This is a genomic window from Psychroserpens luteus (assembly GCF_015319355.1).
Classification (GTDB): domain Bacteria; phylum Bacteroidota; class Bacteroidia; order Flavobacteriales; family Flavobacteriaceae; genus Psychroserpens; species Psychroserpens luteus.
The window spans coordinates 173015-230685 of record NZ_JADILU010000005.1 but is presented as its reverse complement, the minus strand read 5'-3'; the positions used below and the strand labels follow the sequence as shown (position 1 = coordinate 230685).

Genomic DNA, 57671 nt, shown 5'->3' with positions numbered 1-57671 from the left:
ATAAAAAATTGAAGTTCTCTCAAATTAAAGAATTAAAAGAAGTGGATGATAAAATGGAACTTTTGTTTAATGAAACAAAAGCTGCTTTTGATTCTCAATCTTTTGAAAAAATTGGAGAGATCTTAAATGATAAAGCTAAAGTATATGGCTTAGTTAAGGAGAAAATTCAAAAACAAGTAGAGCGTACTCGTACAGAAGAGTCGAGTCCAAAAAACACAACACTTTACTTTAGTTTACTTCTAGAAACAAAAGATTTATTAAATGCAACAATGAATCTATTAGAAGAATATCATGATTCACATGATAGTTCTGTAATACCAGCAAAGGTGATTGAAAATGAAGAGTAAGACACTCAATTTATAAATAAAAAAAGACCATCTAATTTTAGATGGTCTTTTTTTTATTTGATTATTTCTAGCGCTAAAATGGCTTTACTCGCCAATTCTTCCAATTTCATCTAAATCATCAAAGGCTGCTTTTTTAGCTTCAAATTTTGCGATATCTACAACGTAAGTTTTTGAGATAGAATCGTGCCAACCTTTTCCTTCTTCTCCAAGAAAAGAAAATTGTTCAAACGGAATAATACGACATAGCGAACGAACTAAAATCTCATTAAATGTTGGTTTTGAGCCATCATAGAGCACCACTTTTGTTTTTGTAATGTATTTACCTAAAGAGCGTGCAGTGAGTGTCTCTATTGTTAAATAATATATAATTAGAATTATGGCTCCAAAAATATAGTCAGATAATCGACCTTCAGATTCTATGACGAGTTCATAAAGTCCATAACTTCCTGTTAATTCTGAAATGAGACCAATAAGAACAACTATTGCAATTCCAATAACAACTTGTGCTATATAATCCATTATAAAATTGGCGAATCTAATACCTTTACTTGCTAATACGTCTGGTGTTACTGTGTATTTAATTTGATTCATAGGTTGGTTTTTGTTTAGTGAGTTTCAAATATAATATTCTTAGGTTAATCTCAAATAGTTTAATTTAGTATTAAAAGTTTTGCATTATGAAATATACATCCTTAGTTATTCTCTTCTTATTTAGTTTTCAATTGTTACCTGCTCAAGAATTAACAGGGAAAGAGCTTCTGGAAAAAGCAATAACTTATCATGACCCAAACAATAATTGGTCAACTTTTAATGGTGAGTTGTTTATCACTATGGAAACTCCTAACAATAAAAATCGTGAGAGTAAAATCATTATTAATTTACCTTCGGAATATTTCTACGTCCAAGCAAAACGTGATAGTATTACGACAGAATATACGTTAGATAAAGCGGACTGTTCTATTAAATTAAATGGTTTGGAAGATATTTCCGAAGAAAACATAAAGACCTATAATTTGAATTGCGATAGAGCTCATATGTATAAAAACTATTACACTTATCTTTACGGTTTGCCAATGAAATTGAAAGATGAAGGTACAGTGATTCAAGATAAAGTTGAGCGTAAAACCTTTAAAGGAAAAGAATATCTTGTATTAAGTGTGAGTTATGATGAAGGTGTGGGAAGTGATGTTTGGTATTTTTATTTTGATCCAAATACCTTTGCTATGGAAGTTTATCAATTCTTTAAAACTGATGAAAAAGGTGAATTAAAACCAGATAGTGGAGAATACATTCTTCTAACCGAAACCAAAACGGTTAATGAGATTAAAATACCAAAAAATAGAGCTTGGTATTATAATAAGGATGACAAGTATTTGGGTACAGATGTCTTGAAGAATTAAATATCTTCTCCTATTAATCCAATTTGTTCTAATTCTAATATTGAGTTTTTCTTTTCATTAAATTTATCTGCTTTGACAACATAACAATCTGCAATAGAGTCGTGCCAACCTTTTCCGTTGGTGCCTAAAAATGAAAGTGCATCAAACGGAATCCATCTACTAAAACTTCTTTTTAATATTTGTTTTGTTGTCGGTTCATTTCCGTCGACGGATACAACAATAGTATTGGTAGCAAATTTCCCTAATGTTTTAAAAGTGTATTTTTCCATTAAAAAATAATATGTAAACATGAATACGTAGCTTACAATGAAGTCTTCTATTTCAGACATGCCATTCCATATGTCATTTAGTGTGTAATTACCTGTAAATTCTCCCAAATAGAATAATCCATAGGTTAAACCATACATAATTGCATACTGTGGTACTAAATCTATAAAATGGTGAAGTATGCGTTGACCTTTGCTAGCTAATAGTTCGTCTGTGATTTCAAATGTGTTTTGGTACATGGTTGAAATTGTTAGGGATATTCAAACATAAAAAAAGCATCTTGATAATCAAATATCAAGATGCTTTTTATTAATTATAATATTTCCGAAGAAAAAAGAAATTTGTTAACCTTCACAGCTAGCACAATCTTTCTTTTGCTTAAATTTTTGTGCAGCATTCATACTGTGTTGGTAGTACAATGATTTTACACCAAGTTGCCAAGCAGTTACATAAAGCTTGTTAATGTCTTTAACAGGCATATCTGGATGTACCATAATATTTAATGACTGCGCTTGATCAATATGATTTTGTCTATTTGCAGCTTGATATATAATGGTCATTTGATCAATTTCAGAATACGTTTTAAACACATCTTTTTCGTGATCTGTCAGTTCTTCTAAATGTTGTACAGAACCATCGTAATCTCTAATGCTTCTCCAAATCTCATCGGTATTGATTCCTTTTTCTTCTAAAAGCGCTAATAAATAAGGGTTCTTTATTGTCGTTTTTATTTTCGCGATATCTTTCACATAACTATTAGACCAAATTGGCTCAATACCTTGTGATACTTGTCCTAAAATGAAAGCAGAAGATGTTGTTGGTGCTACAGCATTTAAGGTTGTGTTACGTCTTCCGTATCCTTTTAATACTTCTGGCTCGCCAAATAATGTAGCTAATTCTACAGATGCTTTATTTGATTTTTCGTTAATCGTTTTAAAGATTTTACTGTTTAAATCAAAAGCCTCTTGGCTATCAAAACTTAGATTTTTAGATTGTAATAATGAGTGCCATCCTAAAGCTCCTAATCCTAAAGCTCTGTTCTCTTTAGCAAAAGTATAAGCTTTTTCCATAAACATAAAAGTATGTCTATCATCTCGGCTATCAGAATCTCTATAAACTTCTAATTTTGTGATAAATTCTTCTAGAACCGCATCTAAAAAGTATACCATAGTTTCTACAGCATCGGTATCTTTCCACTTATCATAATGTAATAAGTTTATAGAAGACAATACACAAACAAATGACCAACGATCGTTTGTAGGTAACATAATTTCAGAACATAAGTTACTTGCGTAAATCTCATGATTTTTATCTTGATAAACATCTGGAGCTTTATTGTTTGCATTGTCTCTAAAGAAAATATAAGGATATCCTATTTCTCCTCTACGTTGCAATACTTTAGCCCAAATTGCTCTTTTATCTGCATCACCATCAATCATTTCTTGCATCCATTCGTTACCTACTGTAACACCATGGGTTAATTCTTGAATTGGATTACCTTCTGTTCCTATTTCTAAAAACTCGTGTATGTCTTGATGCTCGATTGGTAAGTATGGAGAAAAACGACCTCTTCTTACTGAACCTTGACTTACAACATCAACCATTTTTTCAAACAATTGCATGATGTGAACTGCACCAGAAGACTCACCATTATTTTTTACAGGAGCGCCTCTATGTCTTAATTTACCAAAGTAACCAGAAGTACCACCTCCTAGTTTAGACATCATACCTACTTCAGATTGTGTATATAGGATATCTCCCATATCATCAGAAATATGTGAACCAAAACAACTAATTGGTAAGCCACGTTTTTTTCCAAAGTTAGACCAAACTGGAGATGCTAATGAATAATAGCCCTCTGCCATATAGCCATAAAACTTATCTGCAAAACCATCAATACCTAATATTTTTTCTGCATTGTTAGCAATTTCTCTAATTCTTTCTTCAGGAGTTGTATCTCCTGTAAGATAACCTGAGGCTAAAAATTGACGACTATGCTCAGTTAACCATTTAATTTCTGGATCTGTATTGGCATCTTTTATGGCTTCTTTTCTAGCCTTAATTAATTCATCGTGGCTAGATGTTTTTGTTGCTTCTTGATTCACTTTGTTTTCGATGTCTAGGTTGGTGTTGTCGTTCATAGTTTAAAATAGGTCGTCTCCGGTTACACTTTTTTGTCTTTTTGCATAGTTGATTGAACGCTTCACGAAGAAATCTCCATGTTTTGTTCCAATGATCTCATCGTCAAACCAATCGGTTTGCTTGAGTAAGGTTTCGTTGACATCAAATACTTTTTCAATGCCAATACTTTCTAATGAATTATTGAATCTGTTTTTAAGGAATTCATTGATGACAGCTTTTGGTAAGAAATCTAATTCACCAGCTTCAAATATCCAATCAATAAGTTTGCTTTCAGATTTGAATGCTTCTTCACATAATTCTCTTACTACTGCATTATGCTCTTCATCAAACCATGTTGGGTTTTCGGCTTTTATTATTTTAATAATATCAATACCAAAATCTCCATGAATTTGTTCTTCTTTAGAAGTTGCTTCAACCACATTAGAGACACCTTTTAGCATGTTTTTATGTTTGTTAAAAGCCATTATGATTAAAAACTGAGAGAACAGAGATACATGCTCAATAAAAAGAGAAAACAATAAAATAGACTCTGCATATTCTTTGTTGTCCTCACTTTTAGCGTTTTTTAAAGCAGTTTCTAAATAATGAACACGTCTCATTATTACTGGCTTTTTCTTTAGGTTTTTAAACTCATTGTTAAGACCTAAAATTTCTAATAAATGCGAATAAGCATCGTGATGGCGTACTTCACTTTCTGCAAATGTTGCTCCAACAGATCCTATTTCTGGTTTTGGCATTTTATTATAAATCTCACCCCAAAATGATTTAACTGCAACTTCTATTTGCGAAATAGCAAGCATTGTATTTTTAATAGCATTTTGCTCTACAATAGTTAATCTTGTTTTGAAATCTTGAATATCACTTGTGAAATTAAATTCAGAATGAATCCAATACGAATGTCTTATTGCATCAACATATTCATTAAGTTCAGGATACTCGTAAGGTTTTAAATTGATGCGTTTTTCAAAAATATTTGTTTTTCTATTTCTTGTTTGCTCGTCCCTGTATAAAATATAGGCTTTCGCAACACCAGGAAAAGAGCTTGCCATTAATTTTTCCTCTACAAGATCTTGTACTTCTTCTACTGTAGGTAAGTATTTATGATCTCTTCCTTTTCTTTCTAATAATGTTTGTAAAACATTTACAGAGATTGTATTTGCATCTTCTTTGGAACCATTTCCAACAGATATCATTGCTTTTTCTATGGCATTAGAAATTTTATTTAAAATAAAGGGACTTGTTTCGTAGTCTCTTTTTATAATCTCGGTTATCTCCATAGTTGTTTAATATTTAAGACTAGAATAGTCGTTAGAATGATTTTATCATTCAATTTTATTAGTAAATCCGTAAAACGTGTTATTGTTTTTTTTCCTTAAACAGGAATAAAAGTGACTTAATTTCAAAATTGGTTTTCATCATTTTTTTATCGAAAAAATCAGAAATATTAATTTTATTTTGCCTCCAACAAAGATTGGCAATTGTCGTTAATAATGAAAGGGTATTTTATAAACATTGTCAACAAGTTTTTAACATTGTGATATTCTTATAAAAATTAAAGATTTGTTAAAAATTATACTAAATACCTGATAATCAATTGTTTAAATCAAAAACATTTTGCAAATATGTGTAAGTATATTCCTGTTAAAATGATAGTCACTAGTGATGTTTGCTAGATATTTTAAGGTAGATAATTAAAAAAAAATCAAACAAAAAAAGAGAGCTACTTCTAGCTCTCTTTTCTTCCCTAATAATTAATTAAACTAACTAAAACTATTCACTATATATGAAGTTTTGTTATAAGAAATTAATGATTTTAAAAAAAGTCAGGAATGAACCTGACTTCTTTAATGATTAATAGCATTTAATCAAAATAGTGAATCCCCACGATCACTCTATTTTTTTTCTATTAATTTGATTGGTCATTTAATTTCAATTCAAATATGATAAATAAAATGGGTTTAAAGGTTTCAATTTGTATAGTTGGTTGCAAAAAGTGTGTAAATGGTCATGTCACAAATATAATGCATAGAAAAAACCATCTTAGACACATATTACACAGGAATTCATGCTAACTATACATATTACTTATAAAGTATTTAGATTATGTTTTATATTTGATTTATGATTAAAGCAGTAATAGTAGATGACGAACCAAAAGCTATACAGGGATTATCTTGGGAGCTCACAAATTTTAGTAATGATATTGAAATTATTGAGACCTTTTCTAATCCTGAAGAGGCTATTGCGTACTTAAATGTCAATACTCCAGATTGCTTATTTCTTGATATTCAAATGCCAACTATGGATGGATTTCAGTTTTTAGGAAAACTAACCAATACTGATTTTGCAATTGTGATCACAACAGCTTATGATGAATATGCTATAAAAGCTTTAAAGCATGAAGCTATAGATTATTTGTTGAAGCCAGTAGATTCTGATGACTTGCAAGACACTATAAAAAAAATTAAAAAGTATAATTCTAGATTAAATAATTCGTCTAAAATTGAAGAGGTTTTAGTTAGTTTTAATGAAAAGTTTGATAAAAAGAAGATTACAATAAATACAGATGGTAAACTCATCTTTTTAGATATTGATGATATTGTATTTGTGGAGTCAGATGGGAACTACAGTACAATTGTGACCTCTAAACAGCAAAAAATTGTAATTACTAAAAAACTAAAAGAAGTTGATGCTGTTTTACCAAAACATTATTTTTTTAGAATTCATAACTCCTTTATTGTTAACTTGAATAAAATTAAAGAGTATATCAAAAGCGAAGGTTATGTTGTGATGGAGTCTAATCATAAAATCCCTGTTGCTAGACAACGAAAATCAGATTTTTTAGAAAAGTTATAATTTGAATCACCTCAAATTTCATATTGTCAAATCACCTACTAATTTTTTAGTGGTGATATGTCTTTGTTTTAATCTCAGTTTTCAATTATCATTTGCTCAAGATAGCGACAATGATTTTGAGAAAGATATGACCAACTTAGCATCATTAAAACCTAAGAATTTTGCAACAATAGATTCTACATTTAAAAAGTATTCTCAAGATAGCATTAAAATGAAGACGTTGATTAAAACGTCTAAAGGTTTAAATTACTTAGAAGGTGAAGGTTATGGACTCAATGCTTTAGGTGTGATTTATAGAAATATATCTCATTACGAGCAATCTATTGAAATTCACAAAAAAGCTAATAATCTTGCTGATATTAGCAATAATAAAGAATTTGAAATCATTAGTTTAAATAATATAGGTGTTGCTTATCGCAGAATGGATCTTGTAAAACCAGCATTAGATTTTCATACCAAAGCACTAGATATTGCAAGGTCTATAGAGAACCCATCTAATACAGTGTCCTATAATATTGCTGTATCACAAAATAGTATTGGTAATATTTATCTCATATTAGAACAATATGAATTGGCATTAAAACAATTTGAAAAATCTCTACAGATAGAAAAACAAGCAAGTAACAGATTAGGGCTTGCTATTAATTATCAAAATATTGGTTATGCTTATGAGGCTCAAGGTGACCTTGAGAGTGCTTTACGTAATTATAAATTGTCTCTAGAATTTAATGAGCAACTCAATTCAAACTTAGGACGTGTTATTTGCTATAACAGCATAGGTCAAGTTTTTATTAAACAAAAAAAATATATTGATGCGGAGGTTATCATTGAAAAAGCATATAAGAAAGCTTTAAAAATTAATGATCAATTTTACATTGCTGCTTCCTTAATTAATTTGGGCTGGGTTCAAAAAGAAATGGGACGTATTGAAGCTTCCAAAGCACATCTAAAAAAAGGATTAGAAGTTGCAAAACAGTATAATTTGAACTTATCTATTGTTGAAGCCGATAAACATCTTTCAGAATTATATAACATTACCAAAGATTATAAATCTGCATTGAGTCATTACAAAGAGTCTGTTGAGATTGAGAAAACCATTAATAATGATCGTAATTTACGATATGTGAATGATGTTATTATTCAATATGAAAATGAAGCAAAGAACAATGAGATTAAGGCACTTGCTACAGAGAATCAAGTTTGGAAATCTAAATTAGAGCGAAATAAAAAAGTGTTTTGGTACTCTATGTTGATTCTTGCAGTTATTGTAGGTGTATTGGTTTCTTTGTATAGAAATAGACAGTTAAATCAAGAAAAGCAAATTTTAACTTTAGAACAAGATATGTTGCGTAGTCAAATGAATCCGCATTTTATTTTTAATTCATTAAACTCTATAAAATTGTATATCATTAATAATGAGAAAGAAAATGCAGTTTATTATTTAAATAAATTTTCAAAACTCATCAGAAAAATTTTGGTGGCTTCTTCGGAAAAAGAAAATACTCTGGAAGATGAGTTAGATACCATGAAACTATATATGAATATTGAGAACATTAGATTTTCAAACGAAATAGATTTTGAAATCCATGTGGATGATAATATAAATACTGCTAATATAAAACTACCATCACTAGTATTGCAGCCATTTTTGGAAAACGCACTTTGGCATGGTTTGTCTTCTAAAAAAGATGATAAAAAAATTAAATTACATGTTTATAGAACCCAAGACGATTTTATCATGATTTCCATAAAAGATAATGGCATTGGTAGAATAAAATCTGATAAAATTAATAGAGACAAATTCATCAAAAGAAAATCTGTTGGTATAGCGATTACAAAAGCGCGATTAGCAAACTTTTCTAAAGACTATACCTGCGATTATCATATTGAATTTGAAGATTTGTATGATGACAATAAAAAGCCCATTGGTACAAACGTTATTGTGCAAATACCAACGCGATCTAATGTCATGAGAACTGCTTAGTTACCAAAAGCAGACATCATAGAGCCATAAGCCGAAGCATTTATTGAGAAATCTGTTTTGTCTAAACCAACACAATCCATAGTCATGCTATTTTTTGACTTCTTTTTGTCAACAAAAATCATTTGCATCATGAGTCCGTTTTCAGCATATTTTTTCATCCAATCTGGATTAAAACCTTTGGGCATTTGTTTTGCATTTGCTCCAAAAACCTGATTAAAACTCACAGGAACATCGTCTGTAATATAAAAAGTGATTTTATGTTCATCATTTTCACTCATAAAACCTTCACACTCGTAACCCATTATCGTTTTAGAGTCGATCTTAGTAAATGTATAATTTGAATTATCACTGTCGTCATCAAAATCTGAAGTTTTAAGCTTCGTTTTTTGAACTATTTTTTTGCCCATCATTTCCATAAACATAGCAGTCACTCCTAGATTTGTATCCATTACCATAAACATTTTTGTGTCTGATCCTTTGGTCATATCTGCAGTGTCAAAACCAAAATATTGAGCATCTTTCTTTAAAAAGTAAGTAAGTACTAAATCTCCTTTTTTATGAGTCATTTTGAGTTTATAAGTATAGTCAAAATCGTAAGTTGATGGTAACTCTATTTTGGATGCTTTTTGGGAATAACCTGCTTGAAAAATGAATAAAAAAGCGAGGAGAAAACCGAAATTTGTAAAAATTTTAGATGTCATTGTTTTAAAATTTATGAATTAATTGTTATTAAATTAATAAAGCTAAAGCGTTAAAGGTTAGAAAAATGTATAGCTTGTTTTAAATCCTGTGTTGTTGGGCATTGTCAGTACTAATTTTTTTGAGCTTTTGTAAATTTCAAGTTAAAAGTTGAAATCTTTCAATGTTATTGTAATTTCTATTGCTTCACTATTTTAATATTCTGAAATGAACTATTTTCATTATCTTTTATTTTCAGAATATATACACCAGAAGCATATTTAGAAAGATCAAAAGTATTATTGATTTCTAATTTTTTTTGCTGAAAGATCTCTTTCCCAGAAACATCATAAAACGAAAAAGAATAATCGCCAAACTGCTTGAAATTTATATGGATATTATCTTTAATTGGGTTTGGAAAGATGTCAAAACTTTCAGAAGTAAACTCACCAACAGATAGAGGCTCAACATTAATTAAAGCACGTTTGTATAAAGACCATGTACCATCTTGATCTTGCACTCGTAAGTGTAAATAATGATCTCCAGTTGCCATTTCAGCAGGAACTTGAATTACTAAGTCGTCTTCAATAGTAAGTCCTTGTGTGATACCAATTGAAGTGGCACTGCCAACTCCAGGATCTGTATCAAAAAAATACTCGGCAGCAATAATTGGTGTTGCAGTTGCATTAGAGTTTGGTGATAGTGTATAAAAATAAGCACGTTTATACAAGCTCCATTTATCATCTGCATCTTTCACACGAATGTGTAAAACGTGCAAACCATCGTTTAAACTCGTTGTAGCAATTGTGAATGTTTCACTTATTGTCATGCCTTGTGTTACAACATCAGGAGTTCCATTACCAACTCCTGGATCTGCATCTATAAAATATTCCGCAGCAACAATATTTTGAGGCGTACCGCTTGTGGTTGGTGTTTGTATATAGAAATATGCACGCTTGTATAAACTCCACACATTACTCGTTCCTTTGACTCTAATGTGTAAGGTGTGTAAGCCTTCGGTTAAACCAGTAGTTGGGATACTGTTAAAGTTTTCGTCAATTGTATTTCCTGTAGTTACCGCTAGAGGCATTGCGTTTTCAACTCCTGGATCTGTATCAAAAAAATATTCGGCATCTGTAATTTGGCCAAACCCAGAAAAGGAAAAGCACATACAGACTATAATTATTATTAGATGTTTCATCTTAAAATTTTTATTGTTTTTGTTCTGCAGTGAAATTCACGTTTAGGTTCTGTCCAGGAGCTACTATGTTATTATTGATAGTAAGACTTGTAGGAAATGGCATTAAATCTGGTCTACCTTGAGGATCGAATAAAAAATTATTTCCAAAGATGCCAATATTTGTTCCTTCTGTACCATAGTTAATACCTGGAGATCCTGTTGCTAAATGATAATCATTGTTATAAAAATCATCTTCTTCAGCAGTAGGAGCACTGACAAACATTGGGTTTGTATTGTTTAAATTATTAGTTCCTGGAAGATCAATAATTGTATTTCCAACATAACTGTAAGTAAGATTGTTTCTAAAATCTAAATTAGTGGAGTTACTAATACCAAATTCGGTCATGTTGCCATTGGTTACAAAAATGTTGTTAGAAATAATGGTGCTTGTGCAGTTTGAAAAGAAATTATCGGTAGGCGTGTTACTAGTGCTAAAAAAGATGTTGTTAGTTACCAAATTAGTAACGTTTAAACTACTTACACCACCAAACATGAAATTATTTTTAATTAACCAACCGTCTGCATTTGTAAGTAGGGCTGTACCGTTGGTTGTAAAATAATTACCTTCTACTATCCAAAAATCTGTTATTCCGTTGGCAGAACCTGCAGATATAGCACTATTAATTCTATTGTGAATAATATGAATTCCGTCTAAATTATTTGCAGTTCCTCCTCCTAAAACAATGGCGTTTATGGTTAGACCTCTAATTTCGCTATTGGCAGCAGTACCAAAGAAAGAAATATTACCAATAACAGCAGTTAAACCTTGATCATTAGTTATTGGATCGTGACCTAAAGTCACCAGATGTAATCTTTTGCCTATTGAGGCATTACCATAAGTTGTTCCTGATGGATGAATTTGTATAATATCTCCTGCAGTTGCAGCATCAATGGCATCTTGCAAGTCTGTAAATAGTGCTCCAGATTGAGAGCGGTTATCAACCGTATGAACTGTTTGAGCACTAGCCATAAAAGTAATAAGGCATATTGTTAAAGTAATATTTAAAATTTTCATATTGTTGTTTTAAATTATTGATTATTAATATTTTATCTTAAAAAAGGTAAATATTTTTTTAGGTTTTTTTATTCTGAAATGAGCGTTTCAATTTTTATTGAATCTATTTTTTAAGTAAATTTTCTACTTTTAAATTTTTGATATAATCCCATAATTCTTCTGCATTAATATTCACTCCTGAAGCATTTACAAATAGTCTATCTTCAACTTTAAATAATAACTGTGTAGCTTTTGTTTGTTCACTATATTTTGCTACATATGGTTTCATATCCTTTTCATCTTTACCATTATTTTGCATTGCGTAGGCAAAGTTTATCATCTCTAAATCATTGGGATTCATAGCACAATCAACTACATAAAGGTCAATTTCTCTTTCTTGAGTTTTGTTAGTATAGGTTAAATGAATATTGTTTTTATTTTTTTGCCCTTTAGGAGTATTACCATGTTCTTTTGTGGTTACTCGTAAATCGCTAAGTTTATTTGGTGCCCATTTTTCAAATTGCTCTTTTGTTAAAGGGGTTACATTGTATAACCTTTTTGCAGTTTGAATTTTTTTATCTTCTTGTATCTGTCTTAAAGACCATTTAACTTTTTTATTTATAGGTAAAGTTTTGGTGAATTGTATCTTGCTTAATTGAGTAACAAGGGAATCTCCTTTGCTATCAGTATTTACAATTTCAATCGTCTCTTCTATAAAATTCCAACCTTTTTCAAATTGGATGTCTGCATTAATGTTAGCATAAATATCACCAGTTCGATTATTTACTTTACTGCATTTTTCTTTAAATGAAATTGCTCTATCTATATAAAACCAAAAATAGTTGCTGCTATTAATGTTGTTATTGCTAGCAGGTTCTAATATGGCTATGTTCATTCCATATTTTTTTACGAGTAGTTTATATTTCTGTGAGTACACATCATCAAAAGAAGTGTCTGCAAAAACATCTCTGTCTTTACAGCTACTATCTATTTTAAATAATTGATGAAAGTCTTGGTGCTGTAAAGGAATACTATCATAAAGTGCCTTAATATTGAATTCTTGTAAATTGAATTGAATTGTTCCATCTTTCTTTATTTTTCCTAATATAATTTGTTCTCCATTTACCTGTCTTTGCACTAAGTCTAAGGCTTCATGGGTATAATCTAGTTCTCCGTTAAGATGGTTTTCAACTTTTGGTAAAGTAGATTGTGATTGTTGTGCTTTACACAATTGAAAATGTAATAAGGAAACAAGAAATAGTATAAAAATTTTAGTGTTCATTGTTATAGTTTTTGAGCTTTAAAATTTCCGTCGGTAATCACTTTTATAGAATTATCTAATTGATTAACTCCTGTAAATGAAAATGTGCCCTTTATATAAGTGTCTGTGTTTTCTGTGACAGTGATTGTACCAGATCCTACATCATCACTTGACGCCCAAACAGCATAAGGGTTAATTTCTTGATAAAATAGCACTGTTAAATCTCCTATCGAAGATGTAAATGTGCCAGTAGAAATAGGGCTTTCTAATGATAAACCAATAGAGGAAATTTCTCCAACTGCGCTAATTATATAAGCATCAGTTTCATCTGGTAAAGCACTAACTGTAACAAATTCTCTTGAATAATTTACACCATCAATTTTTGCAGTTAAATAGTAAGCGCTTTGACCTGAGGCATCAGTATCATCACTACTTGAGCAACTGCTTAGCATTACTGTTATTAATATTAAAACTAGTGTTGTTTTTGGAATCATTGTTTTTAATGTTTTCATGTGTTTAATATTTATTGGTTTTTTATATGGCTCCCGTCCTGATGCTTCGGGATTGAGAATGTTCGCTATTAATCATATTCTTTAATGATAAAATTTTTAACTTTCTCGTATTATAATTGTCTGTTTTTATTTGTCTTGTTATTAGGATTTAGATTCATGAATTCATAGTCATAAACCGTAAGTGTTTTTTCAAAAACTGATATTGGATTGTGTTGCTTATAAATAAAAAGGCAAAGATTAGTAATCTTGATTTTAATGTTTTTAAAATTATTTATCACTTTAAAAGTTCGTTGTATATGTCATAGATTTAACGAGTAATTTTTCACGTTTTTATTCTCAAAATCATTTAATTATCAGATAATATTTTATAAAAACTAAATTATTTATTAGTAGGTTTCTACAAAATTAGTCACGATATGTAAATGAGAATTGCACTATTGTAACAAATGATGCCACATATGTTACATCTATATCAAACACCACATTATCAATTATTTATATTTGTAATTATTGCTATTAGAAAGGCTGTAGAAATTGTGGTTTCGTTAAAAACTACGAGTGCTTCTTTCATAATCGTCGAGAATTAATCTATTTATTAGCACTTTGAATTTGAATAAGCAAAAATGAGTCATGAGTTTTTTTATTTTTACTATTCATGTTTACTTGAGAAAAACTTACACTAATATGACAGACAAAGCTGTTGTTGAAGCTTTGAAAAATATTCACCAAAATGATCTAAAGCAGATTTATTCTAACATTAGATTGGCTATTATAGGTTTTGCTAAAAATCATCCTATTACAAAAGAGAAAATTATTGACATCTATCAAGATGCTGTTATCACATTAAGAGATAATGCTATGAAAGAGACTATAAATGATTTAAAAAGCGAAATAAAAAGGTCTTTATTTATTGTTGGTAAGCATCTGTTTTATAGGATATTAAAGTAATAATAGAAAATACATTTAGTAGAAGATAGTCATGCTTTTAAAATTAACGACAATGACTTCACAAATGACTTCACAAATGACTTCACAAATGAGTAAAAGCAATTATATGCTGCTTTTAAAACATCAGGACGAAAATTCAAAGAAGTATTGCGCTAGTTTTATTATCGAGGTTTTGACCTCGACGAAATCATGAATGAATTAAATTACAAATGTAAAGATGTTGTAAAAAGTCAAAAATCACGATGCTTAAAATCTCTTAAGTCGTTAATTTTAAGTTGTTTATTTTGAATAAATAAGCCATTTATACAAGTACCAACGCGATCTAATGTCTTGAGAACTGCTTAGTTTCCAAAAGCAGATATCATAGAGCCATAAGCCGAAGCATTTATTGAGAAATCTGTTTTGTCTAAGTCAACACAATCCATAGTCATTTTGAGTTTATAAGTATAGTCAAAATCGTAAGTTGATGGTAACTGTATTTTGGATGCTTTTTGGGAATAACCGTTTAGGAGTAATAATAATAATAATATTATGCAGAATGTGTGTTTTAAAAAGTTTTTAATTTTCATTATTTCTGAAATCATAAGTGTTAAGAATCTGTAAACAATGAAGTTACAAAAATCATGTTCACTAAAAACTTCAAATATATGAATGGTTTAAAAAAACGTATAAATGGAAATTAGTTCAATTATTTAAGGTGCTTTTCTGCTACCTTTTCTAACTCCATATACCAATCGGCACCAAATTTTCTAATTAATGCTTCTTTTACAAATTTGTAAATAGGTACTTGTAATTCTTTACCAAGTGAGCAGGCATCATCACAAATGTCCCATTTGTCATAATTGACTGCAGAAAATTCAGAATAATCCTTAACCCGAATAGGATACAAATGACAAGACACAGGTTTCTTCCAAGAGATTTCACCTTGATTATAAGCCTCCTCTATTCCGCAGAGTGCAGTCTTTTTATCATCAAAAATTACATAAGCACAATCTGCATCATTAATTAAAGGAGTTTCTAGATCACCAAAATCTGTTGTCGTGTAAGTACCTTGTTTTTCAATAGCATCAATACCTTCTTGGCGTAAAAAAGGTTTAACTTTTGGATAGATATCTTTAAGGATTTTAGCTTCTTCAGCATCTAAAGGTGCTCCAGCATCTCCATCTATGCAACAAGCGCCTTTGCAAGCAGATAGATTACAGACAAAATCTTTTTCAATAATGTCTTCTGAAACGATTGTTTTTCCTAGTTGAAACATGCAGTTTTTAGCTAAAATTTATAAAAGCAAAAGTAGGGAAACTTTACGATTTTTTAACGTTGGATATATGTTATAAAGAGGTATTTTTGCCGAAAATTCCGAAAGCATGGATATTCAATTAGATATAAAACAAATTTTTACTGCATTTATGATTCTATTTGCAGTCATTGATATTATTGGTAACATTCCTATTATTATTGATTTACGTAAAAAAGTAGGTCATATAGAAAGTGAAAAAGCATCTATAATTGCAGGTGTAATTATGATTATCTTTTTGTTTTTAGGACAAACCATTTTATCATTTTTAGGTGTAGGTGTTAACTCATTTGCGGTTGCAGGTGCTTTTATTTTATTCTTTATTGCACTAGAAATGATTTTAGGAATAACGTTATACAAGCAGGATGAAAGTACAACAATGACTGCCTCGGTTTTTCCATTAGCATTCCCGTTAATTGCTGGACCTGGAAGTTTAACTACATTATTATCATTAAGAGCAGAATATAGAATAGAAAACATTATTATAGCAGTGATACTAAATGTTATTATTATCTTTATAGTATTAAAAACATCTAGTAAAATTGAGCGAATGATAGGTCAAAACGGAATTAACATCATTCGTAAAATATTTGGTGTTATTCTTTTAGCTATTGCAGTTAAATTATTTGCACATAATATCAAGGCTCTCTTTGAGATGGCTTAAAAATTGAATTCATGAAGTATTTTACCATTTTAGTAACTTTAATTGCTGCAGGACTAATTGTCTATAATGCAACTATGTTAGATTTCAATAACTTATTTCAAGGTCAAAGCATTATTGCACTAATTACAATTTTCGCCTCTTTATGTGCTATATTTTTACTACAGGTTTTAAGATTATCAAAACGTGTAGATAACAAACTTAAAGGAAGACATTAATGTATGATGCATTTATAATTGGAGGAGGAGCAGCTGGAATGTCTTGCGCTTTGGTTTTAGGATCTGCAAAAACGAAACCTTTTGCTGTAGATAAACGTATTGCTATTGTGACGCACCAAAAAACATCGCATTTACAAAATGCACTTTTTAATAATGTGTTGGGATTAGCTCCAGGTACTTTGGGAGCAGATATTTTAGAAAGTGGTATAAAACAACTTCAGGATTTGTATCCTCATGTAGATCAAATAGAAAATGAGAAGGTGACTTCTGTTTTAAGTACTTCTAAAGGATTTACGATCACTACCAATAAAAGCACATACCATTCAAAAATCGTCATTATTGCTGTAGGTTATACTAGTTTGTTGACGATAACAGGATTAGAAAGTTATGTAGAACCGCATCCAAAAGCAGCAACAGAAAAAGATCGAATTTGGTTAAAAAATGAAGATCATTTAATGGATAAAGGATTGTATGTAGCAGGAACATTAGCAGGTTGGAGAAGTCAATTTGCAATAGCATCTGGAAGTGGAGCGCAAGTAGCTACAGATATTCTTACCTTTTGGAATGGTGGCAAGCACACTAAAGTGCATGATAAGGTTTAGTAGTTAGTTTTCTTCGGAAAGATTAACCTCAAAATAATCATCGCCTCGACTTAATATAATAACCTCCTCAATCATATCATCGGTTTCATTAAGAATTTTTTCAGCAACATTACTTCCGTAGAGTTGTTGAGCTAATTCAGATTTTATTAAACGCCTCATCTGGTCGTGATAAGCCACAAATGTTAAGTTGGTATTTTCTTTAGCATTTACAAAATCTTGAAATTTAATTACAATATCATCGCTTACTTCAAAATTTGCTACAAAATCATCTGATGTGACATCCTTATAAATACTTCTATCTCTATCTAATTCTTCAAAAACAAAATTACTGATATATTCTCGACGTCTAAGATAGTTTAAGGTTTCGTTATTAATAGTAGTGTTTAATGGCACAAAAACATCAGGAATAATTCCACCACCACCATAAACCACTTTACCTTTTGGTGTCGTGAATTTTAGAGAATCTGCAATTTTAATATTCTCTTCATCTTCAAATTCACCACTACTTAATCGCTTATAATAATCTTTATAATAATCATTGCTCTTACCGTTATCATAAGGTCTTTGAATGGAGCGACCAGTTGGTGTGTAGTATCTGGAAACCGTTAATCTTATTGCGCTACCATCTCCTAAAGACATTTCGCGTTGCACCAAGCCTTTACCATAACTACGTCGTCCCACAATAGTACCTTTATCATTGTCTTGTAAAGCACCTGCAACGATTTCACTCGCAGAAGCAGAACTTTCATTAATAAGAATATAAACTTCGCCTTCTTCAAAATCTCCTCGACCAGTAGCAAAGCTTTTTTCTATTTTACCTGTTTTATTTTTTGTGAATAATATGAGTTTATCATCTTCTAAAAACTCATCAACAATTTGTTCTGCAATGCCTAAAAAACCACCAGGATTATCTCGTAAATCTAAAGCTAATTGTGTAGCACCTTGATCTTGAAGAATATCTAAAGCACGCTTAAACTCTTTGTAAGTAGACTCAGCAAAGCGATTTATTTTGATATAGCCTAATTTATCGGTTAGCATATAGGCTGCTTCTACACTTTCAATTGGGATAATATCTCGTTTTACTTTAAACTCTAACAGCTTGTCTTCACCTCTTCTGTAAATAGACAGTTTTACTTTAGAGCCTTTTTCTCCTTTTAATTTTGAAATGATGTCTGTGTTACTCCATTCTTTTCCGAAGATAGAATCGCCATCTGCCATTAAAATACGATCACCAGCTTTAATTCCAGCTTTCTCACTTGGACCATCTTTAACCGTTCTAATCACAGCAATGGTGTCATTATACGTGTAAAAATTAACGCCTAAACCAACAAAGTCTCCTTTCATATTATTGGTAACTCGCTCTAATTCACTTTTTGGGATGTATGTAGAATGCGGATCTAAATTATCAAGAATCCCATTAACCGTAACATCAACGATACTGTCTGTATTAACGTCGTCAACATATTCGTAATCAATGTAATCTATAAGTCTGTTGAGTTTGTCTTTTTTGCTATTTGAAGTGAATAAACGATCTGAAGTATCGGTAAAATTTAATTTTCCGCCAATAAAAACACCTGTTGCAATTGCAACACCAATAATAAGTGGAATGTATTTTTTTTGAAACGACATTTATACTTTTATATCTTCTATTAATTCTAATTCAATACCTGCTTTTTCTAAAAATTGTAATCCAGAATCGTCTTTGTAACCTTGGTGATAAACCACTCTAATAATTCCTGCTTGATGTATCAATTTACTACAGTTCTTACATGGCGATAAGGTAATATACAAGGTGGCTCCTTTACAGGATTGTGTTGACGCAGCGACTTTTAATATCGCATTTGCTTCAGCGTGTAAAACATACCACTTTGTGTAGCCTTCATCATCTTCGCAATAGTTTTCAAAACCAGTTGGTGTACCATTGTAACCGTCTGATATGATCATTCTATCTCTTACAATTATTGCGCCAACTTGTTTACGATTACAATGTGAGAGTTTTCCCCATTCTTTCGCAATTCTTAAGTAGGCTTTATCGTATCGTAATTGTTTTTTCTTAGACATTATCTAGGTTTAGCGTTGTTGTTTTTCTTCGGAAATATCAACTCAACCATTAAGGTTTAAATCTGTACTATATTCCAAATGTAATAATTATTAAAAAGCTAAGTAGCGTTTTAAGACTTTCATAACGTTTAAGATGTTTCAAAAGATATGTCGTAAACACTTTTTTTAAGAAAATAAGTCACTCTTAATGAGCATAGGCAATACAAAGCCAACCACAATTGCAGAGGTTACCATAACCCAATCACGCTTTGAGAACCTAAAAATAGTTTGACATAGAAAGCTTAAAAAGAGAATGATAAAAGCTACAAATAATTGTCCTACTTCAATGCCTAAGCCAATTTCTAAAAGTGCAAGTAGTTTGTTTTCCGAAGAAGAAATCATAGCTTCAAAAGTGTTTACAAAACCTAGGCCATGAATTAAACCAAAAAACAAAGTGGCAAAAAACACTAAGCCAATCGTTGTTCCATGAGATTTTTTACCTGTAGTAAACACATTAAATAAAGCAACAATTAAAATGGATAATGGGATTAAAAGCTTTATTAATTTGAGATTTACATTTATGATATCATAAGTTGTTAATGCCAATGATATGCAGTGACCTGCAGTGAATATAGAAATTAGAATGAATACGCGTTTCCAATCCTTAAACAAATAAGGCACAGTAAGCACTATTAAAAACAAGATGTGATCATAGGCTTTTATATTAAGAATATGGTAAACACCATCTTGGAAATTTGACAGAAATTGGTCTATCATAGTTATTGGATTTGGGTAATTATAATTAAATTGTAAGGTTAGGTTGGTGTCATACCAAAGTTACGTTTTATTACTGAGTTTGAAAATTAAAATGGTCGCAAAACATAGACTTTGATAATTTAGTTTTCTCTAAAAACGTATTTTTTCTATGATATTATACTTTACAATGTTATATTCGAGAACCTAATAGAACTTAATTACTTATGAAATATTTATTATTTATTGCCTTTGTTTGCTCTTGTTTTACGATTAACGCCCAAGACAAAGTCCCATTTATATCTTACGATGATGTTGTTGCTATTACAGTAGATAAAGCATCTAAAGAGGATTATAAAGGAGCGCTTGAAGAACTTAATCGTATCAATAAAAATGATTCGACTTACTGTTCTGTATTAACCTCAAAATCATATTATAATATTCTTTTAGAAAAATATGATGATGCTATAGCAGTGACAAACGAAGGGCTAGCTTTAAATTGTGATAGCCAATCGAAGCTCTACTTTTATATAAACAAAGGTGTTTCTTTAGTAGAGACTGAACGTTTTGAAGAGGCCATAAAGGTGTATGATGAAGCTTTAAAAACGTTTCCAAAAAACCCAAAAATTTGGTATAATAAAGGATTGGCTTATGAAAGAGTTGATAAAACAGCTGAAGCTATAAAAGCTTATCAGCAAACGATTATCTACAACCCAATTCATAGAAATGCACATTTACAATTAGGTAATATTTGTTATGGTCAGCAATTAATATCTCAAGCTTTAATGTGCTACAATATGAGTTTAATGATTGAGCCAGATAGTGAAAGAGGTTTTGCATTGTTAAAGTACATGAATGAGATTGCATCTACAAAAAATGAAAACGAACCCATTAAAGGTTTAGAGGTTTCTATAGATGATGAAGCCTTTGAGGATATTGATCTTATTATCAATAATAGGGTTGTGTTAAATTCAGATTATGATACAAAGACTAAAATTGAAATCCCCTTAGTTAAACAAAATCATGCTTTATTAGAGCAATTAAAAAATATAGAAGGTGATGGAGGTTTTTGGGATGTGTATTACATTCCTTTTTATAAATGGATAGCTGAAAATGATCATTTTAATGATTTTACTTATACCTTAAACTATGGTATCAAAAATGAAGACTATAAAAAGGTTATAGAAAGAAATAAAGATGAAGTTGATGAATTTATTAGTGCTTATGTCCTTAGATTATATGAACTTTTTAGTGATAATTCAAAACGAGAAGCTTCATTCAACTATGAAGAAGGAGTACTTCAAGGTGAAGGGATGTTTAAGAATAATACCTTAAATGGAGATTGGACATTTTATGATAATAATGGTCGTAAAATGAGCGAAGGTTTTTATAATAAAAAAGGAGAAAAAGAGAATGCATGGACCTGGTATCATGACAATGGAGCTATTAAAGAAATCGCTCTTTATAAAGCTGGTGTAACCACAGGTGAGAATAAATTGTATTATGATAACGGGAATCCTTATATCATGGCAACCTCTAAAAACGGTGAGTTTGAAGGTGAATATAAGTACTATTTAAAACAAGGTGGATTAAAGCAGAAAAAGACATTTAAAAACGGGAAATTATCAGGCAAATACCTAGCCTATTTTGATGTTGGAGAAGATGTTATAGAATTTGATATCAATTACAAAAATGATGAAGTGCAAGGTGATGCTCTAGAATACTACGCAAATGGTAAAAAATACTCTGTGATTAATTTCAAAAGCGGAATGCGTAATGGTAATGAAATTAAATATTATAGAAACGGACAAATATCAATGCAATCTGCATATAAAAACAATGAATTAAATGGTCCTTATGCGTCGTTTTATGCTAACGGAAACAAAAAATCGGTTGGTCAATCTAGTGAAGGTTATTATGATGGACCATGGAAAAGTTACTACAAAGACGGTACATTAAGTAACGACTACAATTACAAAAAAGGATCGTTAGATGGTGATTATAAATCTTATGATACAGATGGTTTAATTACATCTGATTTTCAATATAGAAGAGGAGAAATAATTAGTTACACTTTTTATGATAAGTCAGGTAAGGTGCTTTCTGAAAACCGTAAAAAAGGAGGAGAGTTTTTCTACGAAGGGTATCATCCTAACGGAAATAAATCTGCCGAAGGATTGTATGATATAAAAGGTGGTAAAGTAGGAGAATGGAAGTTTTACGATGAGAATGGAGTCTTAACAGATGAAGGTAAATATGAAGAAGGTAAGCCTGTAGGAGAAGAAAAAACTTTCTATAAATCTGGAGAAATTAAAAGCATAACAACTTATGATTCTAAAGACAATAAAAGTTACTACCAACATTTTTATGTGAGTGGTCAATTAAAAACTCAAGGGTGGTCTAAAGATGATTTAAAACAAGGAGAATGGCATTATTACTATAATGATGGTACTATTGAAGCTGTTAATTTTTTCCACAATGGAGACATTCATGGTACACAATACTATTATAATGTAGATGGTACGATGGATAATCAAATAGATTATGATTTTGATATGCTCATTTCAGAAAGAAGATATGACAAGAAAGGAGAAGTATATAATACCTTTGCTTATCAGCAACCTTCAACCTCATACAAGATTGAGTCTACATACCAAAATGGGAATAAAAAATCGGAAACAAGTTATACAAATGGTGAAAAACATGGACCCTATAAATATTATAGTTTCTGCGGAAAAGTAACGGTTGATGGCAATTATCACAATAATCAAATGAGTGGTGATTGGAAATGGTATTATAAAGATGGAGAGATAAAAAATGAAGACACTTACGTTAATGGTAATCAAGATGGGTCATCAAAACGATACTACCAATCTGGTCAAATAGAGGACGATTATTTGTACGATGAAGGTGATAGAACTGGTAAATGGTTGTCATATCATGAAAATGGAAAACTGTACACATCTACAGAGTATGTTGATGATTTAAATCACGGTAGGAAAGAATTTTATAGTCCAGAGGGGAAATTGCAAATCGTTAGAATTTACGATCATGGCACATTAGTCAGTTATACTTATTTGGGTACAGATGGAACCGAAAAAGAAATGATTCCAATTAAAAATGAGTCTGGTAGATTAGATGGATTTTTTGATAATGGTAAGCCAGCAAGAACAATGGAGTATGTCAATGGAGAAATTCATGGAGAATACAAAGCCTATTATTATGATGGTACTTTAGAAAATCATACAACTTACGAAAAAGGTGAGTACAACGGTTTGGATCTTGAATATCATCCTAATGGGAAAATAAAATTAAAAGAAAACATGTTATATGGAGACAGACATGGGCTTTCAGAAAAATTCTATCCTAACGGAAATATTAAAGAACGTACCAATTATCTAAATAATGAAAAACATGGTGAAGTAACGTATTATGACGAAAACGGAAAACTCACCCTGACAGAATACTATACAAACGGAGATATTTATGAATCTAAATAATAAATCAATAGCATCATTACTTTGCATTGCGTTTTTAGTGCTTATACCAAAAAGTGCTTTTGCTCAATATACAAAGGAGTTTGATCTCATTAAAAATAAGTATCCAGATTCTAAAATTGTGCGATTACTTGAGGATGTGAAAATTTCGGTACAATTCAAAGATGGTGAATTAGAAGTGAAGCAATCTTTTATAGAAGAGGATTTGTATTTAGATGAATCTGCAACGTATGGCTCTAAAAGAAACTTAAGATTTTCATCTTTTTTTGAACTAGAGTCTGTAGAAGCTTCTTCTTATGAGTATAAAGACGGAAAATATAAAACTCACAAAGTAGAAGAGTTTCTTGAAAAAGACGAAATGGAAGACTCTTTTCATGATGATTCAAAATCGCTAAATTTTATTTATCCTAATTTGACAACAGGTAGTAAAACAAAACTAGAATACACTGAAGTGGTTAAGAATCCTAGATTTTTAAGTCCGATTTATTTTGGAGATTTTTACCCTATAAAACAAAAAAAAGTAACGCTTGTTGCAGATAAAGACATTCAGTTTAGATTTCAAGAATTTAATACCGAAGATTACAATATTGAGTTCACAAAAGAAGAAAAACGAGGCAACATCATTTACACTTGGGAGATTTTAGACGTAGCTAAACATAAGTATGAAAGTAATGTGCCTAGTTATTCTAAGGTACTTCCTCATATCATACCAATAATTACATCATATAAATCAAATGATAAAAATGTTAATCTTTTAAACGATGTTTCTGGATTGTATGATTGGTATTATTCTATGGTAAAAGATATCAATTTGAGTGAGCCAGATGCTAATTTAGTAAATCTTGTCAATGAATTGACAAAAGATAAGACAACCGATTTAGAAAAAGCTAGAGCCATCTATTATTGGACACAAAAAAACATAAAATACATCGCGTTTGAATATGCTTTAGGTGGTTTTATACCAAGAGAGGCTAATGATGTGTACAAAAAGAAATATGGTGATTGTAAAGATAATTCTAGCATCCTTTATGAAATGTTAAAGATTGCTGGTTTAGAAGGTAATCTCACATGGATAGGAACTAGAAAGATTGCTTATAGCTATAGTGATGTACCAACACCAATTGTAGATAATCACATGATTTTGTCTATAGAAATTGATGATAAAACCTATTTCTTAGATGCTACTGGTCGTTATTTACCAATTGAAATGCCTTCATCTTTTATTCAAGGTAAAGAAGCATTAATTTCTAATGGAGAAGCAAAGTTTGAAATTAAAGATGTACCTGTTGTTGATGCTAAAACAAATGCATTTAAAGAAGTGACCACATTGCGTTTAAATGATACTGAATTAGTAGGATCAACCAAAGCTGAGATTTCTGGGTATTATAAGATTGATTTTTTTAATCAGTTAGAAGATGCTAATACTCCTGCAAAAGTCAAAGAGTATTACAATTACAAAATGCGAAAAGGGAATAATAAATTTCTAATCGATACAGTTTCAGAAACAAATAAGTTTGACTATGATAAAGATTTAGTTATTGATTATACATTTAATATCAATGATTATGCAAAAATATTAGGAGACGAAATTTATATCAATCTCAATTTGAGAAAGGACGAAACCGATTTTAAATTTGAAGACGATAGAGAAAATGATATTGAAGTGACCTATAAGAGTTACTACGATTATGTGACAACTTTAGAAATTCCTGATGGTTACGTCGTAGATTATCTTCCAAAGGATTTATCATTATCAAATGAGTTTATGAACTCTAAGATTACCTATGAAACGATCGCTAATACAATAGTGTACAAACATCAATTAGAAATGGATTTTCTAACGCTTAATCCAGAGCAACAAAAAACAATAAGTGATGCAATTAAAGTTGTAGAAAAAAGCTTTAAAGACACTATCGTTCTAAAAAAACAATAAATATAAATACATGAAATTATTTTTAAATACTTGCCTCATCTTTTTCGCGTTTTTTACAACAATAAATGCACAACCATTTTACGAAACTTATGATTGGGATGCGAATCCTAAATACACCAATCAAGGCATTGAAGATGATAATATGGCTTCAGTGAAAGAAAAGACTGTTACAGAGTTTTATTTCGATGATGAAGATAATTTAACTGAGTATTTTTTAGAACATAAAGTCTATTATCTAAATAGCGATGATAAAATAGAAGCATTCAATAAAGTGTATTTGCCTTATGATTCTGAATCTAAATTAGTAGTCAATAAAGCAAGAGTAATTACCGCAAAAGGTGAAGTGATCAATTTGGACGAATCAAAAATTTTAACAGCTACAGATTCTGAAACTGAAAGAACCTACAAGTATTTCGCTTTTGAAGGTGTAGAAAAAGGAAGCTTCATCGAGTATATCTATGTTGTTAATCGATACCCAAGTTATAAAGGTAAACGTATCACACTTCAATCTGACTATACAAGAAATAATGTAGAGTTTGATTTGTATTCGCCATCAAATTTATTGTTTAAATTCAAAAGTTTTAATGGTTTAGATGAAGTTGTTAACGATTCAATTTCCGAAGATAAAAAACACTATTTCCTCAAACTAGATACCATAGAATTATTAGAAGAAGAAGAAATGGCTGCATATACAGCAGATAAAAAGTTTTTAATTTATGCTTTAGATGCTAATGTAGCAGGTAGAGTTAAGGATATTAGTTCATACGCAAACGTAGCTCAAAATATTTATGATTTTTATAATGAAGAGCTTTCAAAAAAAGAAATTTCAGAACTTAAAAAATTCCTAAAAAACATAGATTATAAAAAAGAAGATGATATTGATACGAAGATAAGAGCTATAGAAACGTACATCAAAACAAATATTTTTGTCGCGAATTCTAATGGAGAAAAACTGTCTAATTTGTTAGATATTGTAAAAGATAAAGTAACAAATGAAAGAGGTGCTATTAAATTATACACAGCTATTTTTAATCAATTGGATATAAAAGTTGAATTCATTTACACTTGTAGTCGTGAGTACATGCGATTTGATGAAGAGTTTGAGGCAAACAATTTTTTACAAGATGCACTTTTCTATTTTCCGAAGACTAAAAAATACCTCTCGCCAAGCGAAAATGATTCGCGTTACGGTTATCCGCCAGCATACCTCACAGATACCTATGGGTTGAGTATCAAAGAAGTTGTGATAGGAGATTTTAAATCTGCAGTAGCAAAAGTGAAATATATCAAGCCTATTACAGCAGATCAAAACGTTGATAAAATGGTTATTGATGTCACATTTGATGACGAAGATATTTCTAAGACACATGTTAAATTAGATCGATCAATGAGTGGGTATTATGGGATGTTTATTCATCCTTATATGGATTTGATTAAGCCAGAAAATGAAAAAGAAATTATAGAGGGTTTTGCTAAAAACCTGGATGAAGATGCAGAGATTGTAAGCAAAACTATAAATAATAAAAATTCGAATCTCTTCGGAATAAAGCCAATTCAATTCATTGTAGAATTCACATCTAACAAGTTTGTAGAAAATGCAGGCAGAAAACAATTGTTTAATGTTGGTGATTTAATCGGAAGACAACAAGAATTATATCAAGAAAAGGAACGTAAATTGCCAGTAGAAGGCGAGTTTCAACGTAGTTATTTTAGAACTATAAATATTACAATTCCTGAAGGTTATAAAATTGCAAACCTCGATGATATCAATATCAAAAACGAATACAAAAAAGGTGGAGAAACGCTTTTAAGCTTTGATTCATATTATGAATTAAACGAAAATGTGCTTACCATCACAGCAGATGAGCATTACAGAATGAATCATGTAGACACAAGTCTTTACGAAGAATATCGAACTGTGATTAATAGTGCTGCAGATTTTAATAAGGTCACGCTGGTATTGGAAACAGAATAAAAATAAAAAGGCTTCAATTTAAATTGAAGCCTTTTTTTGTACTCAAGGTGACCCAATTATCGAACTCTTTCTTTAAAGACCTTGAAAAGCTTGATGTTTTCTGTCAAAAGTATAATTATCTTACTTTTAGTAGATCCAACACATTGCAGTATTAGACTCATATTATAATACAAGGTGATAATAGAACTACTTTGATAAAGGCTTGAATGGCGGTGGAAATTTAATATTTACTTTACCAAAATACTTATATTGACAAATGATGAAACTTCAGTTTCTTATTTATAATTAATTTAAATTAATAAGATTTATGGAATTCCACAATCACTTAATATTGAAAATATACTACATTTAAATTTCTTGATGATAAAACTTATTGATCACTCATGCGATTCAAAACTAACGACTTACTACATTAGATGAACTCATCTGCAAATATTTATTCCAGACTCTTGGATGCGTTTCCTAAGAAGGTTCTTGACCAAAATTTTGGTGTAACAGGAACTAAAGACAGTATAATCAATTCTGTGGCTATAAATATGAATGCAGCTACTATTAATAGCTTTATAAATCAAAATTTTGGCTACTTACATAAACACATTTATTTTTTTGAAACTAGCATCAGGGTAAAAAGTATAACTATAACAAACCCATTAGTAGAAACTTTAGATACTACAGTTAATAGACACGGAATAACTGCTACTTTCTTATATAAAAATGAAGTTAGTTATTATAACACACAAACTAATTCGACAGAAGTTTTGATATTTAAAGTTCCTTTTCGATTAATAACAAAAGGTCCAATCGTTCAACTTTTAATTAATACACACGCAAGAGATTTAAGAACTTATTTTAACTTTGACATTTTTAAGGCTTCTAATAATCCCATCGATAAAGAAATAAAGCAAATTATTCAAAGTACCATAAGTTCGACCTTAATAAAACTTGATTTAAATAAAGGCATTAAGGAGTTATGGAAAATCGATTATTTTGACGCAAAGACATTTAGAAACAAAGATGCTACTGCTGCAAATGAAACAAAGATGGATGAACAATATTTATTTAAGCTAACCTATCCAGTTAAATGGGGAGATGCCATGTTAACTCCTTTAAGAAATAATAGGTTTAAAACTCTTAATTCTACTGCTGATCTAAAACATTTTGACTGCGATCCTACAGAAGGAATAGTGTCAATGAAATTACATCCAGAAACAGTAGATGCTCATGAAAATTTCATTAACTTACTGTTGTCTAATAATTAAATATGCTATTAATTCCAAACATATCTAATCTTGAATCTTCTATAAAACAATTAAACCCTAATAGGATTTATGTTGAGAATATTCGTGCTATTTTAGAAACAACAACAAAAATGGCTAAGTTAGTATGTAGAACAGCTGTTAATAAAGGCTACTTTAAAGAAATGTATTCACTTGAATGTCCCAACGACTCTTGTAATACCGTAGTAGCTAGTTATGATTCACTCAAAAGTATACCGAAATTTATAGAATGTGAAAATTGTAAACTTGACGGGCGATTAAAATATATTTATGGTGCAGATGAAATGAAAGTTGTTAAATATTATAAATACATGAGAAATGACAACTGAAAATAATTCAATGAGTGACGATATTCAAGATATAGTAAAATTATCTCACGAAATTAAAATGCAGTGGATTCTCTTTTATGTAACCATAGCAATTTTCATTCTTGGGACAGGTCTTTTTTTCTTTATGGCATTTACTAAGTATGATTGGCAGTCAATAGCTGCTGTTGGTGGCGTTGACACAGGTTACATCTTTATCTTACTTAGAATTACAAAAAGCCTTTTCAAATCAGATAATTAGTTTCTTACAAGATGTAATTCACTTTATACAAAAAAAATGGTGAAACGCTATTGAGCTTTGATTCGCATTATGAATTATAAGGAAACGTGCTTACCATCACTACGGATAAACACTGTAGAATGAATCATGTAGATACTAGTCTTTACGAAGATTATAGGACTTTAATTAACAGTGCTGCAGATTTTAATAATGTCACGCTGGTGCTAGAAGGGGAATAAAAATAAAAAGGTTTTAACATATTGTTAGAGCCTTTTTATTACTCAAGTTTAGGTTAACTCACCTTGTTGATTATTTACAATGCTTCACTTTGAATATATTCAAAGAAAATTCAATTTTTTTATATATATTTAAACTCTCCCTATTTTATTCAGTTTTGAAATTTGTTTCGATGTTTTAATGAGGCTTATCTTTTATTTTAATTATTAAAATAAAAGATAAGATTAAATTTTAGCTATAACCTATGTTTATATTTAGTCGATGTAAAAAATATATTTTTAGAAAATATGATAAAGTACTTACTTGGGGTTTGGAAAATTATTTTTGAGTGGCGCAAAGATTTTAGTTTTTGGGTTTATTTAGCAGGTAGTTTAGCTACTCTAATTTTATTAATATTTAATAGTAAATTAATTAATAATTTCGGACAGGTTATTAAATCCATTTTTTCTAATTCAACAAGCACTTTGTTAATTGGTTTTTTCTTTATTATTACTCCTCTATTTATAATTATTACAATTACCTTTTTAACTTATCAAAAAATAAAATTGAAACGTTTAAATAATGAAAAAATAAAAAGTGATAAGAAACTGAATGAAATTAATCTATTAAACTTGAATCTGAAGAAGAGTTTAGAAGATAATAATTCTTACATTGAAAATGTAGATTATATAGATAAAACAATTAGGAAACGACTTAATATTAACTATAAGGAATTGGGTCAGATAATAAATCAATACTTACCTGATAACTTAACGGTTATACCTTTAAAATACAGTTACATCAAAACGATAGGAGATTGTGGGTTAATTATTCTCTTTTCTAAAACTAATGTTTCGATAAAAGACTCTAGTGGTAAACGTGCGCATTTTAGAAAAGAAATGCAAGTTATACCATTAAAAAAAGATCAAAAAGATGTTCATTACAAAGCGAATTTTGAACCTCAAACCAAAGTTTTTAATGTTTTAATTAATGATCAACCGACAAGTGGTAAAGATTTAAAAAAACACCTTAGAAAAAATAATAATGGAGTGATACTTGTCTTTAATCCAATTAAAGAGAGTTTTAGACAATATAAATTAGGTAAATCGACTCTAGAAATGGATGTAAATAACTGTTTTACATCAAAAAAAGAATTTTGGATAAGTGAATGGTCTAAATACCCAATATTGTATGACAGAGTCGAAATTAATTTGAATAAAAAACCTAGAGCTCATCAAACATTTATTTGGGAACATGAAAATAAAAGATGGGTTCAAGCATCTTCTAATCATGCAATATTGATAAGCGATGGTACTTCGATTGAAAATGGCTCTTACAAAATATGCTATGTGCTTAATTTTCAAGATGCCTTTTTAGAAGGTAATAAATATCCTAAATTTAAGATAGAATGGGATAATTAAGAAGAAATTCCTCCACCTCTTTTAATTTTAAAGTCTGTCATAAATATATTTAATTTAATTATAATAACTTATTAAATCAGACATATATGATATATTATCATTATATCTGTTAATTTTTTTGATAAATCGGCCAGATTTTTGTCAAATTACTATTTTATACTAAATATAAACAAAAATAGGACTCTGAATAATAATTTCTTATTTTTTTAATAAAACTTAAAAAACTCAATGAGTAACATTAAATTACACATATCAAGTTCTAAAAAGATTAAATTACCTTTATAGTTATTCTTAAATTACTATTTTGAAATCAAAAAAATATAAAAACCTCCAACTAAAAAATAAGCTGAAGCCTTTTTTTGTACTCAAGGCGGGAATCGAACCCGCACGTCTCGCGACATTGGATTTTGAATCCAACGTGTCTACCAATTCCACCACTTGAGCAATTTCGGACTGCAAAATTATAAAATATTTTATTACTATCAATCAAAAATAGTAGGTTTTATGCTTTTTCTGTTCAAATAAATTCCTAAATTTGCACCTCGTTAAATAAAAGCGTGTTTTATTAACACAAATAATTCATTACCAATGCCAAACGGAGCTACAGAAGCAAAAATATTTGCATGCGGACAAAGTAAAGAACTTGCTGAAAAAATTGCAATAACCTTTGGTGTGCCTTTGGGTAATGTCATTACATCAACATATAGTGATGGCGAATTTCAACCTTCTTATGAAGAATCTATAAGAGGATCAAGAGTTTTTATTATTGGTTCTACACATCCTGGACCAGAAAATTTAATGGAAATGTTGTTGATGATTGATGCTGCAAAACGCGCATCTGCTAGACACATTACCGCTGTTTTACCTTATTTTGGTTGGGCAAGACAAGATCGTAAAGACAAACCTAGAGTTCCTATTGCAGCTAAATTAGTAGCAAAAATGCTAGAGGTTGCTGGAGCTACACGTATCATTACAATGGATTTGCATGCAGATCAAATACAAGGATTCTTTGAGAAACCTGTAGATCACCTATTTGCATCAACTATATTTTTACCATATTTAAAATCACTTAACTTAGATAATCTTACAATTGCTTCACCAGATATGGGTGGATCAAAACGTGCGTATGCATATTCTAAGGCTTTAGCAAGTGATGTTGTTATATGTTATAAGCAACGTGCAAAAGCTAATGTGATTTCTCATATGGAATTGATTGGTGACGTTACTGGAAAAAATGTAGTATTGGTTGATGATATGGTAGATACTGCTGGAACATTAACAAAAGCAGCAGATTTAATGATGGAAAAAGGTGCACTTAGTGTAAGAGCCATTTGTACACATCCTATTTTATCTGGTGATGCTTATAACAAAATTGAGAACTCTAAATTACAGGAATTAATTGTAACAGATTCAATTCCTCTAAAACAAAAAAGTAATAAAATTAGAGTATTGAGCTGTGCAGATTTATTTGCAGAAGTCATGCATAACGTGCATTATAACAAATCAATTAGCTCTAAGTTTTTAATGTAGTTTCGACTACGTTAAATCACCATAGTAAAGTATTACTCTGGTCATAAATTTGAATATTAATAATAATTATAAATTTTAAAAATGAAATCAATTACAATCAATGGATCTCAAAGAGAAGGCGTAGGCAAAAAGGCAACGAAAGCTTTACGTAATGCTGGTCAGGTTCCTTGCGTACTATACGGAGGAGACCAAAACGTGCATTTCTCTGCACCAGAATTGGCTTTTTCTAAACTTGTATACACGCCTAATGCGCATACAGTTGTGATTGCCATAGAAAACGGTGAAACTTATGACGCTGTCTTACAAGACATCCAATTTCACCCAGTAACAGATAGAATTCTACACGTAGATTTTTACCGTTTATTTGAAGATAAAGAAATTGCTATGGATATTCCTGTGCGTGTTATCGGAACATCTAAAGGTGTTTTAAATGGTGGTATTCTTCGTAAGAACAGACGTAAATTAAGAGTAAAAGCTTTACCTAAAAATTTACCAGATTTCTTAGAAGCAGATATCACACCTCTTAAAATTGGTGGTAAATTATATGTTACAGCTCTAGAAGGTGAAGGATATGAATTATTGCATTCAGATAACACAGTTGTAGTTCAAATTAAGACTGCAAGAACAGCTGTTGTTGTTGATGATGAAGATGATGAGGAATTAGAAGCAGGAGCAGAAGCTGCTACTGATGGAGCAGAAGCTCAAGAATAGAACTTATTTTTCTATAATATTTTAAAAAGCATTCTATATATTATAGAATGCTTTTTTATTTTTGAACATGAACACATCTAAACAATAATATTATCTGGAAATTTATCCGTAATATATTTAATTGGAACTCCACATCTTTTGATGTCGAAGAAACAGATCCTATGAAAAAATTTCTTATCGTTGGGCTAGGTAATATTGGCGAGAAATATGCAAATACAAGACATAACATTGGTTTTAAAGTCTTAGATGCTTTAGCGCAAAAAGAAGAGCTCACTTTTGAAACTCAAAAACTAGGAGACTTAACAACCTATAAATTTAAAGGACGAACTTTCATTCTTTTAAAGCCAAGTACGTATATGAATTTAAGCGGAAAAGCAGTTCAGTATTGGTTGACTAAAGAAAAAATCTCATTAGAAAACTTATTGGTTATTACAGATGATTTAAATCTTCCCTTCGGAAACATTAGAGTTAAGACAAAAGGTAGCGATGGAGGACACAATGGTCTTAAAGACATTCAAAACACCTTGCAAACAACAAAGTATAATAGATTTAGATTTGGAATTAGTGATGAGTTTAGTAAAGGACGACAAGTAGATTATGTACTTGGCGAATGGACAGATGAAGAAAATCAAAAACTTCCTGAGCGTTTTGAAAAAGCAGTTGAACTTATCAAATCATTTGGTTTAGCAGGAATAAACAATACAATGAATACCTTTAATGGGAAATAAAAAAAGAGAGACATTATGTCTCTCTTTTTTTATTTAGTTTTTCCGAAGAAAAATTATTCTATCACAATTTTTTTAGTGATTTCTTTCTTACCGTCACTTACTTTTACTAAATATATTCCTGATTGAATTGAGTTCAATCTCACAATTTGATTAAAATCTGAATTATTTGTATAAGCTTCATTAAAGATTTTTCGTCCTCTAATATCAAAGATGTCGACATTGATATCCTGGTTTGAAGATGAGTTTAACTTAATTGTAAATTCTCCTTTATTTGGGTTAGGAAATATTGAAAATTCTCCAGCAGTAAATTCATCTACACTAAGAGGTGTAACGGTTGTAGTACAAACTTCTATAGACCAATCGTTTAAAGTTCCTGTAATGGCATCCCAGTTATCTGTAACAGATATCGTCCAATCTCCGCTACTATCTAAACCAGAAAAGACTGATAAAGCTTCACTAGGACTGTATTCTCCAACCGATGGAGTAGCACAAACAAAACTTGGAGCTCCATCTGTAAAAGTGACATCTATATCATCTTGACTACCACAAATTCTATTGTAAATTTTAGATACTGTTGTGCCATCTGGATGAATAATATCAATAATAATATCATTGATGTATTCATGGCTTATATCTGCATTTACTTTAATGAAATCAATAGTTTCAGAATCTGCTATATTAATTACACTAACTGCTGGTGCACCTGGATTACCATTTCCTCCCGGTCCATCAGGAATTGCGATATCTAGATTATCTACTGAACTATATATAGTACATGTTGTAGTAACTTCAACATCTAAAGAAAATTCTACGCTATTTACTGCATAATAAATATTTCCAATTGGTTCAATCATAATACGACAAGAAGCAGAGTCTGCATTTGGAACTGTAATCATTTCGTTACCATCATTTGGCGTGTTTGCTGCCAATACAATATCAAATGTTTGTCCACCATCATTAGATAATAAAATATTTACATTTGAAGTATTTACATTATTAGCAGTAGTTCCTGCAACATCCCAAGTGATCATTTCCTCTGTTCCACTTTGCCATGTGCTTCCGTCATTTTGAGAGGTTACTGCAAATGGTCCAGCTGTTCCATTAACTGCTATAGTAGTTAAATCAAAACTCGATTGTCCGCTTAATCCTGTTGTGGTAGGTTCACGATCTCTAACGGTTAAAGCCCAAGTTAAATTTCTAGCTACTGTTGATACCGTTACCCAATCTGTAGATAATCCTGGGTTTGTTTCTGTTAATTGTCCATTTAAAACTCTACTTAATTTTGGTATATAACGATCTGGAGAAGTAGAAGGAGGTAAAGATCTTGCCTGTGCTCCACTAGTGCTAGTTGGTCCAAAACTTGTATTGGTAACCGCTCCAGAGTTGTTTTGCTCCCAGCAATAGGTTAGCATATCACCACCATCAGCATCTGTGGCAGCTCCTTTTAATATGTAAGCTGTACCTTTTGGGATGGTGTAATTTTGTCCTGCGTCTGCAACAGGAGGATTATTAGCTATAGCAGTAGTTATAGCACACTGGTTAGGTCCAGAGTTAACATTATTTAAAATTTGATTTATACTAGCATAATGAAAATAAGGGTCACTATGTGATGCCACATTATTTGCTCCAGTAATACCAGCATAACCCATTATTGTTGTTCCACTTCCTGGTTCAACATTAACACCTGCGCTTTCAGTATTCATAGAGAATGTATGATTTGCTCCCATTTGGTGTCCGATTTCGTGAGCAACATAATCAATATCAAAAGTGTCTGTTTCTGGAATGCCATCTGCAGGAGATGTAATTCCTGAACCTTTATGATTACCAGCATTAACTGTACCATTTTCACAAACACAACCTATACATCCTGCATTACCACCTCCTCCAGTGGCACCAAACATATGCCCAATGTCATAATCACCATCAGCTAGATTGGCATCCAACGTATTTGCTAATTCTGCATTCCAAGCGCCTAAATTACCACTATAAGGGTCTGAAGCAGCATTCGTATAAATTAATTGTGGTGCATCCACTAAATTAAAAGTGATTGCCATATCAGTCTCAAATACCGCATTTACACGAGTTAGAGTTGCGTTGATTCCTGCTAATGCTCCTGCAATAGTTCCTCCATGGTATGCTGTATATTCACCATTTACTGAAACTGCAAGTCTATAACTTCTAAGTGTTTGGTCATCTGCATCTCTTTGAAATTGAGAATCTGTTCTATTATGAGAAGATTCAACCATTTCATCAATAGTACTACAAACAAATTCACTGTCGTAATCTCCTCTAGAAGATTTTGTGTATAAAATGTAGTCTGTTGAACCATGAGCTGTTGGCATCATAAAAACGGTTTCTTTATTAACATAAGAAATCATTGTTTGCACACCCTGTGGTGACACACTCATGCTTAAACGAGTTGTAGGGTCTTCAACACCATAACCAACATAAGATTTTATGTTTGGATATTGCGCAGCTAATTCCGAAGAAAAAATAGGAGTATCATAAATTCTAAATTGTTCAAATTCTCCATTGTTAGTAGGAACTTCAATAATTGTGTTAGATGCATTTTTACTTACTCCTCTAAGAGGAGCTAATTGAGTTCTTTGACCTAAAGCATTTGTGTTAAAAGTAAAAGTTTCAACTTTTGTAGATTCCAGATGGAATTTTGATAGTGTATTACTCTCTGTTGTCTTGTTGCTTTTAGTCCAGATTTTGTTTTGTGCATAGCTAAAACTAATAGTCGTAATAATTAGTAAACACAAGATTTTTTGTAATGTTCTTTTCATGATTAGTTGTTTTTTTGTTTAAAATTATTCTAATTGTATTAGAATAGCTATAAAAATAGTTAAAAGATTAACAAAATAATTCAAGTTAAATAGTTTTTACAATTTTTCGTTTTCAAATAATTTCACTAATTTGGTAGCTTAATTACTATAAAAAACATACTATGAAAAACTTTACTTATAAACTTATTTGCTTTGCAATGGTTTTTTCTTGTTTGAGCCTTACAGCTCAAGAGAAAAATGTTGAACAATTTAGAAACTGTGCAACAGATGAGTATAATGCTCAGCTATTAATTGATAACCCAAATATGATGGGTAGCGAAACTTTTGAACGCCAATTGGCCCCGAGAATCACTGAAATTAAAAGACAATTAGAATCTGGCTCTATGAGAGCGCTTCAATTTACAATTCCTGTTGTAGTGCATGTTATTCATAATGGAGAACCTATTGGAACTGGTGCTAATATCTCTGACGCTCAAGTGATTTCACAAATTCAAGTATTAAATGATGATTATAGACGAGCTGTTGGTTCTAGAGGATTTAACGCGCATCCTGATGGAGCAGACGTTGAAGTTGAATTTTGCTTAGCTAAGCAAGATCCAGATGGTTGTGTAACTACAGGTATAAATAGAATAGACATGTCTGCTGTAAGCACATCTTGGTCTGGTCCAGGTGGTAATACAGATACAGTTTTGAAACCTGCAACTTTTTGGGATGCTTCTCAATATATGAATATGTGGTCGGTGAATTTTTCAGATAATACATTATTAGGTTTTGCTCAATTTCCTGGAGGACCTGCAAATTCTGATGGAGTTGTAGCAAATTACACTTATTTTGGTTCTAATGATGCAACAGGAGTTACTATTCCTGGAGCTTTTAACTTAGGTAGAACAATGACACATGAAGTTGGTCATTATTTAGGATTATACCACACGTTTCAAGGTGGGACTTGCGCTGAAGGAGCTACGAGTGGTGATTTTTGTGCAGATACACCTGCTCAAAATGCACCGAATAATTCTAATTGCCCTGTAGGTTCAGATCATTGTCCTTCTGGAGATCCAGATATGATTGAAAATTATATGGATTATACTACTGATGTATGTATGAATATTTTTACTAACGAGCAAAAAGCAAGAGTTATTGCTGTTATGCAAGCTGGAAATAATAGACCAAACACAACAACATCTGATAAATGTACGCCTTTAGCAGATGTAAGTAATGATGGTAGTATAGAAATTAATCAATTAGTTCCTGTTCCTTGTACTAGTGATCTTGTTGCAAATGTTAGAATCCAAAACTTTGGTACTGTTGCTTTAACTTCTGCAACTGTAACTTATGATGTTGATGGTGGAACGTCTACAGATATATCTTGGACAGGAAACTTAGCAGAAGGTGAATTTGAAGATATAGATCTAATGGTTACTACTAGTGCTGGAGCACATGTTTTAAATGTGTCAATTGCATCTCCAAACGGTAATGCAGATCAACGTAGTTGTAATGATGATACTAATGCTGATTTTACTGCTGCTGCTGCACCAGCATCTATTGAAGCAACAGATATTTATTTTACTATTACAACAGATAATTATTCTGGTGAAACAACTTGGTCTATAGTAGATAGTAATGGTACTGTTGTAGGGTCTGATTCTTATGATGGAGATTTAGATGATAATTCAACTTTTGAATATACAATTCCAGTAGGAACAAATGAATGTTATACCTTTGTAATTAATGATTCTTATGGTGATGGTATCTGCTGTGATTATGGTGATGGTTCTTATGAGTTAAGAGTTAATACTGCTACTGGAGCTTCAATTGCTTCAGGAGGTGATTTTGCTTTTATAGATAGCGTTAACTTCTTAGCAAACGCTCTTAGCGTAGATGATTATTTTGCAGGTAGCAATTTATATGTGTATCCTAACCCAACAAATAATCAATTAAATATCAAATTAGGTAATACTAACGATTTACCAAATAGCTATGAGATTGTTAATATGTTAGGACAGTCTATTACTAAAAGCACTATTGTAACTAATGAAGATCTTGCAATCAATACTTCAACATTAAGTAATGGTATGTATTTTATTAGAATTATAAAAGATGATGCTTCGGTAACATTACCGTTTATCAAAAAATAATATTTAAAAACATATTTTTTAAAAAGAGGGTTGATTTTTTCAACCCTCTTTTTATTTACCTATGATTATAACTACTTTTACCAAAAAAAAAGGTACTGAAAACAAATACCATAAATACAAAACAAAAATCACCTTCCATAATTACTATAGGAACCTTTGATGGTGTGCATATTGGTCATCAAAAAATTATAAAAAGACTCGTAGAAACAGGAAGGAATAAAGATTTAAAATCTATTGTACTTACTTTTTTTCCACATCCAAGAATGGTATTACAACCAGATTTTGATATTAAATTATTGCATTCTATTGATGAACGTCAAGAGGTATTATCTCAATTTGGTTTAGATGAATTAGTGATTAAAAAATTCACAAAAGACTTTGCTAATTTGTCTGCTCAGGATTATGTAAAAAATATTCTTGTGGATGAGCTTAATGCCAAACATATTATTATTGGTTATGATCATCACTTCGGAAAAAATAGAACAGCAAATATCGATGATCTTAAAATTTTTGGAAAACAATACGGTTTTACAGTAGAAGAAATTTCTGCTCAAGATATAGAAGATGTCGCAGTAAGCTCAACTAAAATTAGACAATCACTTTTAGATGGAGATGTAGAAACCGCTAATTCTTTTCTAGGCTATCCTTATTTTATATCTGGTAAAGTCATAAAAGGAAAAGGGATAGGGAAAACATTAAACTTCCCAACAGCAAATATTGATGTCAAAGAAACGTATAAATTAATCCCTAAAGATGGTGTTTATGTTGTAAAATCATCTATTGATAATAAATATGTTTTTGGTATGATGAACATAGGTAAAAACCCAACTTTCAAAGGCGATAAGCAATCTATTGAAGTGCACTTTTTTGACTTAGATCAAAACCTCTATGATAAAACGCTTAAAATAGAAATCTTATATCGCTTGAGAGGTGAGCATAAATTTGAATCTGTAGATTTATTAAAAGAACAACTCCAAAACGATAAATTGAATGCTTTAAAACGTATATCTAATTATAATGAATAAACTGCTGTTTAAACATATAGATAACAGTGCACTCATCGTATTTAGAATCATATTTGGCGCTTTAATTTTTTTAGAAAGTATTGGTGCAATTTTTACAGGTTGGATTAGAAGAACACTCGTTGAACCAGAATTCACATTTAATTTTATAGGTTTTGATTTTCTACAAACCATCCAAGGAGAATGGATGTACATTCATTATGTAATAATGGGTATTTGTGGTTTGTTTGTCATGGTAGGTTACAAGTACAGAATTAGTATGCTAACTTTTACATTACTGTGGGCTACAACCTATTTTATGCAAAAATCATCATATAATAATCACTACTACTTTTTAATGATTTTGAGCGCTATCATGGTATTTTTACCAGCTAATACTTATGCCTCAATTGATGTTAAACAAAACCCGAGTATTAAAAGCATCTCAATGCCAAATTGGTGTAGGTTGGTTTTTATATTACAATTATTCATTTTATACTCATATGCGTCAATCGCAAAAATGTATCCAGATTGGCTAGATTTGACAGTTCCAGAACTGTTGATGAAAAGTAAAAAACATTATTTTCTCGTCGGAAATGTGCTGCAACAAAAATTCGTCCATTATTTGGTAGCCTATGGTGGAATTTTATTTGACGGACTCATAATACCTTTATTACTATGGAAGCGAACCCGGAAAGTAGCATTCTTTGCTTCTATCTTTTTTCACCTGTTTAACTCATTTATTTTCCAGGTTGGGATCTTTCCGTATTTGTCATTAGCTTTTGCAGTGTTCTTTTTTGAACCAAAGGTTATACAAAAGCTATTTTTAAAACGAAAGCCATTATATTCCGAAGAAAAAATAGAAATACCATCGCACGCAACTATTTTTAAAAGTTTGTTTGTGTTATATTTTGCTATACAAATAGCTCTTCCGTTGCGACAACATTTTATTCAAGACAATGTCTTATGGACAGAAGAAGGTCATAGATTATCATGGAGAATGATGCTGCGATCTAAAAGTGCTAATACCAGTTTCAGTATTGTTGATAAAGCCACACAAGTAAAAACGCAAGTTAAATTAGAAGACTACTTAACTAAAAAGCAAATAAGATCTGTGAGTAGTAAACCAGATGTGATGTGGCAATTTGCGCAACGTTTAAAGTCTGTTTATGCTGAAAAAGGTATGGATATAGAAGTATATGTTAAAGCCTATGTAAATGTTAATGGTAGACCAAGCAAACCGTTTATTGACTCTAAAGTTGATCTAGCCAATGAGAAATGGAGTCCTTTTAAACACCATGATTGGATTTTACCTTCAAATCTAGACTAGAATAACTCACAATTCATTAAATTTGGCGTTTCAAAATACACACCTTATCATGATGGTGAGGTGAATTTAATATAGAATTCTACCATGTTACAAGTTGCTTTTATTAGAGAACACAGAGAAGATGTTATTAAGCGTTTGGCTAAAAGAAATTTGGATGCCACACAATTAATTGATGACGCTATTTCATTGGATGAAGAGCGAAGACAATTGCAAACACAATTAGATAATACACTTGCAGAATCTAATACCATTTCAAAAGAAATAGGTGATCTCTATAAATCGGGAAAAGCAGCAGATGCTAATGTTCTAAAAGAAAAAACAGCTAAACTTAAAGAGGATTCTAAAACCTTAGGCGATCAACTAAATGAGAAGTCTGAGGAGCTTACTCAATTGCTATATAAAATTCCAAACGTACCTCATGAGAGTGTGCCTAAAGGAAACAGTGAAGAAGATAACGAAGAAATATTTAGTGAAGGTGATATTCCAAAACTTCATGAAGGTGCGATGCCTCATTGGGAATTAGCGAAGAAGTATGACATCATAGATTTTGAATTAGGTAATAAAATTGCTGGAGCTGGTTTTCCTGTTTATAAAGGAAAAGGTGCTAGACTGCAACGCGCTTTGATCGCTTATTTTTTAGATAAAAATACTGCTGCTGGTTATACTGAGTATCAACTTCCGCTTTTAGTAAATGAAGCGTCTTGTTATGGTACTGGTCAGTTACCAGATAAAGAAGGACAAATGTATCATGATTCTCGAGATGATTTATATTTAATTCCTACTGCAGAAGTCCCAGGAACTAATGTATTTAGAGATGTGTTATTAGCAGAAAGCGATTTGCCAATAGGTATTACAGGTTACACACCATGTTTTAGACGTGAAGCAGGAAGTTATGGTGCTCATGTGCGTGGGTTAAATAGATTGCACCAATTTGATAAAGTTGAAATTATTCGTGTGGAACATCCTGATAATTCTTACAAAGCGTTTGAAGGTATGATTGATCATGTCAAAGGAATTTTACGTGAGTTAAAATTACCTTATAGAATTTTGCGTTTGTGCGGAGGAGATACAGGTTTTCCTTCTGCAATGACTTATGATTTTGAATTGTTTTCTACTGCTCAAGATCGTTGGTTAGAAATTTCTAGTGTGTCTAATTTTGAATCTTATCAAGCTAATCGTTTACGTTTGCGTTTTAAAAATAGTAATGGTAAAAACGAACTAGCACATACTTTAAACGGAAGTTCATTAGCATTACCTCGAGTTTTAGCAGGTATTTTAGAGAACTATCAAACTGAAGATGGCATCAATATTCCAGAAGCATTAATCCCTTACACAGGATTTGATAAAATTTAATCGAAAATAATTCCTTTAGGTATTACTACTGGATTTCATTTGAAATCGTCATTCCTTTACAAAAATTAATCTAAAATACAGAATTTTGGTTTTGAACATTAAAGCCGAAATTCTGTGTTTATGTAAGAAAATTATATTAATATTTCGTTGAAATGCTAAAAATTAACGTTGTTCAACGAATTTTTAACATTTTTCTTTGTTTTTTAGATATTAATTAAGAAGTTAGTAATCCAAATAATAATTAACCTACTTAATTATGAAAAACATAAAACGAATAGTACTTTTAGTCGTACTCGTGGTATTGGCAGGGAAAGTCTTTTTATAAGACCTTTATTTTTCTCTAACAACATTAAAAAGAGCCAAGCAGAATAACTGAATCATTTTATAAAAATAGATTAATAGCACATTTATTTTGTCGGTAATGCCTAAACTAACGTTTAGGCATTTTTTTGCTTTATCGAATTAAAATAAACCATACAGCATACATTAAGAGATGTCTACCAAATTAATTATAAAAACATTCACAATATCTAGATATTACATTTGTTATATTTACATAAATTAAAATGAAAATGCGCCAAATAATTATCAGTCTAACATTATTATCCTGTAGTCTTTTGTTCTCACAAAACGAACAATTGGCAGATGATTATTTTAAACGTGGTGAATTTGACAAAGCATTGATCTCGTACCAAAAACTAAACGAAAATAAAAAAAGCTCAAAATACATATATAAAATTATAGAAACATTGCAGCAATTGGAGCGATATGATGAAGCTCAAGTGCAGATTGCACAGCGCATGAAGGAGATTAACTATCCGCCTTTATTAGTTGAACTAGGTTATAACTATCAACTTATGGATAGTACAGATTTAGCGAATAAATACTACAAAGAAGCCATTGCAAAGGTTGAAGAGAAACCAAGTTATACCTATGGAATTGCAAGAAAATTTGAAGATCATTCCTTATTAGAAGAAGCTCTCGAAGTCTATAAAAAAGGAATGGAACTCAATCCAGACCTCAATTTTAATATGCAAATGGCTCGTATTTATGGAGAGCAAGGCAATATAGAATTACTATTTTCAAATTATTTAGATTATATAGAATCCAAACCAGAGTTCCTCAATACTGCAAAACGAGCGTTTAGTGATTTTGTGTCAGAGAATAAAGAGAACGAAAACAACTTGACGTTAAGAACGTTACTTCTTAAGAAATCGCAATCCAATCCGCAACCACATTGGAATGATATGTTGAGTTGGTTATACATTCAGCAAAAAGAATACAACAAAGCATTCATCCAGGAAAAAGCATTGTATCGTAGATCTCAAGAGAGTTTAAGTCGTATTTTAGATTTAGCATTAACAACCGTAAAGCAGAAAGATTATAAAACAGCAAACTCCATTTTTGAGTTCGTTTTAGAAAACTCTCAGGACATCAATACCGTATTGACAGCACATCAATACATGCTTGAAATTGAGATTGAAAATGCAGGAGTAGATGAAAAGAAACTTAAAGACATTGACAAAAAGTTCAATGCATTATTTTTTGAATACGGAAAATACGAACAAACTATAGCGCTTCAAATTGCCTACGGAAATTTTATAGCCTTCAATAAACATCAACCAAAAGTAGCGAGTGATTTCTTAAAAGAGAGTCTAAAATTAAATCTATCAAACTTCCAGGAAGCAACCGTAAAATTGAAATTAGGAGATATTCTCGTGTTTCAAGAACGATTTAATGAAGCGTTAATTTATTACACACAAATTCAAGCCAATTTAAAAAACAGTACCATTTCACAAGAAGCACGATTTAAAGTAGCCAAAACCAGTTATTATAAAGGCGATTTTGAGTGGGCAGAATCACAATTAAAAATATTAAAGGCTTCAACATCGCAGTTAATTGCCAATGACGCTTTAGAGTTGAAACTGCTTATCTCAGATAATAAAGATGAAGACTCATTACAAGTCGCTTTGAAATTATATTCAAAAGCAGACTTGATGTCTTTTCAGAATAAAAACGATGAAGCGATTGCGCTTTTAGATAAAATTGTAACCGAACATAAAGGCGAATCTATAGAAGATCAAGCTTTATATATGCAAGCCAAACTCTATGAAAAAACGAAACAAATAGATAAAGCAGTTGCTAATTACGAATATATCATCGCTAATTACAGAGACGAGATTCTAGCAGATGATGCACATTTTTATCTAGCAGAACTCTACCAAAATCAATTAGCACAACCTGAAAAAGCTAAAGCACTTTACGAGAACATTATCTTTAATCACGAAGACAGTATTTACTTCATTGAAGCTAGAAAGCGTTTTAGGATGTTGCGTGGTGATGCTATAAACTAGTTGTACTCAATATTAATTTACTCTTAATGGAAAATACTAGAAACTATAGTGAAGATGAGTTTGGAATATTTATAATCTCAGAACTAACTGAATTAAAAGATATAGAGCTTACAATTCTAAAAGGACACATTTTAACAGAATTTGCTATAAACTGTTATTTAGAAAGCATTTCCGAAAATAAAAACTCAGATTTTTTCAAAGAGAATTTCACTTATAGTTCAAAAGTAAAACTTCTTCTCCATTTCGGAAATTATAGTGGACCAGGTGGAGAATATGTTATTAAATCTCTTGAAATATTGAATAAGCTGAGAAATACAATTGCACATTCATTAACAATAAATCATCATTTGATAAAAGAATTTTTAGCAATGCTCAGAAAAATAAGTCCATCGAGAGGTAATTTTAACAATGAAAAATTATCAGAACAACACAGACTTGAAAGTGGAATTGCTTTTGTTTGCGGTATGATTTTCGGGCGTTATTGTGAAATTAGAAAGAAAAATAGCTAAGTACAACAATTAACTTCGTATAGTGTATTTAATATTTTTTGCCACACCTCCACACCAATGCAAATATCACAAACTACTCGCCTCATCCTCTCCAAAATAACAGTAGACGACGCACCATTCATTCTAGAATTAATGAATTCAACAGGTTGACTCAAATACATAGGTGATCGCAATATTAAAAATGTAGAAGCTGCTGCAGAATCTATAAAAAGTAAACAACTCAAATGTTATGAGCAGAACGGTTATGGATACTACAAAATGCAAGTCAAAGCAGAAAATCTAAAAACTATTGGAACCTGCGGATTACTAAAACGAGACAATCTAGAGCATATCGATATTGAGTTTTCAATGCTGCCAGAATATCATGGAAAAGGCTATGGATACGAAGCTGCTAGCGAAATAATGAAGCTTGCTAAAAGCGAATTTGGAATAAAAACCATCTGTGCTATTACGCTTCCAATAAACAAACCATCCATCTATCTTTTGGAAAAATTAGGCTTATCTTACCAAAAAACAGTAAAACCCTTTGATGACGACAAAGAACTTCTGTTATTTGCAAAAGATTTATAAGAAGCTGTCATTCCATATTGTCCCACTGAGCGTAGTCGAAGTGTGATGAGGAATTCACAAAAACAATACAATGATTATTTATAACATCACAGTAAACATAGACGATTCGGTACATGACGAATGGTTAGAATGGATAAAGACCGAACATATTCCGCAGGTATTAGGAACAGGGAAATTTGAAAAAGCGACCTTTTCTCAAGTATTAGTAGAAGAAGACATGGGAGGAAAAACCTACTCAATTCAATTTCGTTCCTATTCAAGAGAAGCATTAGATGCCTACTATAAAGAAGATGCAGATAGGTTTAGTCAAGAGGGATTAAAGAAATTTGCAGATAAAATGTTAACATTTAAAACAGAACTTCAAATTGTCGATGAGTATAATGTGAAATTCAAGTAACAATCGATTAAAATTGAAGAAATAACATTAAGTTAATAAGAGCTTTGCGCCTTTGCCAGAGAAATAAAATTTAAACAACGTGTCAAATAACCATCAAGTAAGAGCAAAAAAACATTTAGGACAACATTTCTTAAATGATGAGAATATTGCTGAAGATATTGCAGATTCTTTAACATTAGAAGGCTACAAGCATGTTTTAGAAATTGGTCCAGGAACAGGTGTTTTAACAAAATACTTGCTTAAAAAAGATGTCAAAACGCATGTGATTGAAATCGATAGAGAATCTGTAGAATACCTCAAAGCCAACTATCTTAATTTGGCAGATCGTGTTCATGAAGAAGATTTTTTAAAGTATGATATAACTCAGATTTTTGGTGATGAACCTTTCGCTATCATTGGTAACTTTCCTTATAATATTTCAACTCAAATCGTATTTAAAACTTTAGAAATGCGTGAGCAAATCCCTGAGTTTGCAGGTATGTTTCAAAAAGAAGTTGCAGCACGTATTTGCTCAAAAGAAGGTTCAAAAGTATATGGGATTATGTCTGTCTTAGTTCAAGCTTTTTATGAAGCAGAATATTTATTCACAGTACCACCAACGGTTTTTATTCCACCACCAAGAGTAGATTCTGGAGTATTAAGATTGAGAAGAAAAGAAAATTTCACATTACCAGTTGATGAGAAAGTATTTTTTAGAGTAGTAAAAACCGCATTTCAACAACGTAGAAAAACGTTGCGTAACAGCTTAAAAAGTTTCAATCTTTCAGATAATTTAAAAGCAAATGTTATATTTGACAAACGTCCGGAGCAACTAAGCGTTCAATCTTTTTTAGAACTAACGCAACTCATTGAAAACGACGAGAATCAAGATTAAGAATTTTTTATTTCCGCAGAGAGAAACGTCAACAACCTCATGATTGAAGAAAGAGAAAATAGTCAGTTTGAACTAACAGATGAGCTCATTGAGCAGGTTGAACTTTGCATCGAAACTAAAGATGACAAAGAGCTAAAACGTGTACTTAATGAATTTCATTTCGCAGATGTTGCAGAGATTCTTGATGAATTAGATCTCGAAGACTCTGTTTACGTTATAAAATTACTCGATTCTGAAACCACTTCAGAAATCCTCATGGAATTGGATGAGGACATCAGAGAAAAAGTACTTAAAAATCTTTCTGCAAAAGAAATTGCCGAAGAGGTAGAGGAACTTGATACAGATGATGCTGCAGATATGATTGCAGAGCTTCCTGAAAACAGGCAAGCCGAAGTAATCTCTAAAATTGAAGACGAAGAACATCGTGATGAAATTACAGAGTTACTAGCATATGACGAAGATACAGCAGGTAGTTTGATGGCTAAAGAGCTTGTGAAGGTTTATGAAACCTGGACAGTTGCTGGATGCTTACGTCGCATTAGAGGTCAGGCAACAGAAGTTACAAGAGTACACTCCATCTATGTTGTAAATAAAGAAGAAAAACTCATAGGTCGCTTATCACTTAAAGATTTAATTGTCGCTAAAAGTGATCAAAAAATTTCAGACATTTCTAAAGATACCGTTGATTCTGTTAATGTGCATGATGATGTAGAAGATGTTGCTAAAGTGATGTCTAAATATGATTTAGAAGCCATTCCTGTGGTTGATGATAACCAAACCCTTTTAGGTAGAATTACCATTGATGATATAGTAGATGTATTAAAGGAAGAAGCTGAAAAAGATTATCAAATGGCAGCTGGTATTACTGGTGATGTCGAGGCAGATGATAGTATTTTAGAATTGACCAAAGCACGATTACCTTGGCTCGTTTTAGGACTTTTTGGAGGTCTTGGGAGTGTGTTTATCATGAAAGGATTTGAAAATGTCATGGAAACCGTACCATCACTATTTTTCTACACACCATTAATCGCTGCAATGGCAGGAAATGTGGGTGTACAATCTAGTGCAATTATTGTGCAAGGTATTGCCAATGATAATGTAAAAGGTAGTATTGTTAGTCGATTATTAAAAGAAGTTGGACTCAGTCTCATTAACGGGTTTGTATTAGCTCTACTCGTGATTCTTTTTGGTTTAATTATAGGTCAAGACCCAACCGAAAGTTTAGCAATAGCAGTATCTATGATGTCTGTCATCGTAGTAGCAGCACTTGTTGGGACATTTGTTCCTATAATTTTAGACAAACGTGGAATTGATCCTGCAATTGCAACAGGACCATTTATTACAACCAGTAATGACATTCTTGGGATTTACTTGTTTTTTGTGCTTTCTGGATTGATTATTGGGTTTTAATATGTTTTGGGCGCTACCAACCTTCGCTAAAAAGCGAAAGTTCGTCACGCTTTTCGTTTCAATCTTTTGCAAAAAAGCAAAAGGATTTTCACTACAATCGTTAGCGCAGAAGTTTGTAACTTTATACAAACTAAAGTCATTTAGCAATGAAACCTATCAATATTAAAGACAAACACCAACTGTTCTCAAAACAATGGCATCCACATCGTATTGCTACTGTAGATAATATGCAAGTCATTCTCGCCAAAATAAAAGGCGAATTTGTATGGCATAGCCATGACAATGAAGATGAGTTATTTCAAGTTGTAAAAGGAACGTTATACATGCAGTTTAGAGATAGAACAGAAGTTGTTAAAGAAGGAGAAATCATCGTCGTGCCAAAAGGTGTAGAACATAATCCATCCACTAAAAACGGAGAAGAAGTTCATTTACTCTTGTTTGAAAAACTAGATACAGCACATACAGGAAAAGTTCAAGACGAGATGACACAAACCGTATATCCAGAAATATAAAATTTTATAATCAACGTCATGCTGAACTCGTTTCAGCATCTCATTATTAATATTTAACATAAAAAGAGATTCCTGCCTTCGCAGTAAATTAATATGAAAATCCTTCACCTAGACGCAAACCATCCTTTACTCATAAAGCAACTCAATGCTTTGGGATATACCAATGACGAAGACTATACATCGTCAAAAGAAGCTATCGAAAAAATAATTCATCAATACGACGGATTCATCATAAGAAGCCGATTTAAAATAAACAAGCAGTTCCTGGATTCCGCAGAAAATCTAAAATTTATTGGTCGCGTTGGCGCAGGATTAGAAAACATAGATTGTGAGTATGCTGAAAGCAAAGGCATAAAATTAATTGCAGCACCAGAAGGGAACCGAAATGCGGTTGGTGAACATAGTTTAGCAATGTTACTTTCATTGTTTAATAAACTAAATAAGGCAGATCAAGAAGTGCGTCAAGGTAAATGGCAGCGTGAAGAAAATCGCGGACTAGAACTCGACGGGAAAACTGTTGGTCTTATTGGTTATGGTAATATGGGAAAAGCGTTCGCTAAAAAACTAAGAGGTTTTGATGTTGATGTGCTTTGTTATGATCTAAAAGACAATGTAGGTGATGAGAATGCAAAGCAAGTATCCTTGCAAGAACTTCAAGAAAAAGTAGATGTATTGAGTTTGCATACACCAGAAACTCCATTAACGATAAACATGATAGATTCAGAGTTTATCAATGGTTTTAAAAAACCGTTTTGGCTCATTAATACAGCTCGTGGAAAAAGTGTCGTGACCAAAGATTTAGTTTCAGCTTTAGAATCTGGTAAAATACTAGGAGCTGGATTAGATGTTTTAGAATATGAAAAATCATCGTTTGAAAACCTATTTACTTCAGAAATTCCAGAAGCTTTCAAGTATCTCATTTCCGCAGAAAATGTGATTTTAACACCTCATGTTGCTGGTTGGACCATTGAGAGCAAAGAAAAACTAGCGCAAACTATAGTAGATAAGATAAAGACTCATTTTATATAAAATTAACAATGTCATTCAGAGCAAAGCGAAGAATCTCATAGTTATAAGCTACAAGAATCTTCAGTCATTCTTCCTTCTGAATGACACTTTTTTTCTTAAATTTAAAACATGAAAAAAACCATTATTGTTTTTGGATTACTCATTCTAGCATTACTTTTGCTTTTTCAGTTTAGCAAATACGCTGTCATATCTGGAGATTTAAATTCTGAAATTGCCATTGCACTAATTGCTATAGTTTTCTTTTTTATAGGTGTCTATCTCAATAAGAAAAGTCTTCAAAAAAAGACCACTATTTTGGGTGAAATAAATCACAAAAAAATAGAAGACTTAGAAATTAGTAAACGCGAGTATGAAGTGCTTTTAGGAATTTCCGAAGGATTATCAAATAAAGAAATTGGAACTAAACTTTTTGTTTCAGAAAGCACTATAAAAACACATGTGTCTAATCTGCTTTCAAAATTAAATGCCAAACGTCGTACACAAGCATTACAAATAGCCAAAGACCTAGAAATTATATAAAAACAGTACGTTTAGCACCAAAGTATGACTGTTTTGGTACTAAAGTATGAGTCTGATTCTTTGTTGTTATTCTACTTTTGGGCTATTAATTTATAAATACAACACATTATGAAGACTACAGTTATTAGATTTGGACTTTACGGACTCCTAACAGGCTTTACTATTTTTACTCTACACTTGGTTTTAGGTATTAAGAATTTAGAATATTCAACTAATGAAATACTTGGTTATATTTCAATTTTCATTTCACTCTCTTTTATCTTTTTCGGTATTAAGCACTATCGAGATCATGTTAATAATGGAGTTATTTCTTTAGGTAAAGCTATTGCTATTGGAGTTCTTATTTCGCTCCTTGTAGCATTAGGAATAGCTATTGCAGATTTCATGTATACCAAATTTATAGATCCTTCCTTCTTTAGTAATTATGAACAACAACTTATTGAGCAAGGAAAAGCAGACGAAATCATAAAAATGACTAGTGCAACAGCTGCGTTATTTATGCTTGTACTAGTTACTATTATTGGATTTATCATATCTTTAATTTCTGGATTAATACTTCATCGTAAATAAAAATAGACATTATGCAATCTAAAGCAATAACACCAGAAGGCTACATCAATCAATTACCAGAAGAGCGTAAAGCACCAATTATAAAACTAAATAACCTCATTAAGAAACACATGCCTAAAGGCTTAGAAGCTGGAATGGAATATGGGATGTTGGCATACTATGTTCCAAAAACAATCTATCCAAATGGGTATCATTGTAAACCATTTCCGCCATTGCCATTTATAAATTTGGCTTCACAAAAGAATTTTATCGCATTGTATCATTCTGGTATGTATGCAAAAAAGGAATTGTATGATTGGTTTGTAGCAGAATACCCTAAGCATTGTAAATACAAACTCGATATGGGAAAAAGTTGTATACGTTTTAAAAAGATGGATGATATTCCTTATGATTTGATTGAACAACTTTTAGGAAAAATGTCTGTAGAAGAATGGATTGATATTTATGAAGCAGCATTGAAGAAGTAACATTATCCTACAAGGTTTTTAAAACCTTGTAGGTATCACATAAAGAAAGAAATTGCTTTGAACATTAAAGGTTTAGGGTTAGATATATTTCCGAAGAAAATAATTAATAAAAATTCAGGATAAATGAAAAAAAGAGTCACAGGAATAGGTGGATTATTCTTTAAAACTAAAGATCCAAAAGCATCAAAAGATTGGTACAATAAACATTTAGGTTTTAATACAGATGATTATGGTAGCACCTTTTGGTGGAAGGATAAAGAAGGTAAAGAGTGTTCTACACAATGGAGTCCATTTAAAGACGACACCAAATACTTTGAGCCTTCAAAAAAGGACTTTATGTTTAACTATCGCGTTGAAAATCTAAAAGAATTATTAGAAACCTTAAAAGAAGAAGGTGTCACAATAGTTGGAGATATGCAGGAGTATGACTACGGAAAGTTTGGTTGGATACTAGATAATGAAGGCAATAAGATTGAACTTTGGGAGCCAATAGATCAGGCTTTTAAATAGTTGTGTAACAATTTGTTAAATTTAACTACTTATAAATAAAAGCGCACTATTGGTGCAATTTCATTAAATTTATACCCTAACCATTTAAAAACAAATAAAATGTCAGACGATAATAAAAATTTGAGCGACGACCTTGACGATATGATAGGTGACGCTAAAGACGGAGCAAAAAGAACAGGAGAGAAAATAAGTAGTTCTGCTAAGGAGTTTTCAGAAGATGCAAAAGAGTTTGCCCATGATGCAAAAGAGAAAGCATCTGAATTTGCAGATGATGCTAAAGCTTCTGCAAAAGAATTTGCTGATGATGCCAAAGAAGTATTTAGTGATGGGAAAAATGTTGCCATCATTGCTCATTTCACATTAATAGGGTGGATTATAGCGCTTGTTATGAATAGTAGCAATAAAACAGAATTCGGTTCATTTTATATTCGACAATATTTAGGATTTATGTTACTAAGTTTCCTTTGCTTTATTCCTTTTGTAGGTTTCATAGTTGCACTTGGACTATTGGTGGCTTGGATTATGAGTTTAGTAAATGCACTAGGAGGAAAAATGGAACCTTCATTTCTTTTAGGAAAACAGTTTCAAGAATGGTTTAAAGGGATATAATTAAATCTTCCTGAAAGAGGTTGATAGATTTAAAAAAAAAAGCTAGAACATTTATTTGTTCTGGCTTTTTTTAATCAATATTATCTAATCCATAATCTAATGGCAAAGAATCACCAACACGTTGGCTTCCCATGTTGCCACCAAAAAGGACATTTTCTATTGGAGCATAATTTCCGTATTGATCTATTTTGAATTCGCTAATTGATGTTTGAATAATAGATTCAATAGTGCCTTTGTAAAAAATATCAAGTTTCTCTTTTAGTGTGATTGTTTTGCAACCGTAGTCATCTACTGTAGAAAGACTAAAATAGTTATAAGGATTGACGACAAATCCTTTAACACCAAAAATATAACCTTCTTCTTTTAATTGTTGATTATATAAAGCTCTAATAAAATGTTGAACAGAGCCTTTATAAGTATTTAGTCTGTTTTTGGTAATCCGCTTTTTTTGCTTTTTATCTAAATCTTTAAAAAATGAAGTTCCAGAATAAACAACAGATGAAACTCCCCAATTTCCTAATGTCATTTCAAAATCAATAATTTCAAAACTAATCTCGTATTGTAGATTTTTATTTTTGACTAAAATAGGTGTATTGGACCAAGCAGTTATTGTTTTATCACGCTTATTATAACGTAATTTTATATCTTTTTCATTAAGAATTTTACAGGATTTCCCGTTTTCAGATTTGCCTAGAAATTCTTGTTTAAATTTCTTCATCTTTAACGCTCTTGTCATGCCATCATCTGCATCAATAACAATGACATCTAATTCGTTTACAGATTCTTTCAATAAAATTTTAACGTCATTTTGGCTACGATAGTCAACAATGAAAACTTTTTCATAACCCAAAAATGAGATAACCAAATTAGATTGTATAGCCTCTGTGTAATCAATAGAAAATTCCCCTTTGTTATTTGTTGAGGTCCCTATAGTCGTATTATCAAAGTATACACTAACAGATTCTAAAGGTTCATTTGTAACTAAATCTAAAACAGTTCCAGTAAATGTTTGAGAATGTGAAATTGAAATAAATAAAAAAAGAATAAATGATAGTAATCTATTCATCATTATTATTCGAGAATTTACGCTCCAACTCAGCTTGAAACTCCTCCATTACAGGTTTTACAGTGCTTTCTGGCAAGTCTGCAATTTTGATATACATCAATCCATCTACAGAGTTATTGAACAAAGGATCCACGTTAAAAGCAACAAGTCTTGCGTTTTGTTTGATGTATTTCTTTAGAAGTACTGGCAAGCGCAATGCTCCTGGTTCTATCTCGTCAATAATTTTGTCAAACTTGTTTAAATCGGCTTCAGTTTCATCAAAAACGAAATCTTTATCAGCATCTTTAAGTTTAACCTTAAATTCTTTTTTAGGGTGAACATATTGAGCGACATAAGGATCGTAATAATGAGATTTCATAAACTCAATCATCAATGATTTTGAGAAATTTGAAAACTGATCACTAATACTTACACCTCCAATTAAATATTTATGTTCTGGATGACGTAATGTGGTGTGTACAATACCTTTCCAAAGTAAAAATAAAGGCATTGGTTTTTGTTGATATTCTTTAATTATAAATGCACGACCCATTTCTATAGATTCGCTCATCATTTTATACAGCTCTGGTTCAAATCTAAATAGATCTTGTAGGTAAAAACCATCAATACCATAACGTTCAAAAATTTTAGAACCTAAGCCCATTCTATAGGCTCCAGCAATTTTTTTAGTTTCTGTATCCCATAAAAACATGTGATGATAGTAGGTGTCAAAACTATCTAAATCAATAGCTTCGTTTGTACCTTCACCAATTTCTCTAAACGTAATTTCTCGCAAACGACCAATTTCATGTAGTATGTTTGGGATGAGTTTAGCTTCGGTTAAATAGACCTCGTAATTTTTACTTTCAAGCAGTCTAAAGTTTCCTTCTTTTAAAGCTTCTACTTCGGCTGCCATTTTTTCTGTACTTACAGATCCAACAATACGTTTTGGCGGTTTAGCAGGTGGCTTTAATGTGTTAGATAAATTGTCTAAAATTTTAGGTTTATCTTCAAATGAATTAGATAATATATAGGTTTTACGTCTTATGAAATCTGAAAAATCTGATAAAGTCTTATGTTCCTTTTGATCATTGACAGAAATAGCACGACCAATCCTAACCTTAATAACTCTGTTTTTTTGAGTAAGCACTTCCGAAGGTAACTTTGCAGTTCTAAACGTATCACTAATTTTAGACAGTTTATAAAATAACTTACTGTTTTTAGCATGAAAATAAATAGGTACAACAGGAACTTCTGCCTTTTGTATTAATTTCATGGCAGCTTCTTCCCATGGTTTATCAACCACGAGTTTTCCATCTTTATAAGTAGACACTTCTCCAGCAGGAAATACACCTAATGGATGACCATCTCTTAAGTGTAAAATCGCATTTTTAAAACCAGCAATACTTGATTTTACATCTTTCCTGTCTTCAAATGGATTAACAGGCATGATATAAGGTTTTAAAGGCTCAATTCTATGTAATAAAAAGTTGGCTATAATCTTAAAATCTTTCCGTTGCTCAATCATTAATTTGAGTAGTAGAATTCCGTCAATCCCACCAAGCGGATGATTAGAAACCGTAATATAAGCACCATCTTTTGGGAGACGTTTTAAATCTTCTTCAGGAATTTCGAATTTTATTTGAAAATCTTCCAAAATTGCATCCAAAAATTCACCATCTCTCAAATGCTTATTACGTTTATAAAACCTATTGATTGTAGATATTTTTAAGACCTTCATTAGTAACCACCCAGCGAACGTGCCTACAAAGCCATACTTATCAGCATTTATAGCTTTTGCAACCTCTTTTGGGGTAACTAATCCTGTATCTTGTTTTTTTGTCATATATGATTGGTAGTAATGGTAAAAATAGTAAATTCTTTATTGAGTTACTATTTGAATTGTTTCATGAGTTAACTGTTTTAGTAGTAGTTGTTTGTCTTTTTCTACGGAAGCAATCGCCTGCTCATTATAATGTCTCACAGTATATAGACTGACATTATCGTTTATTGTTACTTTAAATTTTGCTTTTAGATGCTGAAGTAAGCGTTCTAAATTATCATATGTATTCTCAAAACATACCGAAAAACTAATTGCAGAATTTTGAATCACATCAACCTTCATTTTATATAGATGAAATAATTTGAAGATTTCACTAATATTTTCTTCAACGATATAACTAAAATCTAATGATGATAAAGAGATCAACACTTGATTCTTTTTTACGATATAACAAGGTACGTTTGGTTCTATTCCAACACCTTTTCCAACGCGTGTTCCTGCATTCTTCGGGTTTAAAAATGATTTTACAAACAAAGGGATTTCCTTTTGTTGTAATGGTTGTAGCGTTTTTGGGTGAATTACAGAAGCACCATAAAAAGCTAATTCTATAGCTTCTCTATATGAAATATTATTTAGTAATTGAGCATTTTCAAAATAACGAGGATCTGCATTTAAAACACCTGGTACATCTTTCCAAATGGTAACGCTTTCAGCATTTAAACAGTATGCAAAAATTGCTGCTGTATAATCACTTCCTTCACGTCCTAAGGTTGTTGTGAAATTATTGGCATTACTACCTAAAAAACCTTGAGTAACATTAAGAATAGTAGTATCAAAGTTGGTTTTTATATTGGTTTGGGTTTGTTCCCAATCTACATTAGATCTACGATAAAAATCATCTGTTTTAATAAATTCACGTACATCTAACCAATTATTTTTTAATCCAATCTCATTAAGGTAAGCACTTATAATTGTGGTAGAAGTTAGTTCTCCAAAACCAATCACTTGATCGTAAACAAAATTATAGTCTGGTGATTTATTCCGAAGAAAAAAACCTTCTAAATCTTGAAAAATTGAAGAGACTTTTTTAAATACTGGGTGTTGTGTGTTTTCAAAAAGGTCTAGTAGAATCTCATTATGGAACATTTTAACTTCTTGAATAGAACTCTGAAGCTCCTCTTTATTCTCAAAATAGTTTTTAATCACTAACTCCATAGCATTAGTCATTTTGCCCATTGCAGATACAATAACTAATGTGTTTTCATAACCTACTTCTTGTAGTACTCGAGCGAGATTTTTTACACCTTCGGCATTTTTTACTGAAGCTCCTCCAAATTTAAATACTTGCATTTTAAATATTTGATATATAATTTTTTATAGCATCTTCATTGAGATGCACAACATCCCAGTCGCGTTTAACATCTGCACCTTTCTTTTCGTAAAAATTAATAGCAGGTTCATTCCAATCAATAACTTCCCAGCTTATGCGTTTAACACCTAAACTATGACCATATTTTACAACCTCATCTAAAAGTGCTGTGCCTAAACCTGTTCCTCTTTTGTTTTGACTTACAATCAAATCTTCTAGATGTAAAATAGAACCTTTCCATGTTGAGAAACGATTGTAAACTAAAGCGATACCTTCTACGACGCCTTCGAGTTCAGCTACAAAACAAGTAAATTGTTTTGGATTTTCAAAAGCACCTTTTTGCAAATCTTCTACCGTTACTTCAACAGCATTAGGTTCTTTCTCAAAAACAGCCAATTCAATGATGAGTTCTAGTACTCTAGGCATATCATTTTTTGTGGCTTCACGAATGGTGAAATTCATAATTTTTCTTTAGCCAAATATAGTTTAAACTAAGTTATTTAAT

At 31.2% G+C, this 57671-nt stretch carries 54 protein-coding genes and 1 tRNA gene (1 of these 55 cut by a window edge); 35 read left to right on the top strand and 20 right to left on the bottom strand.

Translation table 11 applies throughout. From position 1 onward, the window contains the following. Positions 1 to 347, top strand: the 3' end of a protein-coding gene (locus IM744_RS13110) for an inorganic phosphate transporter (RefSeq protein WP_194508598.1). It extends 1954 nt beyond the left edge of the window; 347 of the gene's 2301 nt are visible here — the last part of the coding sequence; its start codon lies off the left edge, out of view; it ends in the stop codon at positions 345 to 347. 84 nt (positions 348 to 431) lie between these two features. On the opposite strand, the gene IM744_RS13105 is transcribed toward IM744_RS13110, so the two are convergent. Continuing rightward, the gene (locus tag IM744_RS13105) at positions 432 to 938 is read right to left on the bottom strand and encodes an RDD family protein (RefSeq protein ID WP_194508597.1); all 507 of its coding nucleotides are present in this window, start codon (positions 936 to 938) and stop codon (positions 432 to 434) included. Between the two features lie 86 nt (positions 939 to 1024). On the opposite strand from IM744_RS13105, the gene IM744_RS13100 reads away from it, so the two are divergent. Continuing rightward, positions 1025 to 1747 (top strand): DUF6503 family protein, encoded by a 723-nt coding sequence (locus IM744_RS13100; RefSeq protein ID WP_194508596.1) that lies wholly within the window; start codon positions 1025 to 1027, stop codon positions 1745 to 1747. Here IM744_RS13100 and IM744_RS13095 read toward each other — a convergent pair. The 3 genes from IM744_RS13095 to IM744_RS13085 form a co-directional block, all read right to left on the bottom strand. Beyond that, positions 1744 to 2253: an RDD family protein gene (locus IM744_RS13095; protein ID WP_194508595.1), complete on the bottom strand. Its 510-nt coding sequence runs from the start codon at positions 2251 to 2253 to the stop codon at positions 1744 to 1746. The genes IM744_RS13100 and IM744_RS13095 overlap by 4 nt on opposite strands. Before the next feature lie 105 nt (positions 2254 to 2358). Continuing rightward, complete coding sequence (locus tag IM744_RS13090; protein WP_194508594.1) at positions 2359 to 4155, bottom strand: ribonucleoside-diphosphate reductase subunit alpha; 1797 nt, start codon at positions 4153 to 4155, stop codon at positions 2359 to 2361. 3 nt (positions 4156 to 4158) lie between these two features. Further along, positions 4159 to 5433, bottom strand: a complete 1275-nt coding sequence (locus IM744_RS13085) for a ribonucleotide-diphosphate reductase subunit beta (protein ID WP_194508593.1) — start codon at positions 5431 to 5433, stop codon at positions 4159 to 4161. Between the two features lie 844 nt (positions 5434 to 6277). Between IM744_RS13085 and IM744_RS13080 the strand changes: the two genes are divergently transcribed. After that, complete coding sequence (locus IM744_RS13080; protein ID WP_194508592.1) at positions 6278 to 7012, top strand: LytR/AlgR family response regulator transcription factor; 735 nt, start codon at positions 6278 to 6280, stop codon at positions 7010 to 7012. A gap of 1 nt (position 7013) precedes the next feature. Next, positions 7014 to 8996, top strand: a complete 1983-nt coding sequence (locus IM744_RS13075; protein ID WP_241738329.1) for a tetratricopeptide repeat protein — start codon at positions 7014 to 7016, stop codon at positions 8994 to 8996. Here the strand turns inward: IM744_RS13075 and IM744_RS13070 are convergent. The 5 genes from IM744_RS13070 to IM744_RS13050 form a co-directional block, all read right to left on the bottom strand. Beyond that, positions 8993 to 9697, bottom strand: a complete 705-nt coding sequence (locus IM744_RS13070; RefSeq protein ID WP_194508591.1) for a DUF4412 domain-containing protein — start codon at positions 9695 to 9697, stop codon at positions 8993 to 8995. The genes IM744_RS13075 and IM744_RS13070 overlap by 4 nt on opposite strands. Positions 9698 to 9873: 176 nt before the next feature. Then, the gene (locus tag IM744_RS13065) at positions 9874 to 10875 is read right to left on the bottom strand and encodes a T9SS type A sorting domain-containing protein (RefSeq protein WP_194508590.1); all 1002 of its coding nucleotides are present in this window, start codon (positions 10873 to 10875) and stop codon (positions 9874 to 9876) included. A 10-nt stretch (positions 10876 to 10885) separates the two neighbouring features. Next, entirely contained in the window at positions 10886 to 11929 is a 1044-nt protein-coding gene (locus IM744_RS13060) for a right-handed parallel beta-helix repeat-containing protein (protein WP_194508589.1), read from the bottom strand. Positions 11930 to 12032: 103 nt separating this feature from the next. After that, the gene (locus IM744_RS13055) at positions 12033 to 13190 is read right to left on the bottom strand and encodes a hypothetical protein (protein WP_194508588.1); all 1158 of its coding nucleotides are present in this window, start codon (positions 13188 to 13190) and stop codon (positions 12033 to 12035) included. Positions 13191 to 13192: 2 nt separating this feature from the next. Next, a complete protein-coding gene (locus tag IM744_RS13050) occupies positions 13193 to 13681 on the bottom strand; it encodes a DUF6252 family protein (protein ID WP_194508587.1) in 489 nt (162 codons plus the stop codon). A gap of 684 nt (positions 13682 to 14365) precedes the next feature. Between IM744_RS13050 and IM744_RS13045 the strand changes: the two genes are divergently transcribed. After that, entirely contained in the window at positions 14366 to 14629 is a 264-nt protein-coding gene (locus tag IM744_RS13045; protein ID WP_194508586.1) for a hypothetical protein, read from the top strand. 341 nt (positions 14630 to 14970) lie between these two features. On the opposite strand, the gene IM744_RS13040 is transcribed toward IM744_RS13045, so the two are convergent. Both IM744_RS13040 and IM744_RS13035 read right to left on the bottom strand, forming a co-directional pair. Further along, entirely contained in the window at positions 14971 to 15213 is a 243-nt protein-coding gene (locus tag IM744_RS13040) for a hypothetical protein (RefSeq protein WP_194508585.1), read from the bottom strand. A 104-nt stretch (positions 15214 to 15317) separates the two neighbouring features. Beyond that, positions 15318 to 15887, bottom strand: a complete 570-nt coding sequence (locus IM744_RS13035) for a DUF3109 family protein (protein ID WP_194508584.1) — start codon at positions 15885 to 15887, stop codon at positions 15318 to 15320. Between the two features lie 106 nt (positions 15888 to 15993). Here IM744_RS13035 and IM744_RS13030 point away from each other — a divergent pair, with 106 nt between their 5' ends. From IM744_RS13030 to IM744_RS13020, 3 genes are read left to right on the top strand one after another with little or no spacing between them, the layout of a single operon-like run. After that, a complete protein-coding gene (locus IM744_RS13030) occupies positions 15994 to 16587 on the top strand; it encodes a MarC family protein (RefSeq protein ID WP_206694496.1) in 594 nt (197 codons plus the stop codon). A gap of 11 nt (positions 16588 to 16598) precedes the next feature. Further along, positions 16599 to 16802 carry a hypothetical protein gene (locus IM744_RS13025; RefSeq protein WP_194508583.1) on the top strand — a complete coding sequence of 68 codons (204 nt, stop codon included), beginning with the start codon at positions 16599 to 16601 and terminating at the stop codon, positions 16800 to 16802. Continuing rightward, positions 16802 to 17404: an FAD-dependent oxidoreductase gene (locus IM744_RS13020; protein WP_194508582.1), complete on the top strand. Its 603-nt coding sequence runs from the start codon at positions 16802 to 16804 to the stop codon at positions 17402 to 17404. Before IM744_RS13025 ends, IM744_RS13020 begins: the two co-directional genes overlap by 1 nt. 3 nt (positions 17405 to 17407) lie before the next feature. Here IM744_RS13020 and IM744_RS13015 read toward each other — a convergent pair whose 3' ends face one another. The 3 genes from IM744_RS13015 to IM744_RS13005 all read right to left on the bottom strand — a co-directional run bounded on the left by IM744_RS13015 (position 17408) and on the right by IM744_RS13005 (position 20221). Continuing rightward, positions 17408 to 19033, bottom strand: coding sequence for a S41 family peptidase (locus IM744_RS13015; protein WP_194508581.1), 1626 nt, complete (start codon positions 19031 to 19033; stop codon positions 17408 to 17410). Further along, positions 19034 to 19465, bottom strand: a complete 432-nt coding sequence (locus IM744_RS13010) for a deoxycytidylate deaminase (protein ID WP_194508580.1) — start codon at positions 19463 to 19465, stop codon at positions 19034 to 19036. Positions 19466 to 19630: 165 nt separating this feature from the next. Then, positions 19631 to 20221: a HupE/UreJ family protein gene (locus IM744_RS13005; protein WP_194508579.1), complete on the bottom strand. Its 591-nt coding sequence runs from the start codon at positions 20219 to 20221 to the stop codon at positions 19631 to 19633. A gap of 203 nt (positions 20222 to 20424) precedes the next feature. On the opposite strand from IM744_RS13005, the gene IM744_RS13000 reads away from it, so the two are divergent. The 7 genes from IM744_RS13000 to IM744_RS12970 all read left to right on the top strand — a co-directional run bounded on the left by IM744_RS13000 (position 20425) and on the right by IM744_RS12970 (position 31062). Then, on the top strand, positions 20425 to 23697 hold the full coding sequence (locus tag IM744_RS13000) for a toxin-antitoxin system YwqK family antitoxin (protein ID WP_194508578.1): 3273 nt from the start codon (positions 20425 to 20427) through the stop codon (positions 23695 to 23697). After that, a complete protein-coding gene (locus IM744_RS12995) occupies positions 23684 to 25627 on the top strand; it encodes a DUF3857 domain-containing protein (RefSeq protein ID WP_194508577.1) in 1944 nt (647 codons plus the stop codon). Before IM744_RS13000 ends, IM744_RS12995 begins: the two co-directional genes overlap by 14 nt. A gap of 10 nt (positions 25628 to 25637) precedes the next feature. After that, positions 25638 to 27602, top strand: coding sequence for a DUF3857 domain-containing protein (locus IM744_RS12990; protein ID WP_194508576.1), 1965 nt, complete (start codon positions 25638 to 25640; stop codon positions 27600 to 27602). Between the two features lie 416 nt (positions 27603 to 28018). Next, entirely contained in the window at positions 28019 to 28861 is an 843-nt protein-coding gene (locus tag IM744_RS12985; RefSeq protein ID WP_194508575.1) for a hypothetical protein, read from the top strand. Between the two features lie 2 nt (positions 28862 to 28863). Then, positions 28864 to 29208 carry a hypothetical protein gene (locus tag IM744_RS12980; RefSeq protein WP_194508574.1) on the top strand — a complete coding sequence of 115 codons (345 nt, stop codon included), beginning with the start codon at positions 28864 to 28866 and terminating at the stop codon, positions 29206 to 29208. Then, complete coding sequence (locus IM744_RS12975; protein ID WP_194508573.1) at positions 29198 to 29446, top strand: hypothetical protein; 249 nt, start codon at positions 29198 to 29200, stop codon at positions 29444 to 29446. Before IM744_RS12980 ends, IM744_RS12975 begins: the two co-directional genes overlap by 11 nt. 503 nt (positions 29447 to 29949) lie before the next feature. Then, positions 29950 to 31062 (top strand): hypothetical protein, encoded by a 1113-nt coding sequence (locus IM744_RS12970; RefSeq protein ID WP_194508572.1) that lies wholly within the window; start codon positions 29950 to 29952, stop codon positions 31060 to 31062. 362 nt (positions 31063 to 31424) lie between these two features. Here the strand turns inward: IM744_RS12970 and IM744_RS12965 are convergent. Continuing rightward, positions 31425 to 31506, bottom strand: a tRNA-Leu gene (locus tag IM744_RS12965). A gap of 144 nt (positions 31507 to 31650) precedes the next feature. Between IM744_RS12965 and IM744_RS12960 the strand changes: the two genes are divergently transcribed. The 3 genes from IM744_RS12960 (at position 31651) to pth (ending at position 34031) form a co-directional block, all read left to right on the top strand. After that, positions 31651 to 32592: a ribose-phosphate pyrophosphokinase gene (locus tag IM744_RS12960; RefSeq protein WP_194508571.1), complete on the top strand. Its 942-nt coding sequence runs from the start codon at positions 31651 to 31653 to the stop codon at positions 32590 to 32592. A gap of 81 nt (positions 32593 to 32673) precedes the next feature. After that, positions 32674 to 33303, top strand: coding sequence for a 50S ribosomal protein L25/general stress protein Ctc (locus IM744_RS12955; RefSeq protein WP_194508570.1), 630 nt, complete (start codon positions 32674 to 32676; stop codon positions 33301 to 33303). A 161-nt stretch (positions 33304 to 33464) separates the two neighbouring features. Continuing rightward, a complete protein-coding gene (gene pth / locus IM744_RS12950; RefSeq protein ID WP_194508569.1) occupies positions 33465 to 34031 on the top strand; it encodes an aminoacyl-tRNA hydrolase in 567 nt (188 codons plus the stop codon). A gap of 53 nt (positions 34032 to 34084) precedes the next feature. On the opposite strand, the gene IM744_RS12945 is transcribed toward pth, so the two are convergent. Then, the gene (locus tag IM744_RS12945) at positions 34085 to 36820 is read right to left on the bottom strand and encodes a zinc-dependent metalloprotease (protein ID WP_194508568.1); all 2736 of its coding nucleotides are present in this window, start codon (positions 36818 to 36820) and stop codon (positions 34085 to 34087) included. 161 nt (positions 36821 to 36981) lie between these two features. Between IM744_RS12945 and IM744_RS12940 the strand changes: the two genes are divergently transcribed. The 17 genes from IM744_RS12940 to IM744_RS12860 all read left to right on the top strand — a co-directional run bounded on the left by IM744_RS12940 (position 36982) and on the right by IM744_RS12860 (position 52969). After that, positions 36982 to 38955 carry a M43 family zinc metalloprotease gene (locus IM744_RS12940; protein ID WP_194508567.1) on the top strand — a complete coding sequence of 658 codons (1974 nt, stop codon included), beginning with the start codon at positions 36982 to 36984 and terminating at the stop codon, positions 38953 to 38955. A 95-nt stretch (positions 38956 to 39050) separates the two neighbouring features. After that, positions 39051 to 39980 carry a bifunctional riboflavin kinase/FAD synthetase gene (locus IM744_RS12935; protein ID WP_194508790.1) on the top strand — a complete coding sequence of 310 codons (930 nt, stop codon included), beginning with the start codon at positions 39051 to 39053 and terminating at the stop codon, positions 39978 to 39980. Next, positions 39970 to 41286 carry an HTTM domain-containing protein gene (locus IM744_RS12930; protein ID WP_194508791.1) on the top strand — a complete coding sequence of 439 codons (1317 nt, stop codon included), beginning with the start codon at positions 39970 to 39972 and terminating at the stop codon, positions 41284 to 41286. Before IM744_RS12935 ends, IM744_RS12930 begins: the two co-directional genes overlap by 11 nt. A gap of 84 nt (positions 41287 to 41370) precedes the next feature. Beyond that, complete coding sequence (gene serS, locus IM744_RS12925; RefSeq protein ID WP_194508566.1) at positions 41371 to 42639, top strand: serine--tRNA ligase; 1269 nt, start codon at positions 41371 to 41373, stop codon at positions 42637 to 42639. A gap of 566 nt (positions 42640 to 43205) precedes the next feature. Continuing rightward, positions 43206 to 44993 (top strand): tetratricopeptide repeat protein, encoded by a 1788-nt coding sequence (locus tag IM744_RS12920; RefSeq protein ID WP_317175393.1) that lies wholly within the window; start codon positions 43206 to 43208, stop codon positions 44991 to 44993. Positions 44994 to 45019: 26 nt separating this feature from the next. After that, positions 45020 to 45502 carry a hypothetical protein gene (locus IM744_RS12915; protein WP_194508565.1) on the top strand — a complete coding sequence of 161 codons (483 nt, stop codon included), beginning with the start codon at positions 45020 to 45022 and terminating at the stop codon, positions 45500 to 45502. Positions 45503 to 45661: 159 nt separating this feature from the next. Beyond that, on the top strand, positions 45662 to 46072 hold the full coding sequence (locus IM744_RS20685; RefSeq protein ID WP_317175397.1) for a GNAT family N-acetyltransferase: 411 nt from the start codon (positions 45662 to 45664) through the stop codon (positions 46070 to 46072). A gap of 70 nt (positions 46073 to 46142) precedes the next feature. Beyond that, a complete protein-coding gene (locus tag IM744_RS12905; RefSeq protein ID WP_194508564.1) occupies positions 46143 to 46469 on the top strand; it encodes a DUF4286 family protein in 327 nt (108 codons plus the stop codon). A 79-nt stretch (positions 46470 to 46548) separates the two neighbouring features. Next, a complete protein-coding gene (rsmA, locus tag IM744_RS12900; RefSeq protein WP_194508563.1) occupies positions 46549 to 47343 on the top strand; it encodes a 16S rRNA (adenine(1518)-N(6)/adenine(1519)-N(6))-dimethyltransferase RsmA in 795 nt (264 codons plus the stop codon). A gap of 39 nt (positions 47344 to 47382) precedes the next feature. After that, a complete protein-coding gene (mgtE, locus tag IM744_RS12895) occupies positions 47383 to 48753 on the top strand; it encodes a magnesium transporter (RefSeq protein WP_194508562.1) in 1371 nt (456 codons plus the stop codon). A gap of 146 nt (positions 48754 to 48899) precedes the next feature. Continuing rightward, positions 48900 to 49265 (top strand): cupin domain-containing protein, encoded by a 366-nt coding sequence (locus IM744_RS12890; RefSeq protein WP_194508561.1) that lies wholly within the window; start codon positions 48900 to 48902, stop codon positions 49263 to 49265. A gap of 93 nt (positions 49266 to 49358) precedes the next feature. Further along, entirely contained in the window at positions 49359 to 50294 is a 936-nt protein-coding gene (locus IM744_RS12885; protein ID WP_194508560.1) for a 2-hydroxyacid dehydrogenase, read from the top strand. Between the two features lie 108 nt (positions 50295 to 50402). Beyond that, on the top strand, positions 50403 to 50813 hold the full coding sequence (locus tag IM744_RS12880) for a response regulator transcription factor (RefSeq protein ID WP_194508559.1): 411 nt from the start codon (positions 50403 to 50405) through the stop codon (positions 50811 to 50813). Positions 50814 to 50921: 108 nt separating this feature from the next. After that, entirely contained in the window at positions 50922 to 51383 is a 462-nt protein-coding gene (locus IM744_RS12875; RefSeq protein ID WP_194508558.1) for a DUF4199 domain-containing protein, read from the top strand. Between the two features lie 11 nt (positions 51384 to 51394). Then, positions 51395 to 51850: a DUF1801 domain-containing protein gene (locus IM744_RS12870; RefSeq protein ID WP_194508557.1), complete on the top strand. Its 456-nt coding sequence runs from the start codon at positions 51395 to 51397 to the stop codon at positions 51848 to 51850. 123 nt (positions 51851 to 51973) lie between these two features. Then, positions 51974 to 52360, top strand: a complete 387-nt coding sequence (locus IM744_RS12865; protein WP_194508556.1) for a VOC family protein — start codon at positions 51974 to 51976, stop codon at positions 52358 to 52360. A gap of 99 nt (positions 52361 to 52459) precedes the next feature. Continuing rightward, complete coding sequence (locus IM744_RS12860; RefSeq protein WP_194508555.1) at positions 52460 to 52969, top strand: YtxH domain-containing protein; 510 nt, start codon at positions 52460 to 52462, stop codon at positions 52967 to 52969. A 70-nt stretch (positions 52970 to 53039) separates the two neighbouring features. Here the strand turns inward: IM744_RS12860 and IM744_RS12855 are convergent, their stop codons facing one another. The 4 genes from IM744_RS12855 to IM744_RS12840 are packed head-to-tail and all read right to left on the bottom strand — an operon-like array spanning position 53040 to position 57628. Beyond that, the gene (locus tag IM744_RS12855) at positions 53040 to 54035 is read right to left on the bottom strand and encodes a carboxypeptidase-like regulatory domain-containing protein (protein WP_194508554.1); all 996 of its coding nucleotides are present in this window, start codon (positions 54033 to 54035) and stop codon (positions 53040 to 53042) included. Then, entirely contained in the window at positions 54028 to 55860 is a 1833-nt protein-coding gene (locus tag IM744_RS12850) for a GNAT family N-acyltransferase (protein ID WP_194508553.1), read from the bottom strand. Before IM744_RS12850 ends, IM744_RS12855 begins: the two co-directional genes overlap by 8 nt. A gap of 36 nt (positions 55861 to 55896) precedes the next feature. Next, on the bottom strand, positions 55897 to 57147 hold the full coding sequence (locus IM744_RS12845; RefSeq protein ID WP_194508552.1) for an aspartate kinase: 1251 nt from the start codon (positions 57145 to 57147) through the stop codon (positions 55897 to 55899). Position 57148: 1 nt separating this feature from the next. Further along, on the bottom strand, positions 57149 to 57628 hold the full coding sequence (locus tag IM744_RS12840; protein WP_194508551.1) for a GNAT family N-acetyltransferase: 480 nt from the start codon (positions 57626 to 57628) through the stop codon (positions 57149 to 57151). Positions 57629 to 57671: the final 43 nt, after the last annotated feature.

Excerpts from the sequence above, each read along its gene's own strand:
- IM744_RS13060 (WP_194508589.1), bottom strand. The coding sequence starts at position 11,929 with ATGAAAATTTTAAATATTACTTTAACAATATGCCTTATTACTTTTATG.
- IM744_RS13045 (WP_194508586.1), top strand. The coding sequence starts at position 14,366 with ATGACAGACAAAGCTGTTGTTGAAGCTTTGAAAAATATTCACCAAAAT.
- IM744_RS12975 (WP_194508573.1), top strand. The coding sequence starts at position 29,198 with ATGACAACTGAAAATAATTCAATGAGTGACGATATTCAAGATATAGTA.
- IM744_RS12890 (WP_194508561.1), top strand. The coding sequence starts at position 48,900 with ATGAAACCTATCAATATTAAAGACAAACACCAACTGTTCTCAAAACAA.
- IM744_RS13010 (WP_194508580.1), bottom strand. The coding sequence starts at position 19,465 with ATGTCTAAGAAAAAACAATTACGATACGATAAAGCCTACTTAAGAATT.
- IM744_RS13100 (WP_194508596.1), top strand. The coding sequence starts at position 1,025 with ATGAAATATACATCCTTAGTTATTCTCTTCTTATTTAGTTTTCAATTG.
- IM744_RS13080 (WP_194508592.1), top strand. The coding sequence starts at position 6,278 with ATGATTAAAGCAGTAATAGTAGATGACGAACCAAAAGCTATACAGGGA.
- IM744_RS12980 (WP_194508574.1), top strand. The coding sequence starts at position 28,864 with ATGCTATTAATTCCAAACATATCTAATCTTGAATCTTCTATAAAACAA.
- IM744_RS12915 (WP_194508565.1), top strand. The coding sequence starts at position 45,020 with ATGGAAAATACTAGAAACTATAGTGAAGATGAGTTTGGAATATTTATA.
- IM744_RS13005 (WP_194508579.1), bottom strand. The coding sequence starts at position 20,221 with ATGATAGACCAATTTCTGTCAAATTTCCAAGATGGTGTTTACCATATT.
- IM744_RS13095 (WP_194508595.1), bottom strand. The coding sequence starts at position 2,253 with ATGTACCAAAACACATTTGAAATCACAGACGAACTATTAGCTAGCAAA.
- IM744_RS12845 (WP_194508552.1), bottom strand. The coding sequence starts at position 57,147 with ATGCAAGTATTTAAATTTGGAGGAGCTTCAGTAAAAAATGCCGAAGGT.
- IM744_RS12940 (WP_194508567.1), top strand. The coding sequence starts at position 36,982 with ATGAAAAACTTTACTTATAAACTTATTTGCTTTGCAATGGTTTTTTCT.
- IM744_RS12840 (WP_194508551.1), bottom strand. The coding sequence starts at position 57,628 with ATGAATTTCACCATTCGTGAAGCCACAAAAAATGATATGCCTAGAGTA.
- IM744_RS12955 (WP_194508570.1), top strand. The coding sequence starts at position 32,674 with ATGAAATCAATTACAATCAATGGATCTCAAAGAGAAGGCGTAGGCAAA.
- IM744_RS13025 (WP_194508583.1), top strand. The coding sequence starts at position 16,599 with ATGAAGTATTTTACCATTTTAGTAACTTTAATTGCTGCAGGACTAATT.
- IM744_RS12990 (WP_194508576.1), top strand. The coding sequence starts at position 25,638 with ATGAAATTATTTTTAAATACTTGCCTCATCTTTTTCGCGTTTTTTACA.
- serS (WP_194508566.1), top strand. The coding sequence starts at position 41,371 with ATGTTACAAGTTGCTTTTATTAGAGAACACAGAGAAGATGTTATTAAG.
- IM744_RS12875 (WP_194508558.1), top strand. The coding sequence starts at position 50,922 with ATGAAGACTACAGTTATTAGATTTGGACTTTACGGACTCCTAACAGGC.
- mgtE (WP_194508562.1), top strand. The coding sequence starts at position 47,383 with ATGATTGAAGAAAGAGAAAATAGTCAGTTTGAACTAACAGATGAGCTC.
- IM744_RS12970 (WP_194508572.1), top strand. The coding sequence starts at position 29,950 with ATGATAAAGTACTTACTTGGGGTTTGGAAAATTATTTTTGAGTGGCGC.
- IM744_RS13105 (WP_194508597.1), bottom strand. The coding sequence starts at position 938 with ATGAATCAAATTAAATACACAGTAACACCAGACGTATTAGCAAGTAAA.
- IM744_RS12985 (WP_194508575.1), top strand. The coding sequence starts at position 28,019 with ATGAACTCATCTGCAAATATTTATTCCAGACTCTTGGATGCGTTTCCT.
- IM744_RS13000 (WP_194508578.1), top strand. The coding sequence starts at position 20,425 with ATGAAATATTTATTATTTATTGCCTTTGTTTGCTCTTGTTTTACGATT.
- IM744_RS13030 (WP_206694496.1), top strand. The coding sequence starts at position 15,994 with ATGGATATTCAATTAGATATAAAACAAATTTTTACTGCATTTATGATT.
- IM744_RS13085 (WP_194508593.1), bottom strand. The coding sequence starts at position 5,433 with ATGGAGATAACCGAGATTATAAAAAGAGACTACGAAACAAGTCCCTTT.
- IM744_RS12960 (WP_194508571.1), top strand. The coding sequence starts at position 31,651 with ATGCCAAACGGAGCTACAGAAGCAAAAATATTTGCATGCGGACAAAGT.
- IM744_RS13070 (WP_194508591.1), bottom strand. The coding sequence starts at position 9,697 with ATGACATCTAAAATTTTTACAAATTTCGGTTTTCTCCTCGCTTTTTTA.
- IM744_RS12995 (WP_194508577.1), top strand. The coding sequence starts at position 23,684 with ATGAATCTAAATAATAAATCAATAGCATCATTACTTTGCATTGCGTTT.
- IM744_RS12885 (WP_194508560.1), top strand. The coding sequence starts at position 49,359 with ATGAAAATCCTTCACCTAGACGCAAACCATCCTTTACTCATAAAGCAA.
- IM744_RS12920 (WP_317175393.1), top strand. The coding sequence starts at position 43,206 with ATGAAAATGCGCCAAATAATTATCAGTCTAACATTATTATCCTGTAGT.
- IM744_RS13035 (WP_194508584.1), bottom strand. The coding sequence starts at position 15,887 with ATGTTTCAACTAGGAAAAACAATCGTTTCAGAAGACATTATTGAAAAA.
- IM744_RS12855 (WP_194508554.1), bottom strand. The coding sequence starts at position 54,035 with ATGAATAGATTACTATCATTTATTCTTTTTTTATTTATTTCAATTTCA.
- IM744_RS13055 (WP_194508588.1), bottom strand. The coding sequence starts at position 13,190 with ATGAACACTAAAATTTTTATACTATTTCTTGTTTCCTTATTACATTTT.
- IM744_RS13050 (WP_194508587.1), bottom strand. The coding sequence starts at position 13,681 with ATGAAAACATTAAAAACAATGATTCCAAAAACAACACTAGTTTTAATA.
- IM744_RS13065 (WP_194508590.1), bottom strand. The coding sequence starts at position 10,875 with ATGAAACATCTAATAATAATTATAGTCTGTATGTGCTTTTCCTTTTCT.
- IM744_RS12860 (WP_194508555.1), top strand. The coding sequence starts at position 52,460 with ATGTCAGACGATAATAAAAATTTGAGCGACGACCTTGACGATATGATA.
- IM744_RS13015 (WP_194508581.1), bottom strand. The coding sequence starts at position 19,033 with ATGTCGTTTCAAAAAAAATACATTCCACTTATTATTGGTGTTGCAATT.
- IM744_RS12865 (WP_194508556.1), top strand. The coding sequence starts at position 51,974 with ATGAAAAAAAGAGTCACAGGAATAGGTGGATTATTCTTTAAAACTAAA.
- IM744_RS12850 (WP_194508553.1), bottom strand. The coding sequence starts at position 55,860 with ATGACAAAAAAACAAGATACAGGATTAGTTACCCCAAAAGAGGTTGCA.
- IM744_RS12880 (WP_194508559.1), top strand. The coding sequence starts at position 50,403 with ATGAAAAAAACCATTATTGTTTTTGGATTACTCATTCTAGCATTACTT.
- IM744_RS13090 (WP_194508594.1), bottom strand. The coding sequence starts at position 4,155 with ATGAACGACAACACCAACCTAGACATCGAAAACAAAGTGAATCAAGAA.
- IM744_RS12870 (WP_194508557.1), top strand. The coding sequence starts at position 51,395 with ATGCAATCTAAAGCAATAACACCAGAAGGCTACATCAATCAATTACCA.
- pth (WP_194508569.1), top strand. The coding sequence starts at position 33,465 with ATGAAAAAATTTCTTATCGTTGGGCTAGGTAATATTGGCGAGAAATAT.
- IM744_RS13020 (WP_194508582.1), top strand. The coding sequence starts at position 16,802 with ATGTATGATGCATTTATAATTGGAGGAGGAGCAGCTGGAATGTCTTGC.
- IM744_RS13040 (WP_194508585.1), bottom strand. The coding sequence starts at position 15,213 with ATGATTTCAGAAATAATGAAAATTAAAAACTTTTTAAAACACACATTC.
- IM744_RS12945 (WP_194508568.1), bottom strand. The coding sequence starts at position 36,820 with ATGAAAAGAACATTACAAAAAATCTTGTGTTTACTAATTATTACGACT.
- IM744_RS12905 (WP_194508564.1), top strand. The coding sequence starts at position 46,143 with ATGATTATTTATAACATCACAGTAAACATAGACGATTCGGTACATGAC.